Source organism: Tardiphaga sp. P4_G1 (genome assembly GCF_056401215.1).
Genome location: NZ_JBFUJU010000002.1, coordinates 401,217 through 458,887, shown reverse-complemented (window position 1 = coordinate 458,887; position 57,671 = coordinate 401,217). Strand labels below are relative to the sequence as shown.

General features: G+C 62.4%; 50 protein-coding genes (1 of these 50 only partly in view). 26 read left to right on the top strand and 24 right to left on the bottom strand.

Annotated features, from left to right (window positions below; translation table 11 throughout):
- Nucleotides 1-260 precede the first annotated feature (260 nt).
- A complete protein-coding gene (locus tag AC1DUY_RS06245) occupies nt 261-2,654 on the top strand; it encodes a calcium-binding protein (RefSeq protein ID WP_478113062.1) in 2,394 nt (797 codons plus the stop codon).
- A 54-nt stretch (nt 2,655-2,708) separates the two neighbouring features.
- On the opposite strand, the gene AC1DUY_RS06240 is transcribed toward AC1DUY_RS06245, so the two are convergent.
- On the bottom strand, nt 2,709-3,086 hold the full coding sequence (locus AC1DUY_RS06240; protein ID WP_478113060.1) for a hypothetical protein: 378 nt from the start codon (nt 3,084-3,086) through the stop codon (nt 2,709-2,711).
- A 178-nt stretch (nt 3,087-3,264) separates the two neighbouring features.
- Between AC1DUY_RS06240 and AC1DUY_RS06235 the strand changes: the two genes are divergently transcribed.
- Together AC1DUY_RS06235 and pgm are read left to right on the top strand one after the other, a co-directional pair.
- Nucleotides 3,265-4,011 (top strand): Crp/Fnr family transcriptional regulator, encoded by a 747-nt coding sequence (locus tag AC1DUY_RS06235; protein WP_120288001.1) that lies wholly within the window; start codon nt 3,265-3,267, stop codon nt 4,009-4,011.
- Nucleotides 4,012-4,323: 312 nt separating this feature from the next.
- Nucleotides 4,324-5,973: a phosphoglucomutase (alpha-D-glucose-1,6-bisphosphate-dependent) gene (gene pgm, locus AC1DUY_RS06230; RefSeq protein ID WP_478113058.1), complete on the top strand. Its 1,650-nt coding sequence runs from the start codon at nt 4,324-4,326 to the stop codon at nt 5,971-5,973.
- 149 nt (nt 5,974-6,122) lie between these two features.
- On the opposite strand, the gene AC1DUY_RS06225 is transcribed toward pgm, so the two are convergent.
- The 5 genes from AC1DUY_RS06225 to AC1DUY_RS06205 are packed head-to-tail and all read right to left on the bottom strand — an operon-like array spanning nt 6,123 to nt 10,095.
- Nucleotides 6,123-6,890 carry an ABC transporter permease gene (locus tag AC1DUY_RS06225; protein ID WP_439084055.1) on the bottom strand — a complete coding sequence of 256 codons (768 nt, stop codon included), beginning with the start codon at nt 6,888-6,890 and terminating at the stop codon, nt 6,123-6,125.
- Nucleotides 6,887-7,651: an ABC transporter permease gene (locus AC1DUY_RS06220; RefSeq protein WP_478113055.1), complete on the bottom strand. Its 765-nt coding sequence runs from the start codon at nt 7,649-7,651 to the stop codon at nt 6,887-6,889. Before AC1DUY_RS06220 ends, AC1DUY_RS06225 begins: the two co-directional genes overlap by 4 nt.
- Nucleotides 7,648-8,454 carry an ABC transporter ATP-binding protein gene (locus AC1DUY_RS06215; protein WP_478113053.1) on the bottom strand — a complete coding sequence of 269 codons (807 nt, stop codon included), beginning with the start codon at nt 8,452-8,454 and terminating at the stop codon, nt 7,648-7,650. The genes AC1DUY_RS06220 and AC1DUY_RS06215 overlap by 4 nt, the downstream gene beginning before the upstream one ends.
- Nucleotides 8,455-8,459: 5 nt before the next feature.
- Nucleotides 8,460-9,158, bottom strand: coding sequence for a GntR family transcriptional regulator (locus tag AC1DUY_RS06210; protein ID WP_478113051.1), 699 nt, complete (start codon nt 9,156-9,158; stop codon nt 8,460-8,462).
- A gap of 10 nt (nt 9,159-9,168) precedes the next feature.
- The gene (locus AC1DUY_RS06205; protein ID WP_478113049.1) at nt 9,169-10,095 is read right to left on the bottom strand and encodes an ABC transporter substrate-binding protein; all 927 of its coding nucleotides are present in this window, start codon (nt 10,093-10,095) and stop codon (nt 9,169-9,171) included.
- 122 nt (nt 10,096-10,217) lie between these two features.
- On the opposite strand from AC1DUY_RS06205, the gene AC1DUY_RS06200 reads away from it, so the two are divergent.
- Nucleotides 10,218-11,216 (top strand): fumarylacetoacetate hydrolase family protein, encoded by a 999-nt coding sequence (locus AC1DUY_RS06200; RefSeq protein ID WP_478113047.1) that lies wholly within the window; start codon nt 10,218-10,220, stop codon nt 11,214-11,216.
- 145 nt (nt 11,217-11,361) lie between these two features.
- Nucleotides 11,362-12,135, top strand: a complete 774-nt coding sequence (locus AC1DUY_RS06195; protein ID WP_478113045.1) for a cyclase family protein — start codon at nt 11,362-11,364, stop codon at nt 12,133-12,135.
- Nucleotides 12,136-12,283: 148 nt separating this feature from the next.
- Here the strand turns inward: AC1DUY_RS06195 and AC1DUY_RS06190 are convergent, their stop codons facing one another.
- From AC1DUY_RS06190 to AC1DUY_RS06170, 5 genes are all read right to left on the bottom strand, one after another.
- Nucleotides 12,284-13,024, bottom strand: a complete 741-nt coding sequence (locus AC1DUY_RS06190) for an ABC transporter ATP-binding protein (protein WP_478113043.1) — start codon at nt 13,022-13,024, stop codon at nt 12,284-12,286.
- Entirely contained in the window at nt 13,005-14,804 is a 1,800-nt protein-coding gene (locus AC1DUY_RS06185; RefSeq protein ID WP_478113041.1) for a branched-chain amino acid ABC transporter ATP-binding protein/permease, read from the bottom strand. Before AC1DUY_RS06185 ends, AC1DUY_RS06190 begins: the two co-directional genes overlap by 20 nt.
- Nucleotides 14,804-15,661 carry a branched-chain amino acid ABC transporter permease gene (locus tag AC1DUY_RS06180; RefSeq protein WP_175367867.1) on the bottom strand — a complete coding sequence of 286 codons (858 nt, stop codon included), beginning with the start codon at nt 15,659-15,661 and terminating at the stop codon, nt 14,804-14,806. Before AC1DUY_RS06180 ends, AC1DUY_RS06185 begins: the two co-directional genes overlap by 1 nt.
- A 21-nt stretch (nt 15,662-15,682) precedes the next feature.
- On the bottom strand, nt 15,683-16,882 hold the full coding sequence (locus AC1DUY_RS06175; RefSeq protein WP_089266254.1) for an ABC transporter substrate-binding protein: 1,200 nt from the start codon (nt 16,880-16,882) through the stop codon (nt 15,683-15,685).
- 338 nt (nt 16,883-17,220) lie between these two features.
- Entirely contained in the window at nt 17,221-18,006 is a 786-nt protein-coding gene (locus tag AC1DUY_RS06170; protein ID WP_478113038.1) for an SDR family NAD(P)-dependent oxidoreductase, read from the bottom strand.
- A gap of 91 nt (nt 18,007-18,097) precedes the next feature.
- On the opposite strand from AC1DUY_RS06170, the gene AC1DUY_RS06165 reads away from it, so the two are divergent.
- The 4 genes from AC1DUY_RS06165 (at nt 18,098) to AC1DUY_RS06150 (ending at nt 22,274) form a co-directional block, all read left to right on the top strand.
- Nucleotides 18,098-18,583 carry a MarR family winged helix-turn-helix transcriptional regulator gene (locus AC1DUY_RS06165; RefSeq protein WP_374725612.1) on the top strand — a complete coding sequence of 162 codons (486 nt, stop codon included), beginning with the start codon at nt 18,098-18,100 and terminating at the stop codon, nt 18,581-18,583.
- A 97-nt stretch (nt 18,584-18,680) separates the two neighbouring features.
- Nucleotides 18,681-20,420: an L-arabinonate dehydratase gene (araD, locus tag AC1DUY_RS06160; RefSeq protein ID WP_439074831.1), complete on the top strand. Its 1,740-nt coding sequence runs from the start codon at nt 18,681-18,683 to the stop codon at nt 20,418-20,420.
- Between the two features lie 12 nt (nt 20,421-20,432).
- Entirely contained in the window at nt 20,433-21,152 is a 720-nt protein-coding gene (locus AC1DUY_RS06155) for a ribonuclease activity regulator RraA (protein WP_089265949.1), read from the top strand.
- 111 nt (nt 21,153-21,263) lie between these two features.
- On the top strand, nt 21,264-22,274 hold the full coding sequence (locus tag AC1DUY_RS06150; RefSeq protein ID WP_478113035.1) for a L,D-transpeptidase family protein: 1,011 nt from the start codon (nt 21,264-21,266) through the stop codon (nt 22,272-22,274).
- Nucleotides 22,275-23,256: 982 nt separating this feature from the next.
- Here the strand turns inward: AC1DUY_RS06150 and hemE are convergent.
- Entirely contained in the window at nt 23,257-24,303 is a 1,047-nt protein-coding gene (hemE, locus tag AC1DUY_RS06145) for a uroporphyrinogen decarboxylase (RefSeq protein ID WP_478113033.1), read from the bottom strand.
- A gap of 189 nt (nt 24,304-24,492) precedes the next feature.
- Between hemE and hemF the strand changes: the two genes are divergently transcribed.
- On the top strand, nt 24,493-25,386 hold the full coding sequence (gene hemF / locus AC1DUY_RS06140) for an oxygen-dependent coproporphyrinogen oxidase (protein ID WP_478113031.1): 894 nt from the start codon (nt 24,493-24,495) through the stop codon (nt 25,384-25,386).
- Between the two features lie 6 nt (nt 25,387-25,392).
- Here the strand turns inward: hemF and AC1DUY_RS06135 are convergent, their stop codons facing one another.
- A complete protein-coding gene (locus AC1DUY_RS06135) occupies nt 25,393-26,070 on the bottom strand; it encodes a biliverdin-producing heme oxygenase (protein WP_478113029.1) in 678 nt (225 codons plus the stop codon).
- Nucleotides 26,071-26,168: 98 nt separating this feature from the next.
- Nucleotides 26,169-27,143 carry a LysR family transcriptional regulator gene (locus AC1DUY_RS06130; protein ID WP_478113027.1) on the bottom strand — a complete coding sequence of 325 codons (975 nt, stop codon included), beginning with the start codon at nt 27,141-27,143 and terminating at the stop codon, nt 26,169-26,171.
- Between the two features lie 155 nt (nt 27,144-27,298).
- On the opposite strand from AC1DUY_RS06130, the gene AC1DUY_RS06125 reads away from it, so the two are divergent.
- The 3 genes from AC1DUY_RS06125 (at nt 27,299) to AC1DUY_RS06115 (ending at nt 30,681) form a co-directional block, all read left to right on the top strand.
- Entirely contained in the window at nt 27,299-28,309 is a 1,011-nt protein-coding gene (locus AC1DUY_RS06125; RefSeq protein WP_478113025.1) for a class 1 fructose-bisphosphatase, read from the top strand.
- 142 nt (nt 28,310-28,451) lie between these two features.
- Nucleotides 28,452-28,775, top strand: a complete 324-nt coding sequence (locus AC1DUY_RS06120) for a hypothetical protein (RefSeq protein ID WP_184511940.1) — start codon at nt 28,452-28,454, stop codon at nt 28,773-28,775.
- Nucleotides 28,776-28,983: 208 nt separating this feature from the next.
- Entirely contained in the window at nt 28,984-30,681 is a 1,698-nt protein-coding gene (locus AC1DUY_RS06115) for a thiamine pyrophosphate-binding protein (protein WP_478113022.1), read from the top strand.
- Nucleotides 30,682-30,855: 174 nt separating this feature from the next.
- On the opposite strand, the gene AC1DUY_RS06110 is transcribed toward AC1DUY_RS06115, so the two are convergent.
- Both AC1DUY_RS06110 and AC1DUY_RS06105 read right to left on the bottom strand, forming a co-directional pair.
- Nucleotides 30,856-31,494: an alpha/beta hydrolase gene (locus AC1DUY_RS06110; RefSeq protein ID WP_478113020.1), complete on the bottom strand. Its 639-nt coding sequence runs from the start codon at nt 31,492-31,494 to the stop codon at nt 30,856-30,858.
- Complete coding sequence (locus AC1DUY_RS06105; RefSeq protein WP_478113018.1) at nt 31,491-32,432, bottom strand: ring-cleaving dioxygenase; 942 nt, start codon at nt 32,430-32,432, stop codon at nt 31,491-31,493. The genes AC1DUY_RS06110 and AC1DUY_RS06105 overlap by 4 nt, the downstream gene beginning before the upstream one ends.
- 128 nt (nt 32,433-32,560) lie before the next feature.
- Between AC1DUY_RS06105 and AC1DUY_RS06100 the strand changes: the two genes are divergently transcribed.
- A complete protein-coding gene (locus AC1DUY_RS06100) occupies nt 32,561-33,472 on the top strand; it encodes a LysR family transcriptional regulator (RefSeq protein WP_478113016.1) in 912 nt (303 codons plus the stop codon).
- Here the strand turns inward: AC1DUY_RS06100 and AC1DUY_RS06095 are convergent.
- The 4 genes from AC1DUY_RS06095 to AC1DUY_RS06080 form a co-directional block, all read right to left on the bottom strand.
- A complete protein-coding gene (locus AC1DUY_RS06095; protein ID WP_478113014.1) occupies nt 33,469-35,547 on the bottom strand; it encodes an ATP-dependent helicase in 2,079 nt (692 codons plus the stop codon). The two genes, AC1DUY_RS06100 and AC1DUY_RS06095, sit on opposite strands and share 4 nt — an antisense overlap.
- Nucleotides 35,548-35,748: 201 nt before the next feature.
- Nucleotides 35,749-37,710 carry a methyl-accepting chemotaxis protein gene (locus AC1DUY_RS06090; protein WP_478113012.1) on the bottom strand — a complete coding sequence of 654 codons (1,962 nt, stop codon included), beginning with the start codon at nt 37,708-37,710 and terminating at the stop codon, nt 35,749-35,751.
- A gap of 194 nt (nt 37,711-37,904) precedes the next feature.
- Nucleotides 37,905-38,309: a response regulator gene (locus AC1DUY_RS06085; protein ID WP_093757066.1), complete on the bottom strand. Its 405-nt coding sequence runs from the start codon at nt 38,307-38,309 to the stop codon at nt 37,905-37,907.
- A gap of 64 nt (nt 38,310-38,373) precedes the next feature.
- The gene (locus AC1DUY_RS06080) at nt 38,374-39,069 is read right to left on the bottom strand and encodes a Crp/Fnr family transcriptional regulator (protein WP_309943519.1); all 696 of its coding nucleotides are present in this window, start codon (nt 39,067-39,069) and stop codon (nt 38,374-38,376) included.
- 225 nt (nt 39,070-39,294) lie between these two features.
- On the opposite strand from AC1DUY_RS06080, the gene AC1DUY_RS06075 reads away from it, so the two are divergent.
- Both AC1DUY_RS06075 and AC1DUY_RS06070 read left to right on the top strand, forming a co-directional pair.
- Nucleotides 39,295-40,083 (top strand): ABC transporter ATP-binding protein, encoded by a 789-nt coding sequence (locus tag AC1DUY_RS06075; RefSeq protein WP_439075062.1) that lies wholly within the window; start codon nt 39,295-39,297, stop codon nt 40,081-40,083.
- Entirely contained in the window at nt 40,080-41,603 is a 1,524-nt protein-coding gene (locus AC1DUY_RS06070) for a permease (RefSeq protein WP_478113009.1), read from the top strand. Before AC1DUY_RS06075 ends, AC1DUY_RS06070 begins: the two co-directional genes overlap by 4 nt.
- 62 nt (nt 41,604-41,665) lie before the next feature.
- Here the strand turns inward: AC1DUY_RS06070 and AC1DUY_RS06065 are convergent, their stop codons facing one another.
- Entirely contained in the window at nt 41,666-42,514 is an 849-nt protein-coding gene (locus tag AC1DUY_RS06065; RefSeq protein WP_231079354.1) for a transglutaminase-like domain-containing protein, read from the bottom strand.
- 143 nt (nt 42,515-42,657) lie between these two features.
- Entirely contained in the window at nt 42,658-44,763 is a 2,106-nt protein-coding gene (glgX, locus tag AC1DUY_RS06060) for a glycogen debranching protein GlgX (RefSeq protein WP_478113007.1), read from the bottom strand.
- 127 nt (nt 44,764-44,890) lie between these two features.
- Here glgX and rocF point away from each other — a divergent pair, with 127 nt between their 5' ends.
- The 3 genes from rocF (at nt 44,891) to AC1DUY_RS06045 (ending at nt 47,936) form a co-directional block, all read left to right on the top strand.
- Nucleotides 44,891-45,859, top strand: coding sequence for an arginase (gene rocF, locus AC1DUY_RS06055; RefSeq protein ID WP_478113005.1), 969 nt, complete (start codon nt 44,891-44,893; stop codon nt 45,857-45,859).
- A gap of 131 nt (nt 45,860-45,990) precedes the next feature.
- Nucleotides 45,991-46,263 (top strand): hypothetical protein, encoded by a 273-nt coding sequence (locus AC1DUY_RS06050; protein WP_089265966.1) that lies wholly within the window; start codon nt 45,991-45,993, stop codon nt 46,261-46,263.
- A gap of 86 nt (nt 46,264-46,349) precedes the next feature.
- Complete coding sequence (locus AC1DUY_RS06045; RefSeq protein WP_478113002.1) at nt 46,350-47,936, top strand: alpha-amylase family glycosyl hydrolase; 1,587 nt, start codon at nt 46,350-46,352, stop codon at nt 47,934-47,936.
- 94 nt (nt 47,937-48,030) lie between these two features.
- Here the strand turns inward: AC1DUY_RS06045 and AC1DUY_RS06040 are convergent, their stop codons facing one another.
- On the bottom strand, nt 48,031-49,629 hold the full coding sequence (locus AC1DUY_RS06040) for an ABC transporter substrate-binding protein (protein ID WP_478113000.1): 1,599 nt from the start codon (nt 49,627-49,629) through the stop codon (nt 48,031-48,033).
- A gap of 234 nt (nt 49,630-49,863) precedes the next feature.
- Here AC1DUY_RS06040 and AC1DUY_RS06035 point away from each other — a divergent pair, with 234 nt between their 5' ends.
- The 7 genes from AC1DUY_RS06035 (at nt 49,864) to AC1DUY_RS06005 (ending at nt 57,224) form a co-directional block, all read left to right on the top strand.
- Entirely contained in the window at nt 49,864-51,531 is a 1,668-nt protein-coding gene (locus AC1DUY_RS06035; protein WP_478112998.1) for an ABC transporter substrate-binding protein, read from the top strand.
- A gap of 175 nt (nt 51,532-51,706) precedes the next feature.
- Complete coding sequence (locus tag AC1DUY_RS06030) at nt 51,707-52,660, top strand: ABC transporter permease (protein WP_175365626.1); 954 nt, start codon at nt 51,707-51,709, stop codon at nt 52,658-52,660.
- Between the two features lie 28 nt (nt 52,661-52,688).
- Nucleotides 52,689-53,567, top strand: a complete 879-nt coding sequence (locus AC1DUY_RS06025; RefSeq protein ID WP_170849596.1) for an ABC transporter permease — start codon at nt 52,689-52,691, stop codon at nt 53,565-53,567.
- A gap of 4 nt (nt 53,568-53,571) precedes the next feature.
- Entirely contained in the window at nt 53,572-54,633 is a 1,062-nt protein-coding gene (locus AC1DUY_RS06020; RefSeq protein WP_184511925.1) for an ABC transporter ATP-binding protein, read from the top strand.
- Between the two features lies 1 nt (nt 54,634).
- Complete coding sequence (locus AC1DUY_RS06015) at nt 54,635-54,832, top strand: hypothetical protein (protein ID WP_120287058.1); 198 nt, start codon at nt 54,635-54,637, stop codon at nt 54,830-54,832.
- Entirely contained in the window at nt 54,829-56,244 is a 1,416-nt protein-coding gene (locus tag AC1DUY_RS06010) for an amidase (protein ID WP_478112995.1), read from the top strand. Before AC1DUY_RS06015 ends, AC1DUY_RS06010 begins: the two co-directional genes overlap by 4 nt.
- Nucleotides 56,241-57,224, top strand: coding sequence for an ABC transporter ATP-binding protein (locus AC1DUY_RS06005; RefSeq protein WP_093757055.1), 984 nt, complete (start codon nt 56,241-56,243; stop codon nt 57,222-57,224). Before AC1DUY_RS06010 ends, AC1DUY_RS06005 begins: the two co-directional genes overlap by 4 nt.
- Nucleotides 57,225-57,231: 7 nt before the next feature.
- Here the strand turns inward: AC1DUY_RS06005 and AC1DUY_RS06000 are convergent, their stop codons facing one another.
- Nucleotides 57,232-57,671, bottom strand: the 3' portion of a protein-coding gene (locus AC1DUY_RS06000; RefSeq protein WP_068734514.1) for a CinA family protein. It continues 49 nt past the right edge of the window; the window shows 440 of its 489 coding nt (coding positions 50-489); its start codon lies beyond the right edge, outside the window; its stop codon occupies nt 57,232-57,234.

The window sequence follows — 57,671 nt, the reverse complement described above, 5'->3', positions numbered from 1 at the left end:
TGCGCGCAGCCGTCAGCGCCGCGCATGAGTGAGCTTGCGTGTGGAAAACCGAATATCGCGATAAGCGATGAGACCGAACGGGCCGTCGACGTGATCGCCAGCGCGCTCGTTGCAGTGAGACAAGGCAGCCGCGCCGAACGCATGCGATGGGATGCAATTGATTCAATGCGAGGATGAACAACGCGCGCTCGACAAATATCAGCCGCAGATTCGTCCGATTAAAGATTCACGCTCCGGCGAAATGAGTTGGGGGCTGCATCATGGCGTTTGTCGGACCTGAATTTCCCATCAATTCCACCACCGCCAATGATCAGGCGGGCGCAACCCAAACGCTGTTGTCCGACGGACGTATTCTTGTCACATGGACTGCGACCGATGTCGGCGGTCATCAGCCGCATACAATTCAGGGCCACTATTTGTCGGCGGACGGTACGCCTCAAGGACCTGATTTTCAGATCACGATCGACCGTAGCGGGGATCCGGGAGCGCCTTCGGTCACGGCGCTTTCCGACGGCCGCGCCTTTGTCGCATGGCAGTCCTATATCGCCGCCGACAATGTCACCGAAGTTCGCGGCACCCTCATCGATGCGGAGGGGCATCCCGTTGCCGATATGGTGGTCAATTCATCGACGGCAATTTCGCCGCAGATGCCTTCCGTCACGACGCTTGCTGATGGCCAGATCTTGCTGACCTACGTGTCCGCAGACGGCGGGGATCCGAAATATCTTGGCGACATCCGCGGGAGGATCCTCCACGACGACGGGACCGTTGCTGTCGACGATTTCACCGTGAATACGACCACCTGGGGTACGCAATATGATCCGAAGGTAACGGCGCTGCCCGACGGGCGGGCGTTCGTCACATGGAGGTCGTACGATCCCGACGAGGGGCGCTACAACGTCTCCGGCCAGTTCGTGAACCCCGATGGCAGCGCGAGTGCGCCAGACTTTCGCATCCTGGCGGGAGCCCAGTTCAATCAAAGCGACGCGTCCACCGCGGTTCTCGCGGATGGACGCATTCTCGTGGCCTGGACCGCGCAGGAACCGGATGGTGACAGCAACATTCATGCGCGCCTGCTGAACCCGGACGGGTCTGTGGTTGTGTCCGATAATATCGTCAATGCGAATTTTGACGGCGGTCAGGATTCCCCGTCGATCGCCGCACTGCCGGATGGCCGCGCCGTGATCATCTGGCACGCCACGGATCCCGTCACCGGCGCCAGTGATCTCTATGGTCGCCTGCTGATTCCCGGCGCTTTTCCGATCGGCAACGATTTCCTCGTTAATTCGACAGGTGGCCTGGCGGAAACCGGACCGCATCTCCTGACATTGTCAGATGGACGTATTCTCGCGACCTGGACTTCGTTTGAGCAGGGACCGGCTGCAGACGACATCCACGGCCGCATCATGTCGTTCAACACGATCACCAATGGTACGCCCGGCGATGACGTGCTCCCCGGCACCGCGGATAACGACATCATTCACGGTGGCGATGGTCGCGATACAATTCATGGCGCGGCGGGAAACGACGTCCTGCATGGCGACGGCGGCAATGACTTTCTCTACGGCGATGCGGGCAATGATTTTCTATTCGGCGGCGATGGCGACGACCGCATGTGGGGCGGTGACGGCAATGACATTTTCGTCGGCGGCAAGGGCGCGGATGCTTTCGCCGGCGCGTCCGGCATCGATACGGTGCGCTACGAGACATCGTCTGCCGGTATTCATGTCGATCTGACACTCGGTACGGGCAGCGGTGGCGATGCGGCCGGTGACAGTTTCAGTTCGATCGAGATCGTCATTGGTAGTCGCTTCGACGACACGTTGATCGGTGACGGTGCCGCCAACACGTTGTCAGGCGGCAGCGGCAAGGACGTTCTGGACGGTCGCGACGGCAATGACGTGCTGGACGGCGGCGAAGGCAACGATGCCCTGACCGGCGCCGCCGGCAATGACATTCTGCACGGCGGCGCCGGTAACGATCAGCTTTGGGGCAATGCGGGTGACGATATCCTCGCCGGCGGCGCAGGTGCCGATATGCTTGCTGGCGGCGCAGGCAACGATACGGCCGATTACAGCACGTCCATTGCCCAGGTGAATATCAATCTCGCAACGGGTGTCATTCAATGGGGAGATGCTGAGGGCGACAAACTCAGTTCGATCGAAAATCTGATCGGGAGCGGGACGATGGACCTGCTGACCGGTGACGCGGCCGACAATCGCATTTCGGGTGGCGGCGGTAACGATCTGATCGATGGCGGCGGCGGAAACGATAGTCTTGATGGCGGCACCGGCAACGATACGCTCACAGGCGGGCTCGGCGCCGACATCTTGACCGGTGGGGCTGGCGCAGACAGTTTTGTATTTAAAGCTATGCAGGACAGTCTGCCCGGAGCTGCCGATCAGATCACCGACTTTTCGTCGAACGCGGCAGACACGGCCGACTGGATCGATCTGTCGGCAATCGATGCCAACAGCAAGGCCGCCGGTGATCAAGCGTTCGCCTTCGTCGGAAGCGCCGCTTTCACACATATTGCCGGCGAATTGCGCTTCGCCGATCATCTTCTTCAAGGCGATGTCGATGGCGATGGTGCGGCCGACTTCGCGGTTCAGGTGAACAGCGCTGTCTTGAAGGCAGGTGACTTCGTCTTGTGATGTCCGCGATGTGAGTGTCGTCGCGCGGCCACCGGCGTCGCGGCCGCTTTCGCGTTACGCTGCGGTCGACGTCCGCGACGTGACGCCCGGCATCAGCTGAAACGGTTGCTCGATCACGATGCTCGGGCAACCCAGCGACGCCGCGACCTGGCTGGTCGAGGCGACCACCGCATGGTCGATCTGCGAGCCGGGGATCTGGGCCACGATCAGCTGCGCGATACAGAGCTGGTTGCAACCGCGCAGGTCGAGATCGACCCGGTAGGCAAACAGCGCATGGACGATATCGCGCCGGTCGCGGATCACGATCAGCCCGTTGTCGCCGCCGTCGGCATCGGTTCGCCGGCGCACGAAATCCAGCCATGTGTCCAGCGTAACGCTGGCATCATGCAGATAGACGAGCGGATAGGCCGCGCGAGCGTCCGCCCAAGTCATTGGTTGCGCCTGATATTCCTCATTCATCGCCGGATTCCCGCATGGCCTGCGAAATTGGCGGGGATGGGCTGGTTCGGCATTGATATGGGTCAAAGCGTCCACGATTGATCCATGTCAAATGGTGTAGAGTGATTTTCAAGACCTGCCACATATGACCAAACCGAAGATGGACAGTGCCATGACCTTCGCGGAACCAGCGGCCGAGACCTGTGCCGGAGAGCGCGACTGCAAGCACGGCCGCAGCACCAATGGCTGCGACGATTGCAAGGTGCGCCTGTTCAGCGTCTGCGGCGCATTGGAACCGGCGGAACTCGACGAGCTCGATCGCCTCAGCCAGGTCAAGAATTTCCCGGCCAAGGCCATGCTGTTCGATCAGGGCGCGCTGGCCGGTAGCGTGTTCAACGTGACCGAAGGCATCGTCCGGCTCTACAAGTCGCTACCCGATGGCCGTCGCCAGATCGTTGGCTTTGCGCTGCCCGGTGACTTCCTCGGACTTGCGCTGATGGACCGCTACGGCGTCGCCGCCGAGGCCGTGACGTCGGTGCGCGTCTGCCGTTTCTCCCGCGCCCAGTTTCTCAGCTATGTCGATGGCAAGCCGCACCTGCTGCGCCGCCTGCATGAATTTGCCGGCCATGAGCTCAGCCTTGCGCAGGACCAGATGCTGCTGCTCGGCCGTCGCACAGCCGATGAGAAGGTCGCCGCCTTCCTGCTGAACCTGCAGGCGCGCTATGGCCGCATCGGCGCGATGTCGGTGAACGTGCCGCTGCCCATGAGCCGCCAGGACATCGCCGACTATCTCGGCCTGACCATCGAAACCGTCAGCCGCACGCTGACCAAGCTCGCCAAGGAAAAGACCGTGCTGGTGGTGCCCGATGGCGTGCGGCTGCTGTCCACCGACCGGCTGGATCAGCTCGCCGCGGCGTAATGCGGCGCTGCATTTTGATGCAGCTCAAGGAGAGCGTGTCCTGCCGCGCTCACAACTCTTCTCCGTTACTCAAGGAGAAGAGATATGCCTTTCGACAGTATGCTGGTCGCCGCCGCCGTGGTCACGATGTTCGTCTGCTTCGCCCTGCCGCTGGCCTGGGTCTCGCGCCGAACCTTCGGGCAGTCCTGAGCCCTTCGGCAGCCTGCCGATGCCCCTCATAACCGGCTGATTTGTCCTCCAAAACATGCCATGAGTCCTGACCCCCGCGACGGTTGCGCCGCGTCTGGGCTCTTGGTGTGCGAAGGAGAACAAATGGCTGCTCATGTGAGTCCGCTGGCCGGCAAAACCATCGATCCATCCCTGCTGGTCAACGTGCCTCGGCTGGTGACGGCCTATTTCGCCGGCAAGCCGGATCCGTCCATCCCCGCCCAGCGCGTCGCCTTCGGGACCTCCGGCCATCGCGGCTCCGCGCTCCACAATTCCTTCAACGAGAACCACATCCTCGCGGTCAGCCAGGCGATCTGCGATTACCGCAAGGGTGCCGGCATCGACGGACCGCTGTTCATCGGCATCGACACCCATGCGCTGGCTGAACCGGCGCTGGTCAGCGCGCTGGAAGTCTTCGCCGCCAATGGCGTGCATGTGCGGATCGACCAGGACGACGGTTATACGCCGACGCCGGTGATCTCCCACGCCATCCTCACCTACAACAAGGGCCGCTCGTCTGGTCTGGCCGATGGCGTCGTGGTCACGCCGTCGCACAACCCGCCGGAAGACGGCGGCTTCAAATATAATCCGCCGAACGGTGGCCCGGCCGATACCGACATCACCGGCATCATGGAGAAAGCTGCCAACGGCTTCCTCGAGAACGACATGGCCGGCGTCAAGCGCATCCCGATCGCGCGTGCGCGCAAATCCGAATTCGTGAAGCGCTACGATTTCATCACGCCCTATGTGACCGACCTCGCTGATGTCGTCGACATGGAGGCGATCCGCGCATCAGGCGTCAAGATCGGCATCGATCCGCTCGGCGGCGCCGGCGTGCATTACTGGCAGCCGATCATTGAGCGCTACAAGCTCGATGCGACCATCGTGAATACCGCGATCGATCCGACCTTTCGCTTCATGACGCTGGACTGGGACGGCAAGATCCGCATGGACTGCTCGTCGCCCTATGCGATGGCCAAGCTGATCGGCATGCGCGACAGATTCGACGTCGCTTTCGCCAACGACACCGATGCCGACCGCCACGGCATCGTCACCCGCACCGGCGGCTTGATGAATCCGAACCATTATCTGGCGGCGTCCATCGACTATCTGTTCGCGCATCGCCCGAACTGGCGCAAAGATGCGGCGGTCGGCAAGACCATCGTCTCCAGCGCCATCATCGACCGCGTGGTGAACAAGCTCGGCCGCAAACTGGTCGAGACGCCAGTCGGGTTTAAATGGTTCGTGAATGGCCTCGTCGATGGCTCGTTCGGCTTCGGCGGCGAGGAGAGCGCCGGCGCGTCGTTCCTGCGCAAGGACGGCACGGTGTGGACCACCGACAAGGATGGACTTATTTTGGGCCTGCTCGCCGCCGAGATCACCGCGGTGACGAAGGAAAATCCGAGCCAGCGTTTCGAGAAGCTGACCGCCGAATTCGGTGTGCCTTATTACGAGCGCATCGACGCGGCGGCCACGCCCGAGCAGAAGAACGTGCTGAAGAAGGTCACGCCGGAGCAGATCGGCATGACCGAGCTCGCCGGCGATGCCGTGACCAAGACCGAGAGCAAGGCGGCCGGCAACGACCAGTCCTTCGGTGGCATCAAGGTCTCGACCGCCAATGGCTGGTTCGCCGCGCGTCCGTCGGGCACGGAGGACGTTTACAAGATTTACGCCGAGAGCTTCCGCAGCGCGGATCATCTCAAGCAGATTCAAAGCGACGCGCAGGCGGCGATCTCGAAGGTGTTTGCGAAATAGCCTCACGCGCAACCCCACACTCGTCGTTCCGGGGCGCGCGGCACGCGCGAGCCCGGAACCTCGTGGTGTTTGGCGCGATCAGAGATTCACAGGATGAGGTTCCGGGTTCGCTCGCAAGAGCGAGCGCCCCGGAACGACGAGTATGTTTCTCAATGCCCGCTCGTCCGCCACCGCAGCAGTCGCTGCTCGACCAGCGACATCGCCAGCGCGGTGACATAGCCGATCACGCCGAGCAGGATCACGCCGGCGAATAGATCTGCCGAGCGAAACGCGCGTGCCGAGAGCAGCACCCAGTGGCCGAGGCCGTCGAGCCCCGCGAGAATCTCGCAGACCACCGCCAGGATCAGCGACACGGTCAGGCTGAGCCGCATGCCGGAGATGATATCGGGACTGGCAGATGGCAGAGCTATCTTGAAGATCACCGCGAGGCGCGACATATGCAGCGAGCGCGCGACCTCATAGAGACGCGGCTCTACTGCGCCGAAGCCGTGAACGGTCGCAAGTAGCATCGGCCAGATCGCGCCGAAAGCGATGACAAACAGTGCCATGCCCTGGGTCAGTCCGAACAGAGCGATGGCGACGGGAATGATCGCCGATACGGGTAGTGGCCGCAGGAATTCCAGCGACGGAGCGACATAGCTGCGCATCGCCTTGGACGAGCCGATCATGGCGCCGAGTGCGATGCCGACGACGGATGCGACCAGCCAGCCATAGAACATGTGTTCGAGGGTGCCGATTGTCTTGTCCAGCAACGTGCCATTGCTGAAGCCGCGCATCAGCGCGGCCCATGCGCGATCGGGGCCCGGCAGGAACACCGGCGAGACCAGTTTCAGATTGGCGATCAACTGCCACAGCGCGATCAGGCCTGCAGCCACGGCGAAGCTGGCAAGGCGCCAGAGGGTGAGTGCCCAGTTCATCGGACTTCTCCCGCCAGCGCTGCGGGGCCAAACAGATGCTGCTGCGCTGCCAGCAATCCGGCATTGAGCGCATAGCCGATCAGGCCGATCCACAGCAGATAAGCGAGCATCAGGTCCGGGCGCAATGCTTGCTGCGCAATCATGATTCCGGCGCCGAGCCCGATGGGATTGATCGCGATTTCCACGGTCACCGCGACGATCAGCGCGATGCCGGCGGCGAGGCGGAAGGCGAGAAAGATGCGCGGCAGTGCCGCGGGAATGATGATCTTGCGGACGCGGTCACCTGGCGACAGCCGCAGCGCGCGGGAGACTTCTATCAGCCGTGGCTCGATGCTGCGCACCGCAGCGCGGCTGAGAATGAGGATCGGCCACACACAGGCAAAGGCGACGATCACAATTTCCATGCGATAGCCGAAGCCGAGCGCGATCAGCGCGATTGGTAGCAGCGCGATGGAGGGGATCGGCCTCAGGGATTCGATGGTGACTTCCATCAGCCGATCCAGCGGCTGGAAGATACCGAGTGCAATTCCGAGGAATAATCCGATGGCGCCGCCGACCACGAGGCCGGCAAAGGCCGAAGCCAATGTGTCGCGTGTGGCTGACAGGATCGAACCGTCGCCGAACGCCTGAAACAGCGCCAGCACCACGGCGCTCGGCGGTGCCAGCGCGTCGCTGTGGATATCGACGGAGCGCGCCCAGGCTTCCAGCACGATGAGCAGGCTCATCGGAAGGATCGCCGCTTTCAGGCGCTCGGATCTCATGCTTCCGATGCCTTGATGAAGTCGAACAATTCGCGGCGCAGCCGCAGGAATTCCGGGTTCTCGCGCGTGGTCAACTGATCGCGCGGGCGCGGCAGGTTGATCGGAAGATCGATGCCGATGCGGCCGGGATGCGGCAGCAGGCCGACCACGCGGTCGCCGAGATAAATGGCTTCTTCGAGATCGTGGGTGACGAAGATCACCGTGGCCTTGCTGGCATCGAGCAGCGACAGGACCTCGTCCTGCAGACCCTGCCGCGTCATGGCGTCGAGCGCGCCGAACGGCTCGTCCATCAGCAGCGCTTTCGGTTCCTGCGCCAGACATCGCGCGATCTGCAGCCGCTGCTGCATGCCGCCGGACATCTCGGCGGGATATTTCGCGGCGTGATTAGGCAGGCCGACTTTCTTCAGCAACTCGTCGATGCGCGCTGGGCGCTGGGCCTTGGGCATGCCGATGGTTTCCAGCGCCAGCGCGATATTGCCAGCGGCGGTGCGCCATGGCAGCAGCGCTTTGCCGTAATCCTGAAACACGATGGCGACATCGCGCCGCGGCGCGCGCATCGGCTCGCCGTCGAAGCTGACATGTCCGGATGTCGGTTGGTACAGGCCCGCGGCGAGGCGGAGCGCCGTCGTCTTGCCGCAGCCGGAAGCACCGATGATGCAGAGGAACTCGCCGGGCTTCACGTCGAGGCTGACGTTTTCGATAATCGTCTTGCCGCCGAGATCCAGCGTGACATGGGAAAACGCGATCTGCGACTTTTCGAGATCGGCCGACGGGATGTCCTTGCGGAGGGCAATGGATGTCATCTCGCTCAATCTCCCTGTCCGGGCGGATAGACGAAAGCGAGCGTCGAGTGCAGATGCGACGTCAGCATCGCCTGTGCAGGACCGGTTTCGCGCGCAAGCACGCGATCGGCCAGAAGCTGATGGGCTGCGACAAAGCGGCTGCCGCTGTCGAAGCCGCGCATCATCACCCTGCGGTAGCGATAGGCCTGATCGTAAAGTTCCGAATGCGCCGAGAGCAGGCGCTTCGAATTGCAGGCCGCCAGTAATGCGGTGTGAAATCCCTTATGGAGCTTGTCGAAATCCGGCGCGCCTTCGCGGAATTCATCGCCGGTCCGGTCGATATGCCTGCGCATCTGGTGAAGCGAACTGATGATGCCAGCCTCCCAGGCATCGTCGCCATGTTCGATGGCCAGCCGCAGCGCCTCCATCTCCACCACGCTACGCATCCGTGTGATGTCGGCCAGATCCTCCCGGCTGATGTCGGCGACGCGAAAACCGCGCTGGCCGATGCCGATAATCAAGCCGCGTGAGATCAGGCGCGACAGTCCTTCGCGCATCGGCGTGGCTCCGATCTCGTAACGCTGCACGAGATCGACGATGCCAAGCCGCGTGCCTGGCGCGAGATTGCCGGCAATGATGTCATGCTGGAGCAATGTCGCTGCACGCTCGCTCAGCGTATCCGAACCGGATACATCGATTGGACTGCTAAGGGGCTGGCCCGCCATTCAGTTTGACCTATTTCAGAATCAGTTTGTTGAGATCGAGTTTGGTCTCCAGCATTTTCTGCGAGGACATGACGTCGATCCACCATGCCAGTTGCTCGGGCTTCAGCACCGGCTCCGACTTGTTCGGCGGCGATGCCTTCACCAGTTCGATGGTCTGTTTGGTGAATTTGGCAATCGCGGCCGAGGTCTTGTCTTTGTCGCTGTTCACGATCGCCGCACCTTCGGCGATGGCAGCGCGGAATTTCCTGACGGTGTCGGGATTCTTCTCAGCCCATTCGCGCGAGGCCGCATAGAAGATGATCGGCTCCTTGCGCTCGAGCTCCGACGCGTAGCGCGCGCCGATGCTGCCGCTGCCGGCCGCCAGCATGCGCGATACCGTCGGCTCGGCGGTCAGCACGGCATCGACACCGCCGGACTTGATGATGTCCGGCATGGTCGGGAAGGTCACTTCGACGAAATTGACCTTTTTGGGATCGACGCCCTTGTCGACCAACCATTTGACGAACAGCACGTGGAGAAATGCACCGAGGCCCGGTGCGCCGACCTTCTTGCCGATGAAATCCTTCGGCTCCTTGATCGTGATGCCGTTACGCACGAAGGCGGTGATATTGGCGTTCGATGTCGGGCTCATCACCGTTGCGCCGGCGACCGCGATGAGATCGAGGCCGCCGTCGGCAGCCTGCAGGAAGACGGTGGAGGTCGGGCCGCCGATCTGGATCGAGCCGGACAGAATGGCCGCCGGGATATTGGAGTTGATGCCGATGGGGATCATTTCGGCATCGAGCCCGTGCTTCTTGAAGATGCCTTCATCGACCGCGACCATCGCTGAGGCGCAGTCCGTTGTTGCAGTGCAACCGATCTGGAGCTTGGTCTGGGCATGCGCGGTGCCCGCCACAGCGAGCGTGGCCAATAGGGCTGCCACCGTCCACCTGGTCATGGTCGTCTCCCTCACCCGAGCATTTTTCGATCGTGAAGCAATCTTTGCGATCGCCTCTTGTTTATCGATATTTTTTTTGATCATATATTTTATCGAAGAACAAAAGCAAGTGGGAGACGCCAGTGAAGCTCGCGACATTTCGTGCCGGCGGCCAGCAGGATGGCCAAGCCAGGGTCGGTATCGTTCACGCCAATGACGGTAGGCTGTTTGATCTCGCCAGCGCCGCGGCCCGCGATGGAGGCAATCCGGCCTTCGACTCGATGCTGGCCCTGATCGATGCAGGTGAAGGCGCGCTCGATGCGGCGCGCAGTGCCTTCGAGAAACACGGCAGTGACGCCTCGCTGTCCGTGAATGTCGCCGGCACAGATATTCTCGCGCCGCTGCCCGAGCCGCGGCAGATGCGCGATGGCATGTCGTTTCCGCTGCATATCCGGCAGTCGCCGCGTGGCCAGTTGAAGCTGGCTGCCCGTGCGAAGGGTGACATGGAAGAACTGGCACGGTTGGAAGCCGAGCCGCTCGGCGAATTGCCCGAAGTCTATCGCCGCCAGCCGATCTACTACATCACCAACCGTTTCAGCGTGCGCGGCACGGGCACCACGGTGAAGTGGCCGCGCTACAGCAAGGTGATGGACTACGAACTCGAATTCGGCATCGTCACCAAAAACAGGGGCGCGAATATTTCCGCGGCCAAGGCGAAGGATCACATCTTCGGCTACACCATCTTCAACGATTTCTCTGCGCGCGATGCGCAGCGGCTGGAGATGGAAGGCCGTCTCGGCCCGGCCAAGGGCAAGAGTTTCGATGGCGGCAATGTGCTGGGCCCGTGGATCGTCACCCCCGACGAGATCGGCGATCCCTACAGACTGAAGATGGAATGCCGCGTCAACGGCAAGGTGCGCTCGTCCTCGACCAGCGAAGGCATGTTGTTCTCCTTCGAGGAAATCATCGCCCATGTGACGCAGGACGAGACGCTGATGCCTGGCGAATTCATCGGCTCCGGCACCGTTGGCAACGGCTGCGGCCTCGAACTCGGCTGGTATCTCGAACACAATGACGAGATTGAACTCGAGGTCGAGAAGATCGGCGTGCTGAAGAACAATGTGGTGCGGCAGGATATGTAACGCACCTGCCTCTCCACGTCATTGCGAGGAGCGAAGCGACGCGGCAATCCAGAAGCAACAAGCGCAGACTGGATTGCTTCGTCGCAAGGGCTCCTCGCAATGACGACCGATAGGATCAAACAAAAAACGAAAATCGAGGAATCCCATGCCCCGTCGCCTCATCGACATCTCCGTTCCCCTGCAGAATGACGTCCCCGCCGATCCGCCGGGTAATCATCCCACCATCAATTATGTCGATCACCAGCAGGGCCTGCCGCGGATGCTGCAGTTTTTCGACGGGCTGAAGGCCGAGGATCTGCCGGACGGGCAGGGCTGGGCGGTCGAGCTGGTGCAGCTCTCGACCCATAACGGCACGCATCTCGATGCGCCCTATCATTTCCATCCCACCATGAATCGCGGCGAGCGTTCATGGACCATCGACGAAGTGCCGCTGGACTGGTGTTTGCAGCCGGGCGTGAAGCTCGACTTCCGGCATCTCCCCGACGGCTATGTCGCGACGGCCAAGGACGTTGAAGAAGAACTCAAGCGCATCGGCCATACGTTGAGCCCGCTGGAGATCGTCGTCGTCAACACATCCGCCGGCGTCAAATACGGTCAGCAGGACTATGTCATCTCCGGCTGCGGCATGGGCTATGAGGCCACCATGTATCTGCTGGAGCGCGGCGTGCGCCTGACCGGCATCGACGGCTGGAGCTGGGATGCGCCATTCGTCTACACCGCGAAGAAATATGCCGAGACGAAAGATGCCAGCCTGATCTGGGAAGGCCACAAGGCCGGCCGTCATATCGGCTATTGCCATCTCGAGAAGCTGCACAATCTCGAACAACTGCCGTCCACCGGCTTTATGGTGTCGTGCTTCCCGGTGAAAATCGAGAAGGCATCGGCGGGCTGGACGCGGGCGGTGGCGATTATTGATTGACGCGAACTGCCCGGGCGCTTGCTCGGAGATGTACTGACAGACTCCGTTCTCTCACAACGTCATGGCCGGGCTTGTCCCGGCCATCCACGTCTTGGCAGCGTGTGCAAAAGACGTGGATGCCCGGGACAAGCCCGGGCATGACGGCGTGTTAAACGGCCGCTTCCTCGTGCCCAAAATACGCCCGCTCCAGCCTCTGCGGCAGGTTCGCTTCCGACGTGGTCGCCTCCAGCACGATGCGTCCCTGCGACAGCGCATAGACGCGGTTGGCCGCAGCGAGCGCTTTCTCCACAAGTTGCTCCACCAGCAGCACCGCAGTGCCCTGCTTCTGCAGCTGCGCGATCACCGTCAGCACGCGATCGACCAGCACTGGCGACAGACCGGCAGATGGTTCATCCAGCATCAGCAGCCGCGGCCGTCGCACGAGACCTTGGGCCACCACAAGCATCTGCTGCTGTCCGCCCGAGAGTGACGCCCCGCGCTCATGGCGCTTCTCGGCGATCTCCGGAAAGAACGACAGCGCCTCGTCGACGCGCGAGTGGCGCTCGCCGCGTGGCAGGTCATAGGCCGCGAGCAGCAGGTTTTCGGTCACGGTCTGCTGCGTGAACACGCGGTGTCCCTCGATCACATGGACGAGACCCGCGCGCGCAGCTTCACGCGGTGTGCCATTGCTGATGTCACGGCCGTCGAAGCGAACGCTCGCCGCATTGACCGGCAGCAGGCCGGAGATCGCGCGCAGCAAGGTCGACTTGCCGGCGCCGTTGGGGCCGAGCAATGTCACCACTTCGCCGGCGGCGATATGCAGGTCGATGCCATGGAGCACGCGGATCTTGCCGTAGCCGGATTCCAGCGCGGTGACTCTGAGCAGCGGTTCAGCCTCCGAGGTAAGCACTGACGACCTCCTTGTGAACGCGGATTTCGGCGGGGGTGCCGGCGGCGAGGATCTTGCCGAGGTTCAGCACCGTGACCTGATCGCAGATGTCGAAGATCAGGTCGGCGTGATGTTCGACCAGCAGCACCCCCGTGCCGCGGCGGCTGATCGCCTTGATCAGCGCACCCAGCCTTGCGATTTCGTCGCTGGAGAGGCCTGCGGCGGGTTCGTCCAGCAGCAGGAAGTCCGGCTGCAGCATCAACGCGCGCGCGATTTCGATAAAGCGCAATTCGCTGTGCTGCAGGCGATCGGCACGGACATCCGCCAGCGCCTCCAGCCCGACGACGCCGAGCATCGCGCGCGCCTGTGCAGTCAGCTTGCGTTCGTCGCGGTGATGCCGCGGCAGCGACAGCAGCGCCTCGGCGAATGTCGCCTCGCCCTCGATGGTGCCGCCGACCATCACATTCTCGAGCACCGAGGCTTCGCCGATCACGCGGGGTGTCTGGAAGGTACGCGCAATGCCCTTGCCGGCGCGCAGCTCGGGCATGCCGGGCGGCAATGCGTCGTCACCCAGCGTGATGGTGCCGCCCTTGGCGGCGTAGTAGCCGGAGATCACATTCAGCGTGGTGGTCTTGCCGGACCCGTTGGGGCCGATCAGGCCGTGGATCTGGCCGGGCTTCACGTCGAGGTCGAGCCCGTCGATGGCCCGGACATTGCCGAAAGTCAGGACGACATCACGCAACGTAAGAGTCCTGGTGGTGGCCGTCTTGCGCAGGACGTCTGACAGCCCCGCGATGCGCGGCACGATGGCGCGGTTGCTGGCGAGCGGACGGCGGCTCTTGAAATCCAGCAGCGCCGCGATGCCGCCGGGCATCACCAGCACGATCAGCAATAGCAGCACCGCATAGAGGAAGGTCGACCACGCGGCCAGGGGCGCGGCGATCTCCGGCAGGATGGTGAGGATGATCGTGCCGAGCATCGGGCCCAAAATTGACCCGCGGCCGCCGATCAAAATGGCGATGAAGAACAGCACAGAGAGGTCGAAGGTGAACGCGTCCGGCGTGATATAGGTCTGCAGGCTGGCGAACAATCCGCCGGCAAAGGCCGCCATCGCGCCCGCGAGCAGGAAGATCGACACCAGCAGCTTCGGCTTGGAAATGCCGGTGGCTTCCGCGGCGACATCCGCATCGCGGATCGCGATCAGTGCGCGGCCGAACCGGCTATAGGCGATATTGGCGCTGAGCCATGTTGCCACGGCCGCGAAGCCGATGCACAGATAATAGAATCCCCACGGCGTGTTGAACGGCGCGGAGAATTCCGGGCCGACAATGCCGATGCCGCCGCCGGTGACGCTCTGCCAGGCCAGCGCGATCTGCGTCACGATGGTGGCGAAGCCGAGTGTGGTCATGGCGAAGTAGAAGGTGCGCAGCCGCATCGCCGGCAGGCCGACGATGACGCCGAACACCGCGCCAACGCAGCTTGCAATGATCAGCGCGCCATAGATCGGGACGGGCGGCAACACGTTGCCGGCAGCGAGCACGCTGGTTGTGTAGGCGCCGAGCGTCAGCAGCGCCACATAGCCGATGGCGAGATGGCCGGCGAAACCGACGACGAGATTGAGCCCGGCCACCAGCACCCAGTAGATCGCGGCGCGGGTGCCGATCAGCGCCCAGTAGTCGTTGCTGACGAAAGGCAGGATCATCGCCAGCGCGAACACGCCGAGGAACGGCAGCAGCGCGGGCAACACCGAATGTTTCGTCGTTGCTTCGCGCGATGTCGGGATATCGGTGATTGCCGTCATCACACCCTCCGCGCCGTTGCGGAGCCGAACAGCCCTTGCGGCGCTGCCAGCAATACGATGATGAAGATCGCGAACACCGCGACCGACGAGAAGATGCCGCCGACCAGGAAATTCGCTGCCTGCTGGAACAGGCCGAGCGCGAGCCCGCCGATCAGCGCGCCGCGATTGTTGCCGAGGCCGCCGAGCGCAACGGGCACGAAGCCGTAGAAGTTCAACAGCGCGCCATTGGCGAAGAAGGCCAGCATCAGTTCGCCGCCGGCAAAGCCCGCTACGCCGCCGATTACGCCGGCCAGCGCGTAGCTCGCCACGCGCAGGTTACGCTCCGGCAGGCCGAGCGCACGCGCGGCGAAGTTGTCTTCCGCGATGGCCATGAAGGCATGGCCGACCAATGTGCGGCGATAGAGATATTCGAGGCCCAAGATGGTGAGGCCGCAGGCCACCACCGGCAGCCAGAATTTTTCGTCCCACACGCCAGTGCCGAGACCGACGATGCGCGGGAAGGGCTGCGGCTCGGTGCCCCATTTGATCGCGGTGACCTGCTGGATCATCAGTGCCAGCGCCAGCGTCGACAGCACATAGAGATGCTGTTCGAGGCTTTTGAGCACCGGCCGCACTGCGACGAATTCGGTGATGACGCCGATGATCGCGCAGGCGATCAGTGTGAGGGCGAAGCCGACCAAAGTCGGCATCCCCATTTTCAGCATGAACAGCGAGCCGAACACCCCGCCAAGCATGGCGAGCTGTCCGGCGGTGAAGCTCATCACCCGCGAGGTCGAGAACATGGTGTTGTAGGTGATGCCGACGAGCGCATAGATTGCGCCCGCCGCGAGGCCTGAAGCTATGATCGAGCCGAGCATGTGTGTCGTCCTCGCGCCGGCTTACGAGTAGCCGGGGGCGAGGGCGAAGGTGCCGTTCTTGGCCGAACGCGCTTCCGACATGACGATCTCGTCGGTCGGATAGCCGTTATGCTGGGTGGGTGAGAACGAGTAGTTGCCGAAATAGCCGGGATATTTCGACAGCGAGTTCCAGTATTTGACGATGCCCTCGCTGTCGGTCGATCCGCTGGCCTCGACAGCCCTGGCGATCAGCTCGACCGCGTCGATGCCGCCGGCAATCCACCACAGCAGCGTGTCGTTCAGCGGCACCTTGGCCTTGTTCAGGCGATCGACGAGATCCTGACTCTTCGGCGGCAGTTTGCCGGCTGAATCGTAACTGCAGCTCTTGTAGCCAATGGCGTAGACCTTCTCCCAGTTGGCGGGCTTCTCGATCAGGCTGGCGAGTTCGCCGGATGCCAGCGAGGGATGGCCGACAAAGGCAACGTCCCAGTTCATGGATGCGCGGGTGTTGAACATGCGCGCTTCCATGCCGGTGGAAACGCTCCACACCACGATGACCTGCGCAGCGGCATTCTTGGCGCGCAGCATGTCCGGCGTCATGTCGGGCTGGGTCGCGTCGATATTGGCGCTGTAGACCACGTCCGCGCCGTCTTTCTTGAAGGCCTCGACCGAGGCTTTCACGGCGGTGACGCCGTAGCCCGTGGTGTCGCCGATCACGGCGATCTTGCTGACTTTCAGCACCTTGAGGCAGTAGTTGCGGACGGCGTCGTCCCACTGGCCGTTGGATGGCGCGATACGAAACGCGGCGGGGAATTTCGCGGGATCAATCAGCGTGTCGACGACGCAAGGATGCAGGTCGGGCATCTTGGCGCGCGCCATCAGTGGCGTCGTGGCCAGTGCCTCGCCGGAATTCACCGGCCCCCAGATTGCATGGACCTTGGCCTGGCTGATCAGTTCCTGGGTGGCGTTGACGGCCTTGGTCGGATCGCCCTGCGTGTCGCGCGTGATGATCTCGATCTTGCGGCCCTTGACGCCGCCGGCGGCATTGATGGCTTCCGTGGCAAATGTGACGCCGCGGTTGAAGCCGACGGTCGGCGCCGAACTCGGTCCGGTCATGGCGGCGAGCCAGCCGATCTTGATCGGTTCGGACGATTGCGCAATGGCGGGACGTGCGAGTGGAAAACTTGCTGCGCCGAGTGCGCCGGCGCCGCCCAACAGAATTCCACGACGAGAAATGCTCATCTTGACTTCCTCCCTGTGTTTTCCCTTTGCGGTGCCTGTCATTGATGCAGGCATCCGTTTCGTCCGCCCGGTCGTTGCCGGATTATGTATGTGGGTGATGTCGTTGGTCGGTCAGATACTCCGGATCGTCATGATATATGCCGATGTTGCGCGGTGGCAGAACGCGGCGCGCAAATCCATCTCCATCGCCTCAGGCTGACCTGTCGCGGTGGCTTTGGCAATCGGCTTGTGATCTTTGACGATGGCAAGGACGTTGCCAAGGGCGTAGTCGTTGCAAGTCACACGGTGCTGCTCTGCAGTCTCGCTCGTCTGTTGCAACGCAATGATGCGCGCCGTCGTCAGGTCGCGCTGAAGCCGCCATCTGCCGATAGCACATGGCCGACGATGTAGCCGGCATCGTCGGACGCGAGCCACACCACGGCTTCGGCCACTTCATGCGGTTGGCCCATACGCCGGATCGGCAGGCCGGCTGCGACGGCCGACATGTCGGCGATCCCCGAGGCCAGCATCATGTCGGTGACGACGCGGCCCGGCGCCACCGCATTGATGCGGATGCCGCGCGGCCCGCATTCCATCGCTGCCGAACGCATCAGTGAGATCACCGCCGCTTTCGATGCGGAATATAGCGCAAGGCCGGGATTGGGATTGCGGATGCCGCTCACCGACGCGTTGATGACGATGCGGCCGCCGCCATTCAGTTCCATGGCCTGGATCTGATGCTTCAGGCCAAGAAACACCGAGCGGACATTGGCATCGAACACGGTGTCATAGACCGCCTCTGTCTGCTGCTCGACCGGCGCGCGCCGTTCCTGATAACCGGCATTGTTGAAGGCCACGTCGAGCCGCCCGAAACGGGACATCACAGCCTGCACCAGGCTGGCGACCTCGGCCTCCTCGGTTACGTCAGTGCGCACGAACAGCGTTTTGGCACCGAACCGGCCGCAGTCGTCGGCGGCGGCCTGTCCCTCGGCCTCGCGACGGCCTGCGATCACCACTGCAGCTGCGCCTTCCTGCGCCATCAGCAGCGCAGCCGCCCGGCCGATGCCGGTGCCGCCGCCGGTCACGAGGCAGATGCGTCCGGCCATGCGGTCGCGGGGGCGGAACTGGGCAGCGCTGGTTGTCATGATCATTCCTTGCACGGATCGTGCTAACACGGGCGTTATTCGTTGCCAGCAATATAGTTGTACCATGCAACTATCGTCAAGGAGCCTGCGATTGTCCGATATTGACGCCGATTTGATTGATCACATCCGCGCCGCGTCGCGTCTGATGGTGCGCGAACTCGGTTTCATGCAGGCAACGGTTGCAGCGACCGACTATCCGCCATCGGCGGTGCATACGCTGCTGGAGATTGGTGCGCGCGAGGCGATGACCGCGGTCGAATTATCCGCGTTTCTCGGGCTGGAGAAATCCAGCGTCAGCCGGATGATCCGCAAGCTGATCGACGCCGGCGAGCTGAAGGAAGCCGCCAGTGCCGGCGACGGCCGCGTCAAGCGGCTGTTGCTCACGGCCAAGGGGCGGCGGACCCGCGAGGCGATCGAGGCCTATGGGCAGCGGCAGGTCACCAATGCCTTGCAGCAACTGGCCCCGGCCCAGCGTCAGAAGGTGGCCGAAGGTCTCGCGCTCTATGCCGAGGCACTGGAAGCGCATCGGCTGGCAGACGCACAGACGCCGGACCGGACATTGGCCAGGCGGTCTTGAACCGCTACAGTCGAATCCGGCACACTCGACCGGCTTGACTGGTTCGCATCGTGCAAAAGTAAGTCGTGCCAAAGCAAAAAGAAACAGGGATGGAATTATGCCGGGCCACAAGAAGACTCCCGATCAACTCCGCAGCGCACGCTGGTTCGCGCCGGACGACCTGCGTGCCTTCGGCCATCGCTCGCGCGCCATGCAGCAAGGCTATGCGCCGGTGGAGTGGGCCGGGCGTCCCGTCATCGCCATTCTCAATACCTGGTCGGAAGCGCAGCCGTGCCACATGCATTTCAAGACTCGCGTCGATGACGTCAAACGCGGCATCCTGATGGCCGGTGGCTTCCCGATGGAGTTGCCCGCTCTGTCGCTGTCGGAGAGCTTCCTGAAGCCGACCACCATGCTCTATCGCAACATGCTGGCGATGGATGCCGAGGAATTGCTGCGCGGCCATCCCGTCGATGGCGTGGTGCTGATGGGCGGCTGCGACAAGACCACGCCGGGGCTTCTGCTTGGCGCCACCAGTGCCGGCTATCCCGCGATCTATCTGCCGGCCGGCCCGATGCTGCGCGGCAACTGGAAGGGCAAGACGCTCGGCTCCGGCTCCGATGCCTGGAAATACTGGGATGAGCGCCGTGCGGGGAAAATCTCCGACAAGGAATGGGTCGAGGTCGAGGGCGGCATCGCCCGCAGCTACGGCACCTGCATGACCATGGGCACGGCCTCGACCATGACGGCGATCGCGGAGTCCATCGGCATGACGCTGCCGGGCGCATCGTCGATCCCTGCTGCAGACGCCGGTCACATCCGCATGGCCAGCGAATGCGGCCGCCGCATCGTCGAAATGGTGTGGGAAGATCTGACACCGCAGAAGATCCAGACGCGCAAGGCCTTCGAGAACGCCATCACCGTGGCGATGGCGATGGGCTGCTCGACCAATGCGATCATCCATCTGATCGCGCAGGCGCGCCGCGCCGGCCAGGACATCGGCCTCGACGATTTCGAGATCGCCAGCCGCAAGGTGCCCGTGATCGCCAATGTGCGCCCGTCCGGCGACAAATATCTGATGGAGGACTTCTTCTATGCGGGCGGTCTGCCGGGACTGATGAGCCGCATCAAGGAGCATCTGCATCTCGACGTGATGACCGTCACCGGCAAGACGCTGGGTGAGAACATCGCCGGCGCTGAAGTCTATAACGACGACGTCATCCGCACCGTCAAAGATCCGATCTATGCGGAGGGTGCGTTGGCGGTACTGAAGGGCAACCTCGCGCCGGATGGCTGTGTCATCAAACCGTCCGCCTGCGAGCCGCGCTTCCTCAAGCATACCGGTCCGGCACTGGTGTTCGACGACTATCCCAGCATGAAGAAGGCGATCGACGACGAGAGCCTCGATGTCACGGCCGATCACGTTCTGATCCTGCGCAATGCGGGTCCGCAGGGCGGGCCGGGCATGCCGGAATGGGGCATGCTGCCGATCCCGAAGAAGCTGGTGAAGCAGGGCGTGCGCGACATGGTGCGGCTGTCCGATGCGCGGATGAGCGGCACCAGCTACGGCGCATGCATTCTGCATGTTGCGCCGGAATCCTTTATCGGCGGTCCGCTGGCGCTGGTCGAGAATGGCGACATGATCACCCTCGACGTCGATGCCCGGACGATCAATCTCGACATCTCCGATGCCGAAATGGAAAAGCGCCGCGCGGCGTGGAAAGCCCCGGAGCGCAATTACGAACGCGGCTATGGCTGGATGTTCACCAAACATATCCAGCAGGCCAATGAAGGCTGCGACTTCGACTTCCTGCGTACCGACTTCGGCGCGCCGGTCAAAGAACCCGTGATTTATTGAGTGAGTGATCCCATGACCAAGCTCAGCGACGCGACCCGCGCCAAACTCAAGACCATCTCCACCGCCACCGTGGCCACCGCGCTCTACAAGCGTGGCTTCCGCAATCAGTGCATCCAGGATGTCCATCCGCTCGGACCGAACCAGCCGACACTGGTGGGCGAGGCCTTCACGCTGCGCTACATGCCGGCGCGCGAGGATCTCAACAAGCTCGACGTGTTCCGGGATCGATCGCATCCGCAGCGCAAGGCGGTGGAAGACTGCCCGCCCGGCGCGGTGCTCGTGATGGACAGCCGCAAGGATGCGCGTGCGGCCTCCGCTGGAGCGATCCTGATCAATCGGCTGGCGCAGCGCGGCGTTGCCGGTGTCATCACCGATGGCGGCTTCCGCGACTCCGCCGAGATCGCCAAGCTCGGCTTCCCCGCCTATCACCATCGTCCGAGCGCACCGACCAATCTGACGCTGCATCAGGCCATCGAGATCAACGGCCCGATCGGCTGCGGCGATGCGCCGGTGTTTCCCGGCGACGTGATCCTCGGCGACAGCGATGGCGTCATCGTCATCCCCGCGCATCTTGCCGACGAGATCGCCAACGAGGCCTTCGAGATGACCGCCTTCGAGGATTTCGTCACCGAACAGGTGCAGAAGGGCAAGGGCATCTTCGGGCTCTATCCGGCGACCGATGAGCAAACGCTGGTGGATTTCGCAGCGTGGCGGAAAGAGAAGGGGCGGTAGAGCGCGATCACGCGTGCTTCGCGTCAGGATGGAACCAGAGGCGGTTCTTGGCTTTGTCTTGGAGAGGTGCGCCGGTGCGCATCATCCATCACTCAGCCGGAAAGAGACGCTATGCGCAGCCTCATCGTCGCGGTCGGACTGTCGCTGCTGGCGCAGGGCGCAGCCCTCGCCAAGGATTCCGACAAGCCGTCCAGGGCTTTCAATGCCGAGACGATCAACGCCGCCAATTTCACCGGCAAGCTGCCGCCCGACGAGAAGCTCAGCCCGCTGGCGGTGAAGCTCCAGGTGCTGCTCGACCGCGCGCATTTCTCGCCGGGCGAGATCGACGGGATGTTCGGCGACAATGTGGAGAAGGCACTGTTGGCTTTCGCGGAAGCCAACAGCCTGCCGTCCGGCAAGGCGCTGACGCCGGAGATCTGGGCGAAGCTGCAGGCGGGATCATCGGACCCGGTCATGACCGACTATGTGCTGACCGAGAAGGACGTGAAGGGCCCATTCCTCGACAAGCTTCCGGTCAAGATGGAAGAGATGAAATCGCTGAAGAAGCTGGACTACACCAGCGCCCGCGAAGCCCTCGGCGAACGCTTCCATATGAGCCAGGATCTGCTCGAGACGCTCAATCCCAAAGCGAAGTTCGACAAGGCTGGCGACACCATCACCATCGTCAAGCTCTCGGATCGCAAGCCCGACAGGGTCAGCCGCCTTGAGGTCGACAAGGTCCGGCAGACCGTGAAGGCCTTCGCCAAGGATGGCGCGTTGCTCGCCTTCTATCCTGCCAGCGTCGGCAGCGATGAGAAGCCGACGCCATCGGGTGCACTGAAAGTGACGTCGGTTCACGCCAACCCGATCTATCGTTACGATCCGAAATACAAGTTCAAGGGCGTGGAATCGTCGAAGCCCTTCACCATCAATGGCGGCCCCAACAATCCCGTCGGTGCCATGTGGATCGGCCTGTCGGAGAAGAGTTATGGCATCCACGGCACGTCGGATCCGTCCCGCGTCAGCAAGAGCGATTCCCATGGCTGCGTGCGTCTCACCAACTGGGACGTGGAGCGCCTCGGTGCATCCGTGAAGAAGGGTGTGGAAGTCAGCTTCGTCGACGACAAGCAGGCGGCGAAGTAGGTTCGCCGGCACAGCGCAAGTTTCCTGCGGTCCTTCCGGGGCGCGGTCCCGTCGCCTGCGGCGCCGGTCCCGCCCCGGAATGACAGTTTGGGCGGCAAGCCAGTACCAAATATTTTTTCCTATTTCTTATTGACAATATCCCTGTATGGATTATTTTCCCCTCTGTCCTGCCCCACCGAGAGGGGCGATCGCGATCGTCACGTTCGCGGGGTGGGATGCGGTGGACGCCGGAGATGCGGCGTTACGCGGTTCATGGGGTGACGTCTGTCTTCGGGCAGGACGGATCTGCGCCAGCACTGCCACTGGCAAGGAGACGACCGACCTTCGGATGGAAGACCCCCTGGACAGTGTGACGGACGACCAACTCGAAACGCGTTCGGCCCAGTCGCTTGAGGCTCCCTTCCCATCGCCTTGGGACTTTAATTCGCGATCGGAGCGTTCGTCGAGGCAAAGTGCAAGCAACCGAAAAAACACCGCAGGCGGAACGTCGGGCACTTGCTCGGCGCCTCCGAAAGTCCTGATGCACTCTAGATTGCGGAGTACCGCATCGCATCAGGCCCCAGGGTGCAACGGGCACCCGGCGTTCCGCACGCCCTCTCACAAGAGGGTGGGAATGCAAAGGACGACGGCGCCCCCGCGCCGCAAACAATGGGGGTGATGACGCATGTCTGAAGAGCCGTGGCTGTTTGAGAGTTGAATCTGAACTAGCGTGACACGCGAACGCCAAAACCAAACGCCGTCATGCCCGGCGCATGCCGGGTATCCACGCCTTGGCCACAAAAGAAGACGTGGATGGCCGGAACAAGTCCGGCCATGACGAACGAGAGAGTGATGCGTAGGATGGGTAGAGCGCAGGCGCGTTTGCGCCGAAGCGAAACCCATCAATTGCAAGCCAGGAAAGCGATGGGTTTCGCGGAGTTTATCATCGGGCGCGCTTTGCGCGACCCGTTGGCTCTACCCATCCTACGAGTTGCGCGGGGTGTTATCCGCGATAGTCCCGCACCCGCTTCACCATCTGCTCCACATGGGCGATTGGCGTCTCCGGCTGGATGCCGTGGCCGAGATTGAAGATGAAGCGTCCACTGGCATAATTCGCCAGCACGTCATCGACAGCGCGATCGAGCGCGGCGCCACCGGCGATCAGTACCAGCGGATCGAGATTGCCCTGCACGGCGACGTGGCTCTGCACCCGCTCGCGTATGAAGGACGGCTCGGCGGCCCAGTCGATGCTCACAGCATCGACACCGGTTGCGCCGACATAGCTCGGCAGCAGTGCGCCCGCGCCGCGCGGGAAGCCGATGATCTTCGCATCCGGCACCTTGGCGCGCACGCCGGCGATGATGCGCTTGGTCGGCTCCACCGACCAGCGCTGGAATTCCGCTGCCGGCAGCACGCCGGCCCAGGTGTCGAAGATCTGCAGCACATCGGCGCCGGCCTTCAACTGATGGAGCAGATAGGTAATCGAGTTCTCGACGATGGTGTCGATGATTTTTGCGAAGGCCTCCGGATGCCGATAGGCCATCATCCGCGCTGGCGCCTGATCCGGTGTGCCCTTGCCGGCAACCATGTAAGTCGCAACGGTCCAGGGCGCGCCGCAGAATCCGATCAGCGTAATCTTCGGATCGAGCTGCGCGCGCACGCGGCGCAGCGCTTCGAACACCGGTTCGAGCTTGTTGAAATCCGCTTCGGGCGAAAGCGTCGCAACCTTCTCGGGCGTATCCAGCGGATCGAGCCGCGGGCCTTCGCCGACCTCGAAGCGGACCGAGCGGCCGAGGGCATAAGGGATCACCAGGATGTCGGAGAAGATGATCGCGGCATCGAAGCCGAAACGCCGGATCGGCTGCAGGGTCACTTCGGTGGCGAAATCCGGATTGAAACACAGGTCGAGGAAACCACCGGCCTGCGCGCGGACCTCGCGATATTCAGGCAGATAACGCCCGGCCTGTCGCATCATCCAGAGCGGCGGCACCGCCTGGCGCTGGCCGGCGAGGACATCGAGGAACGGCTTGCGGGGCGTGGACTGGGTCAAATGCTTGGGTTCCGGAAACTGGTGCCGAAAGGCATGATTTTGCCGCCTCTGATACACCGCCGCTTCGCTCTTGGCGAGGCGCGGCAATTCCGCAAAACCGGCGATTCACCTCACGTTTTGACGCATCTCAAGGTGTCATCGCGCCGCAGGCGGCATATAGACTGTACGAACATCATGAGCGAAAAGACCATGAACATCATGACCCCGATCGTCAGTCCAGAAATCGAACAGAACCGCACCCGCGCCAAGGTCTGGTTCGAATCCCTCCGCGACCGCATCTGCGCCGAGATCGAGGCGCTGGAGCGCGAGGCGCCGCAGGCGCTGTTCCCAGGCGCGCCGGCCACCTTCACCTACAAGCCGTGGACCCGCGCGACGGGCATCGGCGGCGGCGTCGGCGGCTTCCTCTCGGGCGGTCGCCTGTTCGAGAAGATCGGCATCCACACCTCAAGCGCGAACGGCAAGCTGTCGCCGGAAATGGCGCGGCAAATGCCCGGCGGCGGATCGCAGCTCGATTACGTCTCCAGCAGCATCAGCCTGATCATGCATCCGCGCAGCCCGCGCGTGCCGACCGTGCACATGAACACGCGGTTTCTGTCGACGGCGGTGGGCTGGTTCGGCGGCGGTGCAGATCTGACGCCAATGCTGCCCGAGCAGCGCAAGGCCGATGCGCCGGATACGATCACGTTCCATGATGCGATGCGCGGCGCCTGCGATGCGCATGACCCCGCTTACTACAAGAAGTTCAAGGCCTGGGCCGACGACTACTTCTTCCTGCCGCATCGCGGCGTGGCGCGCGGCGTCGGCGGCATCTTCTACGATCAGCTCAACACAGGTGATTTCGAGAAGGACTTCGCGTTCACGCGCGATGTCGGCTCCGCCTTCCTCGATGTCTATCCGCGCATCGTGCGTGCACGGATGCAGGAAGCCTGGACCGAGGAAGAGCGCGCGCAGCAGCTCGAAACGCGCGGCCTCTATGTCGAGTTCAATCTGCTCTACGACAAGGGCACGATGTTCGGCCTGCAGACCGGCGGCAACGTCGAGAACATTCTGAGCTCGATGCCGCCGCTGGTCAGCTGGAAGTAAGGTCGATCAGGCTGCGCTCGGCGCCTGTTCGATCGCACCCTGCACGGCCCAGGACAGATCCGTGTTGAGCTGGAACGCGACCGAGCCTTCATCGATGATCGCCTGCGGATTCTTGGAGAGCTTGCCGGCTTCATCGAGCGCGTTGCGATAGTCCGACTTCAATGCAGCCAGATCGGCATAGGCCGGGAAATCGTAGAACGACAATTCCTCCGGCGCGAGGCCGGGCTTCTTGGCGAGCAGGCGCTTGAGAATCTGGCCGCCGGAGAGATCGCCGAGATAGCGCGTATAGGCGTGGGCAATCAGCAATTCGCCGTCGCCCTTGGCGGCATCCGCGATGCGCTTGGCATAGGCTTCGCCGGCAGGCAGTATCGGCACTGCCGAGAAATCGCCATCGCACAGCACATTGAGATCGGCTTGCATGGCCGATGCACGATCGAGCCGATACTGGGCGAGTGCGGCGAGCACAGGCGTGTCGCGATGGCTCTCAAGTCCGGCTTCCAGCGCCTGATAGGCGGCCAGCAGATTCCGCTGCAGCAGGACATAGCCCTTGCGGCTGACGTCACCGCGCAACATGTCCTTGATGATGCCGGAGCGCTCGGCTTCGGTGTGAAGCACCTTGGTGCCGAGATAAAGGGCGGTCACGACGCTGACGGGCGCAGTGCTATCTGCCGAGGCAGCAGGCATTGAATTCTCCGATGACTGATAAAGGGATGTGTTGGCGCTCGGGCTGGCGACACCATATCACCCTCGCCGGATGCTACAAGGTGAGGCCAGGTCGGTCGCTATAGCGCCGCGCGGCTACGAGACTTGCGGCGCGCCGGCGCAGATTTGCCGGCTTCCGTCGCAGGCAGGAACTGCGCGCCCTGAGCGGCGAGGAATGCGCGCATCGCCTGCGCCGGCGGCAGCAGCACCTTGTCCTTGCGGTTGAGCACGAACCATTGCCGGATGATCGGCAGGCCGATCACGTCCAGCATCGCCAGTCGCCGCTGCTCCAGTTCGGTGGCCACCGTATGCGCGGAGATGAAGGCGATGCCGAGCCCGGCCATCACGGCCTGTTTGATGGTCTCGTTGCTGTCCATCTCCATGCCGATCGTGGCGCGCAAGCCTGCGCTCTCGAACAATTGCTCCATCAACCCGCGCGTGCCCGAGCCGGGCTCACGCGTCAGGAAAGTCTCGCCTGCAAGATCGCTCATGGAGAGGCGCGCCTTGCCCGCGAGGGGATGGTCGCTCGGCGCGATGATCACATGCGGATGATCGCCGATCAGGTTCACATCCATGTCGATTCCGGCCGGCGGCCGGCCCATGATCGCGATATCGAGATCGTAGTTGCGCAGGCCTGCGATGGTCTCTTCGCGATTGCCGACCGTCAGCAAGATCTCGATCTTGGGATGGAGCTTCGCGAAGGCCGAGATGGCGAAGGGCACGAAGTATTTCGCGGTGCTGACGGCGCCGATGGAGATGCGCCCGCCGGTCTTGCCGGCCATCATGTCCAGCGATGTCGCGCAGGCCGCCATCGCCGCCTCGATCCGTTCCGACAGCGCCAGCACCTCACGGCCGGCATCGGTGAGGACCATTCCGTCGCCGGTGCGCTGGATCAGCGGCAGGCCGGCGAGGCCTTGCAGGTTGCGCAGTTGCAAGGTGACAGCCGGCTGTGTCAGGCGCAGCTTCAAAGCTGCCGCCGTAATACTGCCGCTGGCGGCAACCGCGGTCAGTGCACGCAGCTGGCGGATCGAGATGTCGCGGAAGCGCTTCGTCATATAAGGAAAACTTTCGCCGCCCGATTTTTACGAAAGTTCCTTTATTTGGCCCAGCGGGTCAATATCTGTGGGCAAAATGACCCATTTCTGCCATTCCCGGGCCTTCCGGACGCGGCCATGTGCCAGAAGGAGCCCAGTATTTTGCGGAGATTGCGATGACCGACCACATGCCCCTGTCCCGATATACGGCTGACTACGCCGGACAGGACCCGCTGCGGCTGGCCGTGGCTGCTGCGGTCGATGCCTTCGCCAAGGCCTCCATCGAAATCTCCGACCTGATCGGCTGCGGCGCGCTGGCCGGAATTACCGGCGAGGCGCAGGGCGCGCAGAATGCCGATGGCGACGTGCAGAAGGATCTTGATGTCCGCGCCGACGAGATTGTTCGTACCGCGCTGAAGCCGGTGTCCTGGGCCGCGCTGGCCTCCGAGGAAGCCGAGACGGCGGATATCCGCGACGGCGGCGGGCTGCTGGAGATCGCCTACGATCCGCTCGACGGATCGTCGAATATCGAAACCAATATGACCGTCGGAACGATCTTCTCGATCATGCCGACGTCGAAGGACGCTGTGCCGTTCACGCAGAAGGGCAGCGCGCAGATTGCTGCCGGCTTCGTCGTCTATGGTCCGCAGACATCGCTGGTCCTCACGCTTGGTGATGGCGTCGAAATCTTCACGCTCGATCGCGCCGCTGGGAGCTACAAGCGCATTCGCCAGCGCGTGCAGATCCCAGCCGAGTGCTCGGAATATGCCATCAATGCGTCCAACCATCGCCACTGGGAAGCGCCGGTGCGCGACTTCGTCGAAGAGTGCCTCGCCGGCGTCGATGGCCCGCGCGGCAAGAATTTCAATATGCGCTGGATCGCAGCCCTGGTCGCCGAGGCCTATCGCATCCTGATCCGGGGCGGCGTGTTTCTCTATCCGTCCGATGCGCGCAAGGGCTATGCCGATGGCCGGCTACGTCTCGTCTATGAAGCGCATCCGATGGCCTTCATCGTCGAACAGGCCGGCGGCGGCGCGACCACGGGCCGTACCCGTATTCTCGATCTTGCGCCGACGGCAATCCATCAGCGCGTGCCGTTGATCATGGGTTCGATCAGCAAGGTGAGACGTATCGAGGCCATGCATCTCGATGCCAGCGCGGGACAAGCGCAGGCCGCAGCAGAATAGATAGGGCCTGCACTACACATCCTGTTTTGATCCATTCAAAACATGATAGGCTTGAGGGCTTCTAAGGCCCGTGGTCCCGAAACGGGTTGAGCATGACGCGACCGCGGCCTAGACAAACGCAGGGGTCGCAAAGGATACGCGCATGCTTCCGCAGCAGGTCAAGGTCTCCGATATCACCGATGAGAATTCGGCACAGACCTATCTCAACCAGGCCATCATGACGACATTCTGCCGCGTGCTCGACAGTTCGCGTCTGGCGCCCGATGTGGTGATGCGTCTTCTGGCCACCGCGATCGGTTCGACCTATCGCGAAGTTGCTGCTGCCCATCAGGACGGCCAGTGCCCCTGCGGATGGCGCCCGGTCCCGGATGCCGATATCGAGGCCCTGCGATCGTCGCTTGAAGGCGCTGCTGCGCCGAAGATGGCTGACGATTTGCACAGCATGGTGATCGCCGGACGGGCGTAGCCGCCAGTCGATCTGCCCTCAAATAAGGCTGCATTTACGCGGAATTGGCCACTGAGGATTACCGCAGATGGCATTTTTGCGTCTGTTCCGCTCTCCCGGTCACGTGATTGGGCCAGCGCGATCAACATATGGCAATTCCTTTAGACCTAAACTACTTTGGCCCGATCCTTGAATGTCGAGGAGATCGCGATCGGTGCAAAGTGACCTCATGACATCCTCATCCGCTGCAGTTCTCGACCACACCCCGGCCAATTCGACCGTCTGGCGCGAAGTTGCACGCGCGATCGCCGATATCGGCGCCAAGCGCTGCTTCGGTCTCGTCGGTGGCGCAAACTTCAAGGTGACGCTCGGATTGACCGAGTTCGGTGTCGAGTTTGTCGCTGCGCGCCACGAAGGCGGTGCGGTAAGCATGGCCGATGTGGCGGCGCGTCTGACGCGCGACCTGACCATCGTCAGCGTAACGGCCGGGCCGGGTTTGACTAATGCGATCACCGGCATCGGCGAAGCGGCCAAGAGCGACACGCCACTGCTGGTTCTCGCAGGTGACGTTGTGCTCGGCGACAAGCAGTCGGCATTTGCCTTCAATCAGTCGGAACTCGTTCACGCGGTCGGCGGCGAATGGCGGCAGATCACCGATGCACAGAGCGCTTACGCCGACACCTGGAAAGCAGCCTCGGTTGCTCTGCGTGAGCGCAAGCCGGTCGTGCTCAGCTTGCCGATCAATGTGCAGGAAATGCAGGTCGCGGCGACGATGGGAAAGAAGCATCTTCCTATCATGCCGCGGATCACGATCAATCCGGCGAAGCTGGATGAACTTGTTGCGACGATCCGGACGTCGAAACGGCCGCTGATTCTGGCGGGTCATGGCGCTGTCGTCGCCGATGCGCAGCCGTTACTGGTTCAACTGGCAGACAGACTTGGCGCGTTGCTGGCGACGTCACTGCAGGCGCACGGGATGTTTTCCGGTCATCCATGGAATCTGGGCGTGGCCGGTGGCTTCTCGTCGAAGGCGACGGCTGAGCTGATCGCGCAGAGCGATATGATCCTCGCCTTCGGCATGTCGCTGAACATGTGGACCACGAAGAAGGGCAAGTTGATCTCGGACTATGCCCAGCTCGTGCAGATCGATGTCGAGAAGGGCCGCATCGGCGTGCATCGTCCGGTAGATCTCGAACTTGAAGGCGATGCCTCCGCTGTGGCCACTGCCGTGTTGCAGGCGTTTGACAAGACGCCGCCCAGCGAGGCCGGCTGGCGCACGCCCGAGGTTGCCGCGGTGATGACTGCCAGAGGGAATCATAATCTGGCCTATGACGACACCAGCACGGCCGACCACATCGATCCGCGCACGCTGAGCAAGGCGATGGACGATATCCTGCCGAAGGATCGCACCGTCGTTGTCGATGGCGGCCATTTCGTCGGCTGGGTGACGCGTTATATTTCCGCGCCGGACCACAAGGGTTGGTGCATTCCGATTGCGTTCCAGTCGATCGGCCTCGGCCTTGCCGGCGCGATCGGTGCGGCAGTGACGCAGCCGGAGCGGCTGACAGTGCTCGCGGTCGGTGACGGCGGCTTCCTGATGTCGATTGCGGAGCTGGAAACCGCGGTGCGGCTGAAGAAGCGCATCTGCATCTTCATCTATAACGACAGCGCCTATAGCGCCGAAGTGCATCACTTCGGGCCGGAAGGCTACAACGCCGGCATGGCGCAGTTTCCGGTGACCGACTTTGCGGCCATCGCGCGCGGATATGGCGCCGATGGCGTGGTGGTGCGGACGCTCGCCGATCTCGATGCGGTAAAGCGTTGGGTTGCCGATGGCGCGCAGGGGGTGTTCATCGTCGACGGCCGGATCAATCCGAAGCTGATCGCGGATTGGTATAGCGAGATGTTCAGCGGCGCGAACTTGTAATTGGCCTTCTTACCTCTCCCCGCTTGGCGGGGAGAGGTCGGCTGAAGCGCGCGGAGCGCGTGAAAGCCGGGTGAGGGGGAGCGCATGATACACTTAAGCGCAAACCACTAACTCCCCCTCACCCGAAGGCTCCGCTGCGCTCGCCTTCGACCTCTCCCCGCTGGCGGGGAGAGGTTATGCCGCGGTTTGGTTCGTTGCTTCAACATTCCCCAACCATTCTTTCGCAATGGTCAGATCCGCCTGCGAGAGCTGATGCCCGACGGGCAACGTGCGATGCTGCACATCGGCCCCCGCGTTTGTCAGCATCACAGCCAGCCGTTGCGAATTGCTCGGCGGGATGATCGGGTCGGATTGGCCCGACACGATCAGTACCGGCTTGGCTGCGAGATCTGCCATCGGCGCGTCACGTAGCGGCACCATCGCCCGCAACAATATGCCGCCGGCCAGCGCCTCGGGGCGCAACAGCATCATTGCCGCGGCGATATTGGCGCCGTTGGAATAGCCGAGCGCGATCGGTGCTTTGAGCCCGTAGCGCTTGCGTGCTTCGGTGACGAAGTCCGCAAGGTCATTGGCCCGACGCCGCACGTCGTCCTCGTCGAACACGCCTTCGGCGAGCCGGCGAAAGAAGCGCGGCATGCCGTGTTCCAGCACCTGACCGCGCGGCGAGAGCAGTGCTGCACCCGGCGCAATCGCCTCGCCGAGCGGGAGCAGGTCGCTTTCGTCACCGCCGGTGCCATGCAGCAGCAGGAGCGGCGTTGCCTCGCGCCGGTTGCCCGGCGCGAAGCGATGGATGTGGGACAGGTCGTTGCTCATGACGCCACCTTCTCCGTGTCAAGCGACGGCAATACGCGCTCGATCTCGCCGCGATGCTTTTCGAGAAAAGCGGGCAGTTTCAGATGCTCGCCGAGGGATTCGACGGGCTCGTCCACGGCAAAGCCGGGGATGTCTGTGGCGATCTCGAACAACACGCCGCCGGGTTCGCGGAAATAGACCGAACGGAAGTAGTTGCGATCCTTCTGCTCCGTCGGCTGCTGGCCGTGGGTCTTCACCAGCTTGTTGGCCATCACCTGCTGATCGGCATCATCGACGGCGCGGAAGGCGATGTGATGCACCGAGCCACGGCCCTGACGGCCCGGCAGGAAACCACCGGCCTCATAGATATCGACGATACCGCCTTCGACACTGTCGGCACTCAGCCGGATGATCGAACCTTCGCGCGCCGTTTCCTTAAAGCCGAACACGTCGGTGAGGATCGCGCTGGTCTTCTCGGCCTTCTCCAGCAGAAGCGTCACGCCATGGAAGCCGCGGATCGCGTGCTCCGCCGGAACGTCGCCACTGCTCCAGCCGGGCTCGTTCTCCGCGCCGGCAACGCCGACCAGAGCGAGGCTCATGCCGTCCGGATCGGTGAAGGGCAGCACGGCTTCGCCGAAGCGCTTTTCGAGCGCCTCATGGGCAATGCCCTTCTCGATGAAGCGATGCGTCCAGTAGCCGAGCGAGCGGGCCGGGACCCTGAACGAGGTCTGCTGGGTCTGGCCGACGCCGCCGCGGCCGGGGGCGGCATGCTCCCACGGGAAGAAGGTCAGGATGGTGCCCGGCTTGCCGGTCTCATCGCCGTAGTAGAAGTGGTAGGTGCCCGGATCGTCGAAATTGACGGTCTTCTTGACGAAGCGCATGCCCAGCGCGCGGGTGTAAAAATCAAAATTCCGCAAGGCGTTACCGGCGATTGCGGTGACATGGTGGATGCCTGACATGGTCTGTCTCCTGGTTGGGAAGGCGTCTCGTCTTCCGTTGCCGGGATAATTGGGTCATCCCCGTTCAAAGACAATCTGGCCATTTGTGACATGACTGTCTATGAATTGGGGACAGTCAGGAATGCCCCATGGATAAGCTCAACAGCCTGCGCGCCTTCGTCAAAGTCGTCGAACTCGGCAGCTTCTCCGAAGCAGGGCGGCAGCTGCGGCTGTCGCGCTCGGCGATCTCGAAATATGTCGGCGAGCTCGAACAGGACCTCGGCGTGCAATTGCTCAACCGCACAACGCGCCATGCCAGCGCGACCGAGAACGGTCAGGCCTATTTAGAGCGCGCGCTGACCATCCTCGCCGATCTCGATGCCGCCGATCAGGCGGTGGCGCAGGCGCAATCGACGCCGCGCGGATTGCTGCGCGTCAATGCGCCGATGTCATTCGGCACGCTGCAGCTCGGGCCTGCCATTGCCGATTTCATGGCGCAGTGTCCGGAGCTGCAGATCCAGCTTGTGCTGTCGGACGATCAGGTCGACCCGATGCAGGGCGGTTTCGACGTGACGCTTCGCATCGCCGACCTGGAGTCTTCAAGTCTCATCGCGCGAAAAATCGTCGCCATCGATCGCGCGGTTTGCGCGTCGCCGGACTATCTCAAGCAACATGGCACACCGAAGCTGCCGGAGGATCTGCGCAGCCACGCGCTGCTCACCTATGGCTTCCTACTCACGGGCAATCAGTGGAAGCTGACCGGCAGGGATGGCAACGATCATTGGATCCAGCCGAGCTGGACGCTCTGCGTCAACAATGCTGAAGTACTGCGCGATGCCGCGATCAAGGGCAGGGGCGTCGCGCTGCTACCGACCTTCATTGCCGGCGACGCGTTGCGTGCGGGGACGTTGCGCAGTGTACTCTCCGCCTACAAGGCGCCGCCGCTGACGCTCTATGCGATCTATCCGCCGACGCGGCACCTCGCCGTGAAGGTGCGCCTGTTCATCGATTTCCTGGTGGCGCGCTTCAGCGGCGTGCCGGAGTGGGATGAGAAGCTCTAGCGCCAGATCGCGCGCATCCGCGAATTGATGTCCATGCGCACACCCCGCGCCGCCGCGCGCGCGGGATCAGCGGCGGCCACTTGCGGCCAGGTTGTGCGCTCGAACAGGCCGAGCAGCGCTTCCGGAATGAAGCGGGTGCGCGACGCATAGACGTGTCGGTCACCTTGTGCGTGCTGGCCGTGGGTGAAGAAACGCTGCGGTACCATCAGATGCAGATCGTCCTTGGCGCGCGTCATCGCCACATAAAGCAGCCGGCGCTCTTCCTCGATCTCCGCTGATGTCCCGGTGCCCAAATCCGACGGCATGCAGCCATCGACCACATTCAGCACATAGACAGACTTCCATTCCTGCCCTTTGGCGGAATGGATGGTCGAGAGGATCAGATAGTCCTCGTCGAGCAGCGGCACGCCGGACTGATCGCTGGTCGCGTCGGGCGGATCGAGCGTGAGTTCGGTGAGAAAACGTTCGCGCGACGGATAGCCTGACGCGATCGCTTCGAGCTGGATCAGATCGGCGCGACGCGTCAGCGAATCCTCATGAATGCGATCGAGATGCGGCTCATACCAGCGCCGCGCCAGTTCCAGTTCGGCGGGCCAGCCCGCACGGCGTGACTTGATCTCGCTAATGACCTCGACAAAGCCGCGCCAGTCGGTTGCTGCGCGGGGCGGGGCCGGCGCGTGAGCGAGGGCGTCGATCGGATCGGGTGCCGCGATCATGTGATCCAGCGCGCGCTGTGCGGAAGCTGGTCCCACACCGGGTAGCAATTGCATCAGCCGGAAACCGGCGACCCGGTCACGTGGGTTCTCCACGAAACGCAGCAGCGCCAGCATGTCCTTGACATGCGCGGCGTCGAGAAACTTCAGGCCGCCGAATTTGACGAATGGAATGTTCCGCCGCGTCAGCTCCACTTCGAGTGATCCGCTGTGCGACGACGTCCGGAACAGCACGGCCTGGTCCTTCAGCTTCATGCCGCCTTCGCGATTGTCGAGCACGCGCGCGACGATGGCGCGGGCCTGATCGGTCTCGTCCCGGATGGTGACGAGTTGCGGCTTGGCGGAGGAGACGCGATCGGTCCAGAGATTCTTCGTATAGCGTTCACGCGCGAGATCGATCACGCCATTGGCCGCCGCCAGGATCGGTTGCGTCGAGCGATAGTTGCGGTCGAGCGTGATGATGTCAGCCGGCGGGCTGAACTGCCCGGGGAAATCCAGAATGTTGCGTACGGTGGCGGCGCGAAACGAATAGATCGACTGCGCGTCATCGCCGACAACGGTGAGGCCCGCACCGTTGGGCTTCAAAGCCATCAGGATTGCCGATTGCAGGCGATTGGTGTCCTGATATTCGTCCACGAGCACGTGATCGAAGCGACCGCCGATATCGCTAGCCAGCAGCGGTTCGCTCGCCATCTGCGCCCAGTACAGAAGCAGGTCGTCGTAATCGAGCACGTTCTGCTTCTGCTTGGCTTCGACATAGCCGGCGAACAGTTCGCGCAGCTCGGCTGACCACGCCGCGCACCACGGATAGGACGCGCCGAGCACCTGATCGAGCTCGGTCTCGGAATTCACGCAGCGGGAATAGATCGCGAGGCATGTGCCTTTTGTCGGGAAGCGCGTCTCGGTTTTGGAGAAGCCGAGTTCGTGCCGGACCAGATTCATCAGGTCGGCGGAATCCTCGCGGTCGTGAATGGTGAAACCGGGATCGAGTCCGATCTGTTCGGCATAGTCCCGCAGGAGCCGCGCGCCGATGCCATGGAATGTGCCAGCCCAGGCCAGCGCATCGGTCATGACGCCGGTATTGTCGCCCATCACTTGGCGCGCGATGCGCTCGACGCGGCGGCTCATCTCGCTGGCCGCGCGCCGTGAGAAGGTCATCAGCAGGATGCGGCGCGGATCGGCGCCGTTGACGAGCAGATGCGCCACGCGATGGGCGAGGGTGTTGGTCTTGCCGGAACCGGCACCGGCGATGACCAACAGCGGAGCAGACGTGATGCTGTTCCCATGCGGGAACACGCCATGCTCGACGGCACGGCGTTGTTCTGGATTGAGGGCGTCGAGATAAGAGGCTTGGGCGAGCAAGGCGTGTATCCGAGGTGACGAATCACGCTCGCTGATTCCCGCTTTGTTCGCAATGGACGGTTTGAGGCGCTTTTTTCTCAGCTGTCATCACCCGCGAAAGCGGGTGATCCAGTAAACGCGGTTGCTTGCGAAATGCGCTGACGGCGCCTTGTACTGGATCGCCCGGTCAAGCCGGGCGATGACATCCGAATTTGTAGCGGCTTAAGCCGCCCGCACTTCGCGGAGGAACACATCGACCTGCGTGCGGAGGTCTTCGCCGTTGCGTGACAGGTCCGCGGCCGACTCCACCACGCGCGACGCGGCGAGGCCGGTCTCGCGGGCGGCGTCATTGACGCCGGCAATGTTTTGCGAGACCTCGCCGGTGCCGCGGGCGGCTTCGGCGACGTTGCGGGCGATTTCGAGCGTGGCTGCGCCCTGTTCCTCGACGGCGGCGGCGATGGCGCTTGCGATCTCGCTGACGCGGCCGATGGTCGAGGTGATGCTTTGGATCGAACCCACCGAGAGCTTCGTGGCACTCTGAATCGCTCCGACCTGTGCCGAGATTTCGTCCGTTGCCTTCGACGTCTGGGTGGCCAGTGCCTTCACTTCGGAAGCGACGACGGCGAAGCCGCGGCCGGCTTCACCTGCGCGGGCCGCTTCGATGGTGGCATTGAGTGCGAGCAGGTTGGTCTGCGCAGCGATCTCACTAATCAGCTTGACGACGTCGCCGATCTTCTGCGCGGCCTCCGCAAGGCTCTGCACTTCGCTATTGGTGACGTTGGCCTGCGATACTGCATCGCCGGCGACGCGGGCAGATTCGTTGACCTGCTGTGCGATCTCGCTGATCGAGGCATTGAGCTCTTCGATAGCAGCGGCGACCGCCTGAGCGCTCTGCGTGGCCTCCTCGGATGCTGCCGCGACAGCTGCGGTCTGCCGGGTCGATTCCTCGGCGGTGGCCGCCATCGATTGCGCGGTTGTGCGGAGTTCGCCGGCAGCCGAACCAACGGCGGTGACTACGGTACCAACGCTGCCCTCGAAGCGCGAGGCGAGAGCACTCATGGTGTCGCGGCGATCAAGCTGGGCGCGCTCGCGCTGCTCTTCCTGGGCGGCGCGCAGCTGCTCGGTTTCGATCAGCCCGGTCTTGAAGATTTCGACGGCGCCGGCCATCGAGCCGATCTCGTCCTTGCGGCCTGCACCCGGCACCGCGATCGTGTGATTACCGCCCGCAATGGTCCGCATCGCAGTTTCGAGTGCGCGGATCGGCTTCGCCATCGAGCGGCCCATGAAGGTTGCGATGGCACCGGCGAGCAGCAGCACGCAGGCAGAAATGATGGCCAGCCAATTCAGCGAGGATCGCATCAGGCTGTGATATCCGCTGGTATCACGGGTGATTTCGAAGACGGCGATGTTGTCGCCCGAAAAGCTCTTGATTGCGCCGAAGGTCGTGGCAACGGGCTTGTTGTCGAGTTCGCCATATTGGGTCACAACTTCGCCGGCAAGCGCGCGACGCAGCATATCGACACCCGGAGCAGCCGACTTCAGGGTGGACGCCAGCGTCTTGCCGGCCTGGCCGTCGATCTGGTGAATGCCGACATCGACACCGAAACGCGACTTCATGGTGTCGACGAAAGTCTTGCCGAACGGAGCGCCGACATCGATCGTGCCGAGAATGGTATCACCATCCATCGCCGGTGCTACGCCAAAGACGTTGAGCGCATCACGGCCGGGCTCGATGCCGCCGACCGACTTCTTGCTGGTCATCGCCTGCACCACCATCTTGCGGCGCTCGGAAACGTTGTCTCCGAAGGTGCCGGGATTGTGGATGCGGGCGAAGCTGATGGCCGGCGGTGTTTGAATGGTGATCAGTTCGAGGCCGCGCGGCTTGATACGCTGATGGGCCTCCTTCAGATTCGCGAGCGCACTGGCACGATCGTTCCCCTTGATGGCGTCCTTGATCGGCTGTGACGACGCGATCGACTCGGCAACTGCGAGCAGCGTGCGCGTTTCGGCATTCAGCGCTGCCGTGAGATTGGCGTAGTCATCATGCGCTTCGCGACTAAGGGCTGTATCGATGATCGCCTGTTGCTGCCACATGCTGAAGGCAGCGAGCGCGCCGCACGATCCGGCAGCGACGAGCGTGATGGCGACAATCATACGTGCTGAAATAGAATTGAGTGCTTGCATCGACATGCCCCTTGGACCGCGACAAGCAATTTTGCTGCGGCACTGAAATTCCACGTGAAAATAGGGAAGCCGAGTGAAGGAGCCCTTAATTACCTCTGATGTGTAGGTATCCTGGTATCATGATTCCATTATGCCGCAGCAGATTTTGGCTTCGGGCGATGCCAGCATCAGTCGTGATCGAATGTGCGACGATACTAGTGGAGCCGAGACGAGCCATTCCCCGGCGCAAGGCACCGGTCCACATGCGAGAGAAGAACCGCCGATTTGAGGGGCTTCTGGAGGCGACAGACGGCGCCGAGCTCGGTGGACATCGCGAGAAAATCGGGCGCGGACACGCCTGCCGGTGAGGCCGCGTGACCTGACATGACGATGATCGGGATCTCCGGACGGCACCGATGCGCCAGCTTCATCGTCTCGAGCCCGTTCATCCCGGGCATGAAGATATCGATGATGAGCAGATCGAAATCCGTGTTGCGGAGAATGTGGCGCGCGCGCGGGCCGTCGCTCGCGCAGGTGACGCGGTGGCCTTCGCGCTCAAGCATCAATTTGGTGAAGATCTGAACGACCTTGTCATCGTCGACGATCAGGATGCTTGCCATCTGCCGGTCCCCCGGATGCCGTCGCGCCAGTGCGGAGCATGGTTGTCTGGTTACGCACGCATCGCTACATGCCACGTTGTAAATGTGGCTTCTCGTTAAACGCCGCATCGAGCAGCGATCTGTGGACCTGAATATGTCCGTCATAGCTGACGAAACCGAGCTTACGAAACTTGTTCATGAAGAAGCTGACGCGCGACCGCGTGGTGCCGATCATCTCCGCCAGCATTTCCTGACTGATGTCGATATCGATGGGATGGCTGGCGCCTCCCTCGCCATAGTGAGCGAGGATCAGCAACAGGCGCGCGAGGCGCTTCTCGCTTGAATTGAACAACTGATCGATCAAGTCTTCTTCGATGCGGTTGTTGCGCGACAGAAGATAGGCGACGAAGAATTCTGCGAAAGCCGGCTCGTCGCGCAGATGGGCGAGCATAGCCGACTTGTTGATGGTAACGATCGTGCAGTCTTCCATCGCCGTCGTTGTGACGGTGCGCAGCGGATGACCATTCAGGCAACCTTCACCGAGGAACTGTCCGGGTTCGAGCAGGCCGACGACGGCTTCCTTGCCTTGTTCAGACAGGACCGTGAGCTTGATACGTCCGCTCAGGATGTAGCAAACAGAATCTGCCGTCTCACCCTGACAAAAGATGTTCTGGTTTTTCTTGTAGTCGGTCGTAACCCTTCCGATGCCGGGACAGGTCAGAAAATACGGCGCATCGAACTCGGCTACAGCAGGAACCTTCAAGGCAGCTAGCCGTGTCATCGCGAATCTCCGGAGATCGATCTTTGCAGGTCAGCGTAAATCTATTCAGGGTTGTATTGTTCCCGCCAGATCTAGTTAAATTGCCGGCATAAGAGATCAAAACGCACATGCGTGAGTGGGAGGATTGATGGGGTCATCAATCCCGATGTGCATATAGATACCACCTGGCGCGTGAGGCGGCGTAGTTACGTCATCGGATTCACTGCCTTGAAACAACTTCCCTCCATGTTGCTACGCAACTTAACGCGCAGATCGTCTGTCATGTCCGCAACACACGCTGCCCTCGAATTGCGAGGGTTAACGAAACGTTTCGATCGGCCAGCTGTCGACGGACTCGATCTCACGGTTCGTGCTGGCGAGTTCTATGCGCTGCTGGGTGCCAACGGAGCCGGCAAGACGACGACATTGCGCATGGTCGCGGGATTGCTGCGTCCCGATGCCGGATCGGTGTCGATACTTGGTATCGACGCGCTCGCCGATCCCGTTGCAGCGAAACAGATCATGGCCTGGGTCTCCGACGAGCCGATGATCTATGACAAGCTGACGCCGCTCGAATATCTCGAATTCGTTGCCGGTCTATGGGGCTGCGATGCTGAAACGGCAGAGCGCACGTCGCATGAATTGTTGGCATCGCTAGGTCTTGGTCCACATCTGCATGAGCGATGCGAAGGCTTCTCCAAGGGGATGCGCCAGAAGGTAGCGCTGGCCGGCGCGCTGGTGCATGAACCCCGGCTGATCATTCTCGACGAACCTTTGACCGGGCTCGATGCCGTGTCGGCGCGTCATGTCAAAGGCCTGCTGCAGGATCGCGTGCGCGCCGGCTGCACCGTGATCATGACCACGCATATTCTCGAAGTCGCCGAACGCATGGCCGACCGGATCGGTGTGATCGCCGCAGGCAGGCTGATCGCCGAAGGTACGCTTGCCGAATTACGTCAGCAGAACGGACAGGGCGACACCAGCCTCGAGGACATGTTCGTGGCGCTGGTGGACGGCGCGCCGGTTGCCGCATGACGCCATCCGCCAGCGTGATGTGGTTTGCCGGCCATGAAGTCCGGCTGGCGTGGCGAGAGATGCTGGGCATGCTCACGGCGGGCCGTCGCTGGCGTCCGCGCAGCGTGTCGCTTCTGCTGATTGTCTTCGTGATCTTCCTGCATTTGCCGGCCTATGCGGTGGTCGGCCGTTTCGCAGATGTACAGACGCCACTGGATCAATCGACGGCGATTGTCATCACCGCAAGTGTCTTCCTCGCCTGGGCGCTCGTTCTGTCGCAGGCAATTGAGTCCGTCACCCGCGTATTCTACGCGCGCGCCGATCTCGATCTCATCATGTCGTCGCCAGTGCCGCTCACCAACCTGTTCTCCGTCCGCATCGCAGCTATCGCGTTGACGGTGACCCTGATGGCGATGTTGCTGGCGACGCCTTTTGTCAACGTGCTGGTGATCGGCGGCGGTGCGCGTTGGTTTTCCGCCTATGCCGTCGTCATTGCTATGGGCCTTTCTGCATCGGCGTGCGCCATCGCCATCACGGTCGGACTGTTTCAGCTCTGCGGCCCCGCCAAGACGCGGCTGGTTGCGCAGATTATTTCGGCGGTCACGGGCGCAGGCTTTGTCATCGCATTGCAGGTTGCGGCGATTCTCTCTTACGGCACGCTGTCGCGTTTCGCCGTGCTGACCTCCGATGCCGCAGCCGCGTTTGCGCCGGAGGCAGACAGCGTGGTGTGGTGGCCCGCGCGCGCGATGCTTGGCGATATCGCAGCACTGGTGCCGCTGCTGGCGGCCGGGTTGATCCTGCTGGGAAGCGCCATGGCAATCTTCTCGCCGCGCTTCAGCAACTACGTGGCCAGTGCCGTGCCATTGGCGCAAGTTCGACGCAAGAAAGTCGCAAGACGGTTTCGACCGGGCTCTCGACGTAACGCCTTGCGCCGCAAGGAGTTTATCCTGTTGTGGCGCGATCCGTGGCTGGTCTCGCAAACTCTGATGCAGCTGCTGTATCTGTTACCGCCAGCCCTGATGCTGTGGCGCAGTTTCGGCGAGGGCGCGGGTGCCTTCATCGTGCTGGCGCCAGTGATCGTGATGGCCGCGGGTCAGCTCGCCGGCGGCCTGGCCTGGTTGACCATCTCCGGTGAGGACGCCGCGGATCTGGTGACGACCGCGCCGCTTCCGGCAAACACGATCATCACGGCCAAGGTCGAAGTCGTGCTGGTGATCATCGCCGTGGTGTTCACGCCAATGGTCGGCGGTCTCGCGCTCGTTTCGCTACGGCTGGCCGCTGTGACGGCATTGGCGACCGTCGTGGCGGCAGCCTCGGCGACGGCTATCCAGCTCTGGTTCAGGGTGCAGGCACGGCGCAGCCAGTTCAGGCGACGTCAGACGTCATCACGCATTGCGACCTTCGCCGAAGCCTTCTCGTCGATCGGCTGGGCTGCGACAGCGGCGCTGGCACTGGTGCTGCCGATTGCCTCGGTGATCTCGGGTGCCATGACGGCAGGTCTCATGGCGCTGACGTGGAAGATCAGTCCGGTCAGGACCTGAAGCAACAAAGCCACCCGCGGATACGGGTGGCTTTGAAACTAACAACGGCCTCGAGACGACGATCAGGCCACCATCGACATCGGCGCGATGGCGGGGGTGGCTTCGCTAAAAACCTCTTCCGTGACCACGGTAAAACGCACCAGCGGCGTCGGGCCGAAATTGGTGGAGATCGCTACGTCAGCAGCGTCGCGACCGCGGGCCATCACGATGCGCCCGATGCGCGGATGATTGTGACGCGCATCGAATGTGTACCACTTGTTTCCGAGATAAACTTCGAACCAAGCGCTGAAATCCATCGGCGCGGGATCGATGGGCACGCCGATATCGCCGAGATAGCCGGTGCAATAACGCGCCGGAATGTTCATGCAGCGACATAGCGTGACGGCCAAATGCGCAAAATCGCGGCAGACGCCGATACGCTCTTCATGGCCTTCGAAGGCGGTGCGATCGTTGCGGGCATGGTGATAGCCGAATTCGATGCGCTGATGCGCGTAATCGACAATGGCCTGGACGCGCGCCGCGCCGTCTTCGATATGGCCGAACAGCGACCAGGCCAGATCGGACAGCTTCTGCGTGTCGCAATAGCGGCTGCCGAGCAGGAAGACCATGACATCGTCAGGCAGTTCGCCAACCGCCTGCAACGGCCCTGATGGCGGAGCCGCATCCGGCAGTCCGCTATCGGAGATGAGAAAATCATTCTTGATCTCGATCAGTCCGGGCGGTGCGACGATGCGCGTGCAGGTGTTGCCGAACATGTCGAGATAGTCATGCGCCTGTACGTCGTGGGAAAACTGGATGCGATGTGGGCTCTGCAGATCCTTCGCGCGCGAAGGATGGATGCTAAGCATCAGGATCATGGGCGTTTCCTGCAAACACTGGAAAGCGATGTCGTAGCCCGCGCGAATCTTCACTTTTACGTCTCCACTAGCTCGGCAAATCAGGAATTCATCGTTGCCAGACAAGTGTAGTCACCAAACATCGTTCCGAGGTTCAGTGACAGGAATGTGCAGAAAATGTGGGCAGCGAGGCCGCACCAGCCCCGCTGCGTCATAAGCTATTTCTTCAGGGACAACAGCAGCAGCGAGCGGGCGGTCACCTGATACATATGGCCAAACGGGAAATCCTCGCCACCCTTCGTATCGGGAATGTTGGTATCCACCAGAAGTTCCCAGGCCTGTCCGCCAAACGCCTCGGGCATCGTGAAATCGACCAGTCCTTCGAAGCCGTTGAGAATCATCAGCATGGTCTGATCCTCGGCCGGCTTGTGAATGCCGGTCTTCTGCGCACGGCCGTCCAGCAGCATGCCGAAGCATTTCATGTTGCCGTCTTTCCAATGTGCGTCTTCCATCGGGCCGCCATTGGCGTTGATCCAGGTCACGTCGCGAACATCGAGGTCGGGGTCGTGTTCGCCGGTCAGGAAGCGGCTGCGACGCAGGACCGAGCAGCCACCGAGCAGTTTGATGAGCCGCTTGGTGAAAGCGAGCAGGTCCTTGCCCTCGGTCGTCAGGCTCCAGTTGAACCAGGAAATCTCGCTGTCCTGGCAATAGGCATTGTTGTTGCCGTTCTGCGTGCGGCCGAATTCGTCGCCGCCGAGCAGCATCGGCGTGCCCTGCGAGAACAGCAGCGTCGCCAGCATATTGCGCTTCTGGCGCTCGCGCAGGGCGATGATGGCCTTGTCGTCGGTCGGGCCCTCGACGCCGCAATTCCATGAGGCGTTGTTGGAGGAGCCGTCCTTGTTGTTCTCGCCATTGGCCTCGTTGTGTTTCTCATTGTAGCTCGCCCAATCGTTCAGCGTGAAGCCGTCGTGAGCGGTGACGAAATTGACGCTGGCCCAGGCGCGGCGACCCTGATGGTTGAACATGTCCGCAGACGCGACGAGACGCGGTGCTAGTGCCGAGACCGGCGCTTTGCCGCGCCAGAAGTCACGCGCAGTATCGCGAAACTTGTCGTTCCATTCCGCCCAGCCGGGTGGGAAACCGCCGACCTGATAACCACCGGGGCCGATGTCCCAGGGTTCGGCGATCAACTTCACTGTCGTCAGCAATGGGTCCTGATCGACGGCTTTCAGGAAGCCACTCTGTTCGGTGAAGCCGTAGACTTCGCGCGCGAGAATGGTGCCGAGATCGAAGCGGAAGCCGTCGATATGCATCTCCCGCACCCAGTAGCGCAGGCTGTCCGCCACCATCTGGATGACGCGGGCATTGGACAAATTGACCGTGTTGCCGGTGCCGGTGTCGTTGATGTAATAGCGCGGCTTGTCCGGCATCAGCCGGTAGTAGCTGGCATTGTCGATGCCCTTGAACGACAGGGTCGGGCCAAGCTCGTTGCCTTCAGCGGTGTGGTTATAGACCACGTCGAGGATGACCTCGAGCCCGCCGGCATGCAGCGTCGATACCATCTCCTTGAACTCGCGCAGGGAGTTCGGCACGTCTGAGGCGTAGCGCGGATCGGGTGCGAAGAAGCCGATGGAATTGTAGCCCCAGTAATTCACCAGCTTCTTGTTCAGCAGATAGTCGTCATTGATGAAAGTATGGATCGGAAGCAGCTCGACCGAGGTGATGCCGAGGCCGCAGAGATAATCCACCACAGGCTTGCTGCCGAAGCCGGCATAGGTGCCGCGCAGCTTCTCGGGCACGTCGGGATTCAGCTTGGTGAAGCCCTTGACGTGGGTCTCGTAGATGATGGTTTGGTCCCACGGCACCGGCTGCCGGCCGGCCTCGCCGGCCCAATCGAAGTCGCGATCGACGATGACGCATTTCGGCATGAAGGGTGCCGAGTCGCGTTCGTCGAAGGTGGTGTCGTCGCCGCTCTCCATCTTGTAGCCGAACACGGCCGGATTCCATTCGAGCTGCCCGGCATGGGCACGGGCATAGGGATCGAGCAGCAGCTTGTTCGGATTGAAGCGATGGCCCTTTTCCGGCTCATAGGGGCCATGGACGCGATAGCCATAGAAAGTGCCGGGGCCGACGTCGGGGATGTAGCCGTGAAACACCTCGTCGGTATATTCCGGCAGCTCGATTCGCGTTTCCTTGTCGCCGTCGAACAGGCAGACCTCGACCTTGGTGGCGTTGGCCGAGAAGAGCGCGAAGTTTGTGCCCTTTCCGTCCCAATGCGCGCCAAAGGGATAGGGGAGACCTTCTTCGACTACTCTGTGCGTCACGATTGCCCCACTGTCTGGTGATGAAAATGCGCGGGATAACTGCGCCGCCGCATTTCCGTTGCAATGCAAACAGGCTGTTTCGGAATATATCTTGGCCTGCGAGGGTCGCTAGCCCGGAGTTTTGCTTATGACCGACGTCTCCCATCACAAACGCATCGCATTGCTGGGCGCGCCAGTCGAAGTCGGGGCCTCGCAGCGCGGGACTTTGATGGGGCCGGCGGCCATGCGGACGGCAGGCCTGGGGGCGCTGCTGGAAGAGCTTGGCTTCGAGGTGGAAGACCACGGTGACCTCATGCCGCCGTCTGTGCCTCTGTCGACCGACACGCCGCCGGAGAATGCCAAGCATTACCGTGTGATCCAGAGCTGGATCCAGGCGCTGAGTGCGCGCGCCTACACGCTTGCCAAATCGGGCGCGCTGCCGATCTTCGTGGGCGGTGATCACAGCCTGTCCATGGGATCGGTCAATGGCGTGGCGCGGCACTGGCACGAGCAGGGGCGCGAACTGTTCGTGCTGTGGCTCGACGCGCATGCCGATTACAATACGCCGCACACGACCATCACCGGCAACATGCACGGCATGTCCGCGGCCTTTCTGTGCGGCGAGTCCGGTCTGGATGGACTACTCGGCGCTGAGCCGCGCGCATCGATCACGCCCGATAATCTCGACCTGTTCGGCATCCGCTCCATCGATAAGCTCGAGAAAGAGCTGGTGCACGCGCGCAAGGTGGCCATCGCAGACATGCGGCAGATTGACGAGTTCGGTGTTGGCGTCCTGATCCGCCGCGTCATCGAGCGGGTCAAGGCGCGCAACGGCGTGTTGCATGTGTCCTTCGATGTGGACTTCCTCGATCCCGCGGCAGCGCCCGGCGTTGGCACCATGGTGCCCGGCGGCGCCACCTATCGCGAGGCGCATCTGATCATGGAGCTGCTGCATGATTCCGGGCTGATGTGCTCGCTGGATGTCGTCGAGCTCAACCCCTTTCTGGACGAGCGCGGGCGAACGGCACGGGTGATGGTGGAGCTGGTCGGCAGTCTGTTCGGGCAGCAGATCACCGACCGGCCAATGCCCAGCAACGCAATTATACCGCCCGGCTAGCTCGCGGTCGGCAAAACCTCGATTGGTTCCGGGTCTTTGCGCGCGTTACGCATGATCGTTTTGTTATCGTCTCGGAACTAACCCTGCAGCGCGGGATTGCTCCCTCATGGTTCACACACGAGGAGCACGTCATGATTAAGCATCTTGCCATCATCGCCGTTGCTGCGGCGGGCATCAGCAGCGCAATTCCAGCAAAGGCCCAGGACATCGGCGTCGGCGTCGGTCCGGGAGGCGTTACGGTCGGCGCCGTCGGCCGCGACCGCTATCGCGACGATTATGACCGCGGTTACTACCGCGATCGCCGTGACCGCAACGAGACCGTGATCATCAAGCGCAGCCGTGATCGTGACCGTGGCTATTACGATGGCGGCGTCGAACGTCGTACTGTCATCGAACGCTACTAATATTGCGCCGAACGAGAGCGGCCCTTCCTCGGAAGGGCCGTTTTTTCGTGCGTGATGGAAGCCTCAGAACATTGAGTGACAGGACCATGGCAACTGCAGCGACAGTCTGGTGGCAGGCCGGCACCATCTATCAGATCTATCCGCGATCGTTTCAGGACTCCAATGGAGACGGTATCGGCGATCTCGCGGGCATCGTCGGCCGGCTTCCTTATCTGCGGCGGCTCGGCATCGACGCGATCTGGCTGTCGCCGATCTTCCCGTCTCCGATGGCAGACTTCGGCTATGACATATCAGACTATATCGGCGTCGATCCGATCTTCGGTACATCGGCCGATTTCGACGCGCTGGTGGCTGCGGCTCACGGTCATGGTCTGAAGATTATTCTCGATCTGGTGCCGAACCACACCTCGGATCAGCATCCGTGGTTTGTCGAAAGCCGGTCGTCACGCGATAATCCCAAACGCGATTGGTATATCTGGCACGATCCGAAGCCGGACGGCAGCGCGCCGACCAACTGGATGTCCGAATTCGGCGGCAGCTCCTGGCAGTATGACGAGGCCACAGGGCAATATTACTATCACGCCTTTCTCGACAAACAGCCGGACCTGAATTGGCGCAATCCTGCTGTTCGCAACGCCATCTATGAGGTGATGCGGTTCTGGATGCGACGCGGCGTCGACGGCTTCCGCGTCGACGTGATCTGGCATCTGATCAAGGACGAGGAGTTTCGCGACAACCCGACAAATCCGAATTTCACGGCCGGGCGCCCGCCACACGAGGCTTTCCTGCCGCTCTACTCGACCGATCGGCCGGAGACGCTGGATGTGGTCGCCGAAATGCGCCGCGTTGTCGATGAATTCGACGATCGCGTGCTGATCGGCGAGATCTATCTGCCCTTCGATCGGCTGGTCGCCTATTACGGCAGTGACCTGTCGGGCGCTCATCTGCCGTTCAACTTCGCGCTGCTCTCCGCGCCGTGGAATGCTTTCGCCATCGGCGAATTGATCGCGCGCTACGAAGCCGCGCTGCCGCTCGGCGCTTGGCCGAATTGGGTGCTCGGCAATCACGACCGGCCGCGCGTCGCCAGCCGGGTTGGCATGGCTCAGGCGCGCGTCGCCGCGATGTTGTTGCTGACGCTGCGTGGGACGCCGACGCTATATTATGGCGACGAGATCGGCATGAAGCAGGTGCCTATTGCGCCGGATCAGGTTCAGGATCCGTTCGAAAAGAACGTGCCTGGGATTGGTCTCGGCCGCGACGGATGCCGCACGCCGATGCAATGGGGTGCCACCGACCATGCGGGTTTCACGACCGGCGAGCCCTGGCTGCCGCTGGACACGGACTACCACCATCAGAATGCGGCTGCTCTCGCGGCCGATCCCCATTCGATTCTCAGCCTCTATGTGAAGCTGATCGAGTTGCGCAAGCAGATGCCTGAATTGGTGTTCGGCGGCTATGAGCCTGTGGACGCTGCGGGCGATGTGCTGGCCTATCGGCGCGTCTATGACGGGCAGACGGTGCTGATCGCCCTCAATCTCAGCGGTGAGCCGGCGTCATTGCATGTGGGCGGCGGCGAAATATTGCTGGCGACGGGACTGGATCGCCATGGTGAGAATGTTTCGGGCGCGCTGGAATTATCGAGCAATGAAGGCGTGATCGTCAGGCTGCGGTAGATATCCGCGCTCCGCGACCACATGCATGGCAAGAAAAAGCGCCGCCGATTACTCGGCGGCGCTTTTCTCAATCGTCGTCACATAGACGAAGCGCTCAGTCCAGACCAATCGTGGTCAAGTCCTGGAACCAGTGCTGGGCCTGCACGAACTTCTTCACCTTCGGCGACAGCGCATGCGGGTTGGTGTCGTGAACGACCCAGACCAGTACGGCGTCGTCGACGATCTGCGTATGGGCTTCGGCCAGCAACTCGTCCTGCTTCTTCGGATCGAAGGTGTTCTTGGCTTCGTCGATCAGCGCATCGACCTTCGGATTCTTGTAGCCGCCCCAGTTCACGCCGACCGGTGCGATCTGGCCGGAGTGAAAAAAGCGGACGATGGCGTACAAGGGATCCGAGGTGACGTAGGCGATGTTGTTGGACGTGATGCCCTTCATGCTGTCGTCGGCCGCGCCCTTGCGCCACGCGGTGTAGAGCACTTCGAGTTCGACGACCTTGAATTCGACCTCGACGCCGATTTCCTTGAAGCTCTGCTGCAGGAATTCGTTGATCGGCAATGACAGCATTTGGCCGGTGCCGCCATTGGCGATGATGAAGGTCGCCTTCAGCGGCTTCTCCGGACCATAGCCGGCTTCCTTCACGAGCTTCTTGGCTTCGGCCAGATCATATTTGATCTTGAAGGTCGGCTTGCCGAACCACGGGCTTGACGGATCGACCTGACCGGTGGCGGGCTTGGCGAGACCGTTCATCAGCGCGACCACGGCATCGCGATCGATGGCGAGGTTCAGCGCCTTGCGCAGGCGGACGTCGGTCCAAGGCGAACCCGGCAGCACGCTGAGATGATAATTCCAGACATGCGGCGTGACGTTGTCGACGATCTTCATGCCGGCGCCCTTGAGCTGCGGCACAGCGTCGGGAGCAGGGGTCTCGATCAGATCGACCTGTCCGGCGAGCAGGGCATTGGTGCGGGTGAGCGCTTCCGGCATCGGGACGAGCACGAGCTTGTCCGCTTTCGGAATGCGCTTCTTGTCCCAATAATCCGGATTCTTGCTGAGCTCGGCGAGCTCGCGCGGAACGAGCTTGGTCAGCTTGAACGGGCCGGTGCCCGAGGGCTGCGACGCGAACTTGTCCCAGTCCTTGCCGACCTTCTCATATTGAGCCGGGCTGGAGACCAGGAACCACAGCATCTGATAGGGGAAGAAGCTGTCGACGCTCTTGGTGGTGATCTCGACGGTGCCGTCATCGATCTTGGCGTAGCTGGCGACCGAGGGCAGGCGGGTCTTTACCTGCGCGCTCTGGCGCTTGTCGAATTGCGGCGCCTTCTCGTTCAGCACCTTGTCGAGATTCCAGATCACCGCATCGGCGTTGAAGTCGCTGCCGTCGTGAAACTTGACACCCTTGCGCAAGGTGAAGCGCCACTTGGTCTTGTCGGTGTCGTCGACCTTCCATTCGGTGGCGAGGCCGGGAATGAGTTTGCCGGGACGATCGGCGACATCCATTTCCCAGGCGACGAGCGGATCGTAGATCGTGTAGCCGGTGAACTGGTAGCCTCCGGCGCCGCGATCAGGCTGGCCTGTGGTCAGCGGCACGTCCGCCATCGAGATGCCATAGCGCACCACCGTTTCGGCTTGCGCCGGCGCGGCTGCACCTATGGCGGCGGCGATGGCCGCAACAAATAACGAGCTTCGAACGCGCATAAACCAGACTCCGTATGGTGGGATATTGTCTGCCAGATACCTGCAATCCTGATGCCAGATTGGGCAGGCGGAACGGTCGGTGTGTGCTGGTGTGCTGCAGTGCCGCAGTTTGAGTCATTGCGCTGCAAGGTTGCAGGCCTTGGCACAAGCGTTGCATAAGAATTAGCCAGTTTAGAACAAACCAACACTGGCCAAAGCCAACGTGTCATCCAAAGCCAAGAGGGACTGATTACGATGCGTATCGAAAAGCCGACAAAGAGCCGTCTCGCGGCAGCAATCACCTTGCTGACGCTCGCCACGGCCCTGACCTTGCCACAGGTGGCGCGCGCCGAGACGGTGCTGCGCATCGGCATGACCGCTGCCGATATTCCGCGCACGCTTGGCCAGCCCGATCAGGGCTTCGAAGGCAATCGTTTCACCGGCAATACGATGTATGACGGCCTGACCGGCTGGGATCTGTCGTCGGCGACCAAGGCGAGCGTTGTTATTCCCGCGCTCGCCACTGAGTGGGCAGTGGACGACGCCGACAAGAAGAAATGGACCTTCAAGCTGCGTCCCGGCGTCACATTCCACGACGGTTCGGCCTTCAATGCGGATGCCGTGGTCTGGAATGTGGACAAGGTGCTCAAACAAGATGCAGTCCAGTTCGACGCCAGCCAGGTCGGTGTAACCGCCTCGCGCATGCCGACCCTGGTGTCCGCGAAGAAGATCGACGACATGACCGTCGAACTGACCACCAAGGAGCCGGACTCCTTCCTGCCGATCAATCTTACCAACCTCTTTATCGCGAGCCCCACCAAGTGGCAGGCGCTGTTCGACAAGGCCGAAGGCGCCGATGCCAAGGCCAAGTCGCAGGCCGCATGGGCGGCCTTCGCGCGCGAAGCCTCCGGCACCGGCCCGTGGAAGATGTCGAAGTTCACGCCGCGCGAGCGTCTCGAACTGGTGAAGAACGACGCCTACTGGAACAAGGACCGCGTTCCGAAGACCGACAAGATGGTGTTGCTGCCGATGCCGGAAGCCAACGCACGCACCGCTGCGCTGCTGTCCGGTCAGGTCGACTGGGTCGAGGCGCCGGCGCCTGACGCGGTCAAGGAAATCACCGCACGCGGCTTCAAGATCGAGAAGAACGAGCAGCCGCATGTCTGGCCGTGGCAGTTCTCCCGTGCCGAAGGCTCGCCGTGGAACGACATCCGCGTCCGCAAGGCCGCCAATCTCTGCATCGATCGTGAAGGCCTGAAGGATGGTTTGCTCGCTGGCCTGATGGTGCCGGCAAGCGGCACTTTCGAGCCGGGGCACCCCTGGCGCGGCAAGCCGAGTTTCGAGATCAAGTATGACCTGAAGGCTGCACAAGCGCTGATGAAGGAAGCCGGTTACGGTCCTACCAAGAAGCTCGAAGTGAAGACCCAGACCTCGGCGTCCGGCTCCGGCCAGATGCTGCCGCTGCCGATGAACGAATATCTGCAGCAGGCGCTGGCGGAGTGCTACTTCGACGTCAAGCTCGACGTCATCGAATGGAACACGCTGTTCACCAACTGGCGCCGCGGCGTCAAGGATCCCTCGGCGAACGGCTCCAACGCCACCAACGTCACCTATGCGGCGATGGATCCGTTCTTCGCACTGGTTCGCTTCCTGCAGTCGTCGATGGCGCCGCCGGTCTCGAACAATTGGGGCTTCATCAACAATCCGAAGTTCGATGAACTGGTGACCAAGGCACGCACCACCTTCGACGCGACGGCACGTGATGCGGCGCTGGCCGAGCTTCACGCGGCTTCGGTCGACGACGCAGCCTTCCTTTACGTGGCCCACGACGTCGGTCCGCGTGCGCTGAGCCCGAAGATTAGGGGCTTCGTGCAGCCGAAGAGCTGGTTCGTCGACTTCTCGCCGGTGTCGATCACGCCGTAAGCAACAAGTGAATATCGGCCGCACTTTGTGCAGCCGATATTCGCACGAACCTCTCCACGTCATGGCCGGGCTTGACCCGGCCATCCACGCCTTCTTCGCTGCAAAGACGTGGATGCCCGGGTCGAGCCCGGGCAAGACGAACGAGGGGGCAGAGTTTCTGAATCGAAGGTGATCAGTGTTCGTCTACATCGCGCGACGCGTCGTCTATGTGATTCCTATCGTCCTCAGCGTGGCGCTGGTGTGTTTCCTGCTGGTGCACATTACGCCCGGCGATCCTCTCGTTGCCATTCTTCCCGCCGACGCGTCGCAGGAGCTGGCGCAGCAGCTGCGCGTCGCTTACGGCTTCGATCGCCCGCTACCTGTTCAGTTCGGCCTTTGGCTGTGGCGCGCGCTACACGGCGATCTCGGCAGCTCCATCGCCACGGGGCGCCCCGTTCTGGCGGAGGTGATGAAAGCCGTCGGCAACACCGTGACGCTGGCCATCGCGGCCGCCGCCATCGGTTTCACGCTCGGTTTGTTTTTCGGGCTGATCGCCGGCTATTTCCGCGACACCTGGGTCGACAAGGTTGCCACCTCGATCGCCATCGCCGGCGTCTCCGTGCCGCATTACTGGCTCGGCATGGTGCTGGTTATCATCTTCTCGGTGCAGCTCAACTGGCTGCCTGCGGTCGGCGCCGGGCCGGGCGGTTCGGGCTCATGGGCCTGGGACTGGGAGCACATCAAATATCTCGTGCTGCCGGCGATCACGACCTCGGTCATTCCGATGGGCATCGTGACACGCACCGTGCGCGCGCTGACCGGCGATATCCTGTCGCAGGATTTCGTCGAGGCCCTGCGCGCCAAGGGTCTGCAGGAAACTAAGGTGTTCCGTCACGTCATCAAGAATGCGGCACCCACGGCGCTTGCTGTGATGGGCCTGCAGCTTGGCTACATGCTCGGCGGCTCTATCTTGATCGAGACAGTGTTCTCATGGCCCGGTTCGGGGCTTTTGCTGAACTCCGCGATCTTCCAGCGTGATCTGCCGCTGCTGCAGGGCACGATCCTCGTGCTGGCGCTGTTCTTCGTGTTCCTCAATCTTCTGGTCGATATCGCGCAGGCGTCGATCGATCCGCGCATCAAGCGGAGCTGACCATGCTGGATATCCTCTCATGACCGCAATGACCGACACTGCACTGCAGGCGGCGCCTGCCACCAAGGCCCGCGGCTATTGGGCCACGGTGGGCCGCCGCATCGTGCGCGACAAGGTCAGCATGGCCTGCGCGTTCATTCTGCTGCTGATCTTCCTGGCGGCGATCTTTGCGCCCTATCTGCATCTCGCAGATCCCTATCAGGGCTCGATGATCCGCCGTTTGCGTTTCATCGGCACACCCAACTATCCGCTCGGCACCGACGAACTCGGTCGCGACATGCTGGCGCGCCTGATCTATGGCGGGCGACTGTCGCTGCTGATCGGCATCCTGCCGGTGATCCTTGCCTTCTTCATCGGGACGGGGCTTGGCGTTGTGGCCGGATATGTCGGCGGCAAGCTCAATACCGCGATCATGCGTACCGTCGACGTGTTCTACGCGTTCCCGTCGGTACTGCTGGCCATTGCGATTTCCGGCGCGCTGGGTGCCGGCATCGTCAATTCGATCGTGTCGCTGACCATCGTCTTCGTGCCGCAGATCACGCGTGTCGCTGAAAGCGTCACCACCGGCGTGCGAAACATGGATTATGTGGAAGCCGCGCGTGCCTCCGGCGCGAATGCCTTCACCATCATGCGGGTGCACATGCTCGGTAACGTGCTGGGCTCCATTTTCGTTTACGCGACAGGGCTGATCTCGGTGTCGATGATCCTCGCCGCGGGCCTGTCGTTCCTTGGTCTCGGTACCAAGCCGCCGGAGCCGGAATGGGGTCTGATGCTGAACACCCTGCGCACCGCGATCTACGTCAATCCATGGGTGGCAGCACTTCCCGGCGCGATGATCTTCGCGGTGTCGATCTGTTTCAATCTGCTGAGCGACGGCATGCGCAGTGCCATGGACATCCGGAACTGATGGCATGAGTGATATTGTAGAAGAAATCGACAAGCTGGAGCCGCTGGAGGATATCGGCGGTGTTGCACAGCCGCTGTTACAGGTGGTCAGTCTGACCAAGCACTTCCCCGTGCGCGGCGGATTGTTCGCTCCGAGCAAGACCGTGCGCGCGGTGGACGATGTGTCCTTCGCCATCGCCAAGGGCGAAACCGTTGGCATCGTCGGCGAGTCCGGCTGCGGCAAGTCGACGACGGCGCGGTTGCTGATGCATCTGATGCCGCGCAATTCCGGCGATATCATCTATGACGGCCGCACTGTCGGGCGCGAGCTCTCGTTACGCGAGCTGCGCCGTGGCATGCAGATGGTGTTTCAGGACAGCTATGCCTCACTCAATCCGCGTCTTACCATCGAGGAATCGATCGCCTTCGGACCGAAGGTGCACGGCATGGCCGATAAGGCCGCGCGACTGCTGGCGCGGGAGCTGCTCGGGAAGGTCGGCCTGCGGCCGGAGACCTTCGCTAATCGCTATCCGCATGAAATCTCCGGCGGCCAGCGGCAGCGCGTCAACATCGCGCGTGCGCTGGCGCTGTCGCCGCGTCTCGTCATTCTCGATGAGGCCGTCTCGGCACTCGACAAGTCGGTCGAGGCACAGGTGCTCAACCTGCTGGTCGATCTCAAGCGCGAATTCGGCCTGACCTATCTGTTCATCAGCCACGATCTCAACGTGGTGCGTTACATCTCCGATCGCGTGCTGGTGATGTATCTCGGCGAGGTCGTTGAACTCGGCCCGGTGGATGAGGTCTGGGACGGGCCGGCGCACCCCTACACGCGCGCGCTCCTGGCCGCGATGCCGTCGTCCGATCCCGACAAGCGCACGGAAACGCCGCCGATCACCGGTGACCCGCCGAACCCGATCGATCCACCGTCCGGTTGTCGTTTCCACACACGCTGCCCCTTTGCCGAAGCGATGTGCGGCGAGGTGACGCCGAAGCTGACTGAAATCACTGTGAGCGGCCACCAGGCCGCCTGTTACATGGCGATCCCGGGTTCGGGACACAGCAAAGCACCTGCTGCAGGAGCGCACTGACATGACCAAACCGACTGCCAAGCAGATCAAGGCGCTGACCGAGGTCAGCGGCCTTCCCGCATCCGACGAGGTCGCCGAGCGCATCGCCAATTCGATCGGGCCAGCCTTTGAAGGCTTCGCGGCTGTGGCCGGGACCCTGCCATTTGATCTCGAGCCCGCGACCTTCCTCGCTGTTCAGAATACGAAGGCTGCCAAATGAGTGTCACCGAACCCGCATTGCTGTCGCTGACGGACGTCGCTGACGCTATCGCCACGAAGAAGATTTCGTCGCGCGAAGCCACGCAGTCGTGCCTCGATCGCGCCGTAAAATCGCAGCCGAGCCTCAACGCCTACATGTCGATCGAGGCCGATGCAGCACTGACGGCGGCTGATGCAGCCGATGCCGCGCTCGCCAGGGGGCAAAGCCGCGGCGTGCTGCACGGCGTGCCGCTGGCGCACAAGGACATGTATTACGACGAAGGGCACGTCGTGACCTGCGGCTCGCATATTCGCCGCGACTGGGTTGCGACCACCACGGCGACCTCGCTGCAGCGCCTGAAGGATGCCGGCACGGTGCGGCTAGGTTCGCTGCAGATGGTTGAGTTCGCCTATGGCCCGCTCGGTCACAACGTGCATTACGGCGCCGTGCATAATCCCTGGCATGTCGATCACGTCACCGGCGGGTCATCGTCGGGCTCGGGCTCCGCCGTGGCGGCGCGTTTGACTTTTGCAGCGCTGGGCTCGGACACCGGCGGATCGATCCGCCTGCCGGCGCATTTCTGCGGCGTCTCCGGTTTGAAGACGACCGTCGGTCTGGTCAGCCGCGCCGGTGCGATGCCGCTGTCGCAATCGCTCGATACGGTCGGCCCGCTGGCGCGGACCGTCGAGGATTGCGCGCTGCTGACCGGCCTGATGGCTGGTGCCGATCCGCTCGATCCAACCACCAGCACGCGCCCTGTGCCGGACTACATGGCGGCGACGTGTGCGTCCGCCAAAGGCATGACGGTCGGCATTCCCAAGGCATTCTATGTCGACGACCTCGACGCCGACACGGCTGCGATCTTGCAGAACACCATCGCGACGCTGAAGGATGAAGGCGTCAAGATCGTCGAGGTTGATCTGCCCAATCAGGGTCAGCTCACGGCAGCCTGCCAGTTCGTGCTCGCGACGGAAGCCGCGGCGATGCATAAGCGCTGGATGATCGAGCGCCCGCAGGATTATGGCGCGCAGGTGCTGATGCGGCTGCAGAACGGTCTCGCGATCACCGGCGTCTCCTATATCGAGGCGCTGCGCTGGCGCGGTCCTGCACTTGCAGCCTATCTCGCCGCTGTCACCGGCACTGATGCGGTGCTGGCACCCGTCTCGCCCGGTGCGGCGCCCACCATTGCCGAGACCGATGTGGGCAACAGTTCAGGCGCCGAAGCGATGATCCAGCGGCTGACGCGCTTCACGCGTCCGATCAACTATCTCGGTCTGCCCGGTCTCTCGATCCCGGCCGGCTTCACCAAGGCGAAGCTACCGGTGGGCATGCAACTGATCGGCCGTCCGTTCGATGAATCGACGCTGCTGACCATCGGTGCCGCATTCCAGCGCGCTACCGACTTCCACAAACAGTGCCCGGAGTTGGCATGAGCAATCTCGTCGAGGTTCGCAATCTCAACGTCCGGTTCGGCGGCGAACGCACCGTCTATGCGGTGAACGATCTCAACCTCACGCTCGGCGAAGGCGAGGTGCTCGGGCTGCTCGGTGAGTCCGGGTCGGGCAAGAGCGTCACCTTGCGCGCGCTGATGCGGCTACTGCCGAAGAAGCGCACGCAGATCACTGGCACGGTCAATGTGCTCGGCAAGGACGTGCTGGCGCTCGATGACGACGAGCTTTCGGCGTTTCGTGGCCAGACGGTGTCGATGATCTTCCAGGAGCCGGCGCTGGCGCTGGACCCGGTCTATACGATCGGCCAGCAGATCGCCGAAAGCGTGATGCGGCACGAGGGCAAGAGCCAGGCCGAGGGCGTGAAGCGCGCGCTCGAAATGCTCGAAGTCGTGCGTATCCCCTCCGCCAAGCGTCGCCTCGATGCCTATCCGCACGAGATGTCCGGTGGCATGCGGCAGCGCGCAATGATCGCGCTGGCGCTGGCCTGCAAGCCCAAGATTCTGCTCGCGGACGAGCCGACCACTGCGCTCGATGCCACCGTGCAGATCCAGATCCTGCTGCTGCTGCGCGAGCTGCAGCGCGAATTCGGCATGTCGATCATCTTCGTGACGCACGATATCGGCGTGGCCATCGAGATCTGCGACCGGGTCGCGGTGATGTATGCGGGCCAGATCGTCGAACAGGGCACGCTGAGCCAGATCGTACGCTCGGCCGTGCATCCCTATCCGCAGGGGCTGCTGGCCTCCACCGTGCACGGCGCCAAGCGCGGGGCACGGCTTGAGACCATTCCCGGTACGCCGCCGTCGCTCGACAAGCCGCCGGTGAATTGCTCCTTCGCGCCGCGCTGCAAATTCGCCCAGCCGCGCTGCGTCGAGGCGCCGCCGCCGAATGTCGAACTCGCCGACAATCGTGTGGTGCGGTGTATTCTCGCGGAGCAGGCGGCAGCGGCAGTGCCGGCCTGACGCTGTCCTAACCCGCCAAATTCTTCAGCAGGAACGTCAGCGCCGTCTGCGCGAAACTGTGCATGTTGCCGGAGCGGTCGTTGCTGCCGGTCTCCAGTGTCATGACCTCGTTTCGCGGGCCGGCGACGGCCATGCAGCTATGGCCGGCGGCATCGCCATAACGATTGCCGGAGGGGCCGGTGGCGCCGGTCTCCGACAGTCCCCAGTCGCAGCCGAGGCGGGTGCGGATCTGCGTCGCCAGCAGTTGTGCGTAGGGCTCTGAAGATGAGCGCATGCCCGGTATCCGAAACGCATCATCGGAAATATCCATCAGCACACGCCGCGCATCGCGCGTATAGATCACGCCGCCGCCGATGAAATAGGCGGAGGCGCCGGGCACTGCGAGCAGTGCAGCGGAAATCAAACCGCCGGTCGAGGATTCAGCTATGCCGATGGTCTGCTTGCGCG

Coding starts and splice junctions, on each gene's coding strand:
- AC1DUY_RS06245 (WP_478113062.1), top strand. CDS start 261: ATGGCGTTTGTCGGACCTGAATTTCCCATCAATTCCACCACCGCCAAT.
- AC1DUY_RS06240 (WP_478113060.1), bottom strand. CDS start 3,086: ATGACTTGGGCGGACGCTCGCGCGGCCTATCCGCTCGTCTATCTGCAT.
- AC1DUY_RS06235 (WP_120288001.1), top strand. CDS start 3,265: ATGACCTTCGCGGAACCAGCGGCCGAGACCTGTGCCGGAGAGCGCGAC.
- pgm (WP_478113058.1), top strand. CDS start 4,324: ATGGCTGCTCATGTGAGTCCGCTGGCCGGCAAAACCATCGATCCATCC.
- AC1DUY_RS06225 (WP_439084055.1), bottom strand. CDS start 6,890: ATGAACTGGGCACTCACCCTCTGGCGCCTTGCCAGCTTCGCCGTGGCT.
- AC1DUY_RS06220 (WP_478113055.1), bottom strand. CDS start 7,651: ATGAGATCCGAGCGCCTGAAAGCGGCGATCCTTCCGATGAGCCTGCTC.
- AC1DUY_RS06215 (WP_478113053.1), bottom strand. CDS start 8,454: ATGACATCCATTGCCCTCCGCAAGGACATCCCGTCGGCCGATCTCGAA.
- AC1DUY_RS06210 (WP_478113051.1), bottom strand. CDS start 9,158: ATGGCGGGCCAGCCCCTTAGCAGTCCAATCGATGTATCCGGTTCGGAT.
- AC1DUY_RS06205 (WP_478113049.1), bottom strand. CDS start 10,095: ATGACCAGGTGGACGGTGGCAGCCCTATTGGCCACGCTCGCTGTGGCG.
- AC1DUY_RS06195 (WP_478113045.1), top strand. CDS start 11,362: ATGCCCCGTCGCCTCATCGACATCTCCGTTCCCCTGCAGAATGACGTC.
- AC1DUY_RS06185 (WP_478113041.1), bottom strand. CDS start 14,804: ATGACGGCAATCACCGATATCCCGACATCGCGCGAAGCAACGACGAAA.
- AC1DUY_RS06180 (WP_175367867.1), bottom strand. CDS start 15,661: ATGCTCGGCTCGATCATAGCTTCAGGCCTCGCGGCGGGCGCAATCTAT.
- AC1DUY_RS06175 (WP_089266254.1), bottom strand. CDS start 16,882: ATGAGCATTTCTCGTCGTGGAATTCTGTTGGGCGGCGCCGGCGCACTC.
- AC1DUY_RS06170 (WP_478113038.1), bottom strand. CDS start 18,006: ATGACAACCAGCGCTGCCCAGTTCCGCCCCCGCGACCGCATGGCCGGA.
- araD (WP_439074831.1), top strand. CDS start 18,681: ATGCCGGGCCACAAGAAGACTCCCGATCAACTCCGCAGCGCACGCTGG.
- AC1DUY_RS06155 (WP_089265949.1), top strand. CDS start 20,433: ATGACCAAGCTCAGCGACGCGACCCGCGCCAAACTCAAGACCATCTCC.
- AC1DUY_RS06150 (WP_478113035.1), top strand. CDS start 21,264: ATGCGCAGCCTCATCGTCGCGGTCGGACTGTCGCTGCTGGCGCAGGGC.
- hemF (WP_478113031.1), top strand. CDS start 24,493: ATGAACATCATGACCCCGATCGTCAGTCCAGAAATCGAACAGAACCGC.
- AC1DUY_RS06135 (WP_478113029.1), bottom strand. CDS start 26,070: ATGCCTGCTGCCTCGGCAGATAGCACTGCGCCCGTCAGCGTCGTGACC.
- AC1DUY_RS06130 (WP_478113027.1), bottom strand. CDS start 27,143: ATGACGAAGCGCTTCCGCGACATCTCGATCCGCCAGCTGCGTGCACTG.
- AC1DUY_RS06125 (WP_478113025.1), top strand. CDS start 27,299: ATGACCGACCACATGCCCCTGTCCCGATATACGGCTGACTACGCCGGA.
- AC1DUY_RS06120 (WP_184511940.1), top strand. CDS start 28,452: ATGCTTCCGCAGCAGGTCAAGGTCTCCGATATCACCGATGAGAATTCG.
- AC1DUY_RS06115 (WP_478113022.1), top strand. CDS start 28,984: ATGACATCCTCATCCGCTGCAGTTCTCGACCACACCCCGGCCAATTCG.
- AC1DUY_RS06110 (WP_478113020.1), bottom strand. CDS start 31,494: ATGAGCAACGACCTGTCCCACATCCATCGCTTCGCGCCGGGCAACCGG.
- AC1DUY_RS06105 (WP_478113018.1), bottom strand. CDS start 32,432: ATGTCAGGCATCCACCATGTCACCGCAATCGCCGGTAACGCCTTGCGG.
- AC1DUY_RS06100 (WP_478113016.1), top strand. CDS start 32,561: ATGGATAAGCTCAACAGCCTGCGCGCCTTCGTCAAAGTCGTCGAACTC.
- AC1DUY_RS06090 (WP_478113012.1), bottom strand. CDS start 37,710: ATGCAAGCACTCAATTCTATTTCAGCACGTATGATTGTCGCCATCACG.
- AC1DUY_RS06085 (WP_093757066.1), bottom strand. CDS start 38,309: ATGGCAAGCATCCTGATCGTCGACGATGACAAGGTCGTTCAGATCTTC.
- AC1DUY_RS06080 (WP_309943519.1), bottom strand. CDS start 39,069: ATGACACGGCTAGCTGCCTTGAAGGTTCCTGCTGTAGCCGAGTTCGAT.
- AC1DUY_RS06075 (WP_439075062.1), top strand. CDS start 39,295: ATGTTGCTACGCAACTTAACGCGCAGATCGTCTGTCATGTCCGCAACA.
- AC1DUY_RS06070 (WP_478113009.1), top strand. CDS start 40,080: ATGACGCCATCCGCCAGCGTGATGTGGTTTGCCGGCCATGAAGTCCGG.
- rocF (WP_478113005.1), top strand. CDS start 44,891: ATGACCGACGTCTCCCATCACAAACGCATCGCATTGCTGGGCGCGCCA.
- AC1DUY_RS06050 (WP_089265966.1), top strand. CDS start 45,991: ATGATTAAGCATCTTGCCATCATCGCCGTTGCTGCGGCGGGCATCAGC.
- AC1DUY_RS06045 (WP_478113002.1), top strand. CDS start 46,350: ATGGCAACTGCAGCGACAGTCTGGTGGCAGGCCGGCACCATCTATCAG.
- AC1DUY_RS06040 (WP_478113000.1), bottom strand. CDS start 49,629: ATGCGCGTTCGAAGCTCGTTATTTGTTGCGGCCATCGCCGCCGCCATA.
- AC1DUY_RS06035 (WP_478112998.1), top strand. CDS start 49,864: ATGCGTATCGAAAAGCCGACAAAGAGCCGTCTCGCGGCAGCAATCACC.
- AC1DUY_RS06025 (WP_170849596.1), top strand. CDS start 52,689: ATGACCGACACTGCACTGCAGGCGGCGCCTGCCACCAAGGCCCGCGGC.
- AC1DUY_RS06020 (WP_184511925.1), top strand. CDS start 53,572: ATGAGTGATATTGTAGAAGAAATCGACAAGCTGGAGCCGCTGGAGGAT.
- AC1DUY_RS06015 (WP_120287058.1), top strand. CDS start 54,635: ATGACCAAACCGACTGCCAAGCAGATCAAGGCGCTGACCGAGGTCAGC.
- AC1DUY_RS06010 (WP_478112995.1), top strand. CDS start 54,829: ATGAGTGTCACCGAACCCGCATTGCTGTCGCTGACGGACGTCGCTGAC.
- AC1DUY_RS06005 (WP_093757055.1), top strand. CDS start 56,241: ATGAGCAATCTCGTCGAGGTTCGCAATCTCAACGTCCGGTTCGGCGGC.